Source organism: Candidatus Enterococcus courvalinii, assembly GCF_017315945.1.
Classification (GTDB): domain Bacteria; phylum Bacillota; class Bacilli; order Lactobacillales; family Enterococcaceae; genus Enterococcus_B; species Enterococcus_B courvalinii.
The window spans coordinates 1-57,671 of the sequence record NZ_JAFLWI010000011.1 but is presented as its reverse complement, the minus strand read 5'-3'; the positions used below and the strand labels follow the sequence as shown (position 1 = coordinate 57,671).

Genomic DNA, 57,671 nt, shown 5'->3' with positions numbered 1-57,671 from the left:
AAAAGACATGCCAACAGTAAGTTAGCTGACTGCTGGCGTGTCTTTTTATTTTGTGAAAGTTTATACGCTTTAAAAGTATAATTAGTTGTAATCTAGCCGGTTTTTTGTGAAAATAAACTAGGAGTTTAAATTGGAGGGATGTCAGATGGAAAAAGAATACTTTAACCAGCAAGAAGCATTTTTAAAAGATTATCAAAAATTTGCCAAACAAAATGATGTGATGATTGATCAATTAGCAGATCAAGTGATTGAAGAATTAAATCGAACGCAAGCAGATCGTTTCACCTTGTCAAAAGAAGAAGCCGTGGATGGACAGAGTCACTGTTTCCCTTTTAGCCGTCGTGTATATTCGGATGAAAATGATGGTACTTTGAATACAAGTTATACGTATGAAGGTGAGCCATATGTTTTAGAAACGGAAGAATAATTTGAACAATAAATACAAAAGACCTCGTGAGTTATTTCGTGAGGTCTTTTTACTTTACTAAGATAAAACTCTTTTATTCGACAATTGAAACATTAAAATGTTTTAGCAAATCAAAGGCTACTGCTTGTTGTTCTTTACTAGCAACTAAGCGTTGGTTGATTGTAAATTCAGCTTCTGGAAACGCGCTTTGTAAAGCAAGTACGTTTGCTAGAATACATAAATGTGTTTCTACTCCCGTGACCTCGATTTTTTTTTCTTCCTGTTTGTTTGCAAAGAAATTATCCTTTATTTCGACTAATTTTTCAGGAGGAATCGTAAAATAATATTTTTTGATTACTTGTTCCTTTTCTAGAGGTGTTAAAGCGGAAATTAGTTGAAGATCATTTGTTTCCTCTGCTTTTCCTTTCTTTTCAACAGGAATGTCGCGCGTAAATAAAACGTATTCGTTCGTTTTACGTGCTTTTTCTAACCTTTGAGTAATAGGGTGAACTAAGTGAGTCGCATTGGGAACGTAAAATTTACTTGTTGGATTAAGAATGTGGTTTTGCATATCGATAATAACTAGCATTTTTATTCTCCTTTTAACGAAAGATGAATGGAATAAACCTAAGTTCTTGTAATTTAAGAATAACGGAGAAGATTCTAAATGGAAAATGAAATGATTGATGAATCAACGGGACTTTTAATTGATAAACTATAGTTAATCGAATTCTTTGAATAAAAAAAGTGAAACAGTTATTATAATGATAGATAGATGAAAAAAAGATTAAAAAGCAACGGCTTAGTTTGAGCGATGCGTTGAGTGGAATGGGAAGGAGGAACAAGAATGCCAGCGTATTACTTTGTTGATAAAGAAAAACAGGTGACAGATTCAGATGAAACAAAGTGTAATTGGATAATCGTGAATAATAAAGATGTAAACGAGATTGAAAAAATCACACAACATTATCAATTACCGCAAGATATTTTTATTGGTATTTCTTATCCTGAAGCGATTTCAAGAGTCGAGTATCTCCCTGGTACGAAGTTGAAGAATGCATTTTCACTTGTATTGTTAAATCTTTCCAGTAATCGTACAAAAATCGAAGAACGTTTAACACCAATTTCTTTTGTGGTGTCGGACGATCTTTTGATTACTTGTGTAGAAACGGAAACGATTTTTATTAAGAATCTGATTGACAAACATCAGAAAAAGCTTGATTCATTTGAGAAAATCATTGCCTATACGATTTTGAACAGTTATACCCATTTCGTTAAAGAATTACAGAAAATGAAGCAAGAAATCGACTCGTTAGATGAAGGTGCACGTAGGACAACTGAAAATGAAGAACTTTACAAGCAAGCTGATCTAGAGCGAACCATTGTTTACATTGATCACACACTAAGAGATCAAAAAGAGACACTTGATGAATTGTGGGAGGTGAATGATTTTGCGGAGAAATTAGCTGATGATCAGTTACTTTACGACGTCAAATTAAGGCAAAGACAGACTGAAAAAATGATTTCGATTTATCGGGATTTGCTTGAAAGTATCGGAAATCTTTTTAGTGGCATGATGGACAATCACTTGAACCATTTAATGAAATATCTTGATTCTGCAACGTTAGTGATTTCAGTTCCAGCAATGATTGCTGGAATTTGGGGTATGAATACTGGTGGTTTGCCAGGTAGGAGTTCTGAGTTAGGTTTTTTCTTAGTTCTTATTGGTTCTGCTGTAGCAACTGCTGCTGTAGCGCTACATTTACTGAGAAAAGACTATACGAAATAGTTAAGTTTGAGTGGCTGTTTTGAAAGAAAATTTGTTTTAATAGGAGGAGGAATAGCATGACTGAACCAAAATTAGTAGATCCGCGAAAATTATACCATACGGAAAAATTTCCAAAACAAGACCAAGATACACCAGCCCTACAACAAGATATGAAACCTGTACCAGATTGTGGTGAGGAAACTTACGAAGGATCCAATCAATTAGAAAATCGGCGTGTATTGATTACTGGTGGGGACTCTGGTATTGGACGTGCTGCTGCGATTGCCTTTGCAAGAGAAGGTGCAGATATCGCATTACAATTTTTCCCAGGAGAAGAAGAGGACGCGAACGAAGTAGCACTGTTGATTGAAAACGCGGGTCGGAAAGTAGTACTGTTGCCTTTTGATTTGCGTGATGAGCAAGCACCTAAGGAAATCATTCGTCAAACAGTAGCTGAATTAGGTGGCATTGATACATTAATTCTAAATGCTGGACAACAAATTTCTTGTTCATCCATTGAAGAATTGCCTATGCAACAAGTAAAAGATACTTTTATGGTAAATATCATTGCCATGTTTTCTTTAGTCAAAGAAGCGTTACCTCATCTTCCAGCTGGGGGAGCTATTGTTAATACAACTTCTGTACAGGCGACAAATCCAAGTGAACATTTACTTGATTACGCAGCTACTAAAGCCGCTATTGCGAATTTTACGATTGGCTTAGCAAAACAGTTAGCGCCGAAAGGTATTCGGGTGAATGCTGTCGCTCCTGGACCAATTTGGACACCTCTACAACTTGACGAGGGGCAACCAAGCGAAGCTATTCCAGAATTTGGACAAGATAGTCTTTTAGAACGTGCAGGTCAGCCAGCTGAGTTAGCTCCAGTGTATGTGTTTTTAGCCTCAAATAAAGCAAGTTATGTTACAGCCCAAATTTATGGCGTAACTGGTGGCGAGGCAATTAATCTGTAAAAACATGAATCAATCTCCTAGTTAAGTGATGAAAAATGACTGAGAGAAGGAAAGCATTAGGAATCTTTACCTTGAGATTTCTGGTGCTTTCTTTCGTCTGCTTCCGAAGAAGTCAAACCAAAAATCAATGAGGCAAACTTGCTTCACCTGGGCTTTTTCCGTATACTGATTTTGAAGCGGAGGAAAAGAACATGCTAAGTTTAACCAAATATCTACAATCAGGCCAGACGACTATTTCTAATTTGTTATTCGTAAATTATCGGAAAATGGGCCTGGAATCAGAAGAATTTCTTTTTATTTTGCAGTTACACATGAAGCAACAAGAAGGGGACTTCTTTCCTGATTTACAATTGATAGCGATCAACATGGGTTTGAAATCAGATCAAGTTTATCAAATTTTAAATCGATTGGTTAGTGGTGGTTTTCTCGTAATTGAAACAATCACTGTTGATGGTAAAAAAGCGGATCAATATAATTTACTTCCGTTGTATGAACGACTTGAAAAGTATTTAGATAGTCAAGCATCAAAAGCCAAAGAAAATCAGCAAGAGCAAGAGATTCAATCGGTTTATCGGTTATTTGAACAAGAATTTGGTCGACCGTTGTCTTCAATCGAATTCCAGCGGATTGGACAATGGCTAGAGGAAGATCACTATCAACCGGAAGTGCTAAAGCTTGCTTTGCGTGAAGCGGTATTGAATCAAGCATATAGCTTTAACTATGTCGATCGAATTTTGTTGTCTTGGGAACGAAAAAATTTACGAACAAAGCAACAAGTTGAGGAAGAACAAAAACGACGTAAACAGCAACTGTTGCAAAAAGAAGTAGAACAGTCTGCACAATCAGAAGAATTACCTAAAGTCTCTTTGACAAATTGGTTGGAAGAAGAACTGAGAAACGAAACAAAGTAGAAAATGATGAGGAAGACAAGATGCTAAGTAAAGAAAACACAATGCTAGCAATTGAAGAAATGTATAAGATGTTTCCAGATGCACATGGGGAACTCGTTCATAAAAATCCTTTTGAATTATTGATTGCTGTGATTTTGAGTGCCCAAGCAACAGATGTTTCAGTAAATAAAGCAACGCCGGGACTATTTGAAGCATTTCCTGATCCAGAAACATTGGCGCAAGCTTCTGTCGAAGAAATTATTCCGAAAATCAAAACGATTGGTTTATACCGAAACAAAGCAAAGAATATCAAAGCGTGTGCCGAACAGTTGTTGGAACGCTTCAATGGGGAAGTCCCTAATACACGGGAAGAACTGATGTCTTTACCTGGGGTAGGACGTAAGACAGCCGATGTTGTCTTAGGGGATGCTTTTGGAATTCCAGCTATTGCCGTTGATACACACGTCGAGCGGGTGTCTAAACGATTACGAATTTGTAAATTAAACGCAAATGTACTCGAAGTGGAAGAAACTTTGATGCGAAAAGTGCCAGAAAATCTTTGGGTGAAAACACATCATACCATGATCTTTTTTGGTCGTTATCACTGCACAGCGAGAAATCCAAAGTGCGAAGTTTGTCCGTTGTTGCCGATGTGCCAAGATGGAAAAATGCGAATGAAAGAAAAGGTCAGGACAAAATGATGTCCTGACCTTTTTGTATTTTAAGTTGCCCAATTAGTTATCAGTAGCAATTTATGAACTCGAACTAACTTTTTCAGAGCGAGCGGCGTTTTCAGTATTGCTTGTTGGGGGAGCAGTTGAAGATGTTTCTGGTGGTGTCTCGGATTCAACTGTTGATGAACTACTTGAAGTTGAAGGCACTGGTTCTTCTGAAGAGCTAGAAGAACTAGAAGAGCTACTTTCAACTGTAGTAGAAGATTCTGTACTTGATTCAACGGTGGTCGTTGAAGTAGTACTCGACTCTGGCTCAACCGTTGAACTAGGAGTCGGAATGTTCGATCTTCTTGGCGCACTATAACTTGGAACAGTATACTGATCTTTATAATAAAGTTCATTGTTTACTCGAATCAAATCGTTCGGCATGGTCCAATCATCATTTGAAACATTTGCAGAAACATACTGCATCAATTCACGATAGACATCAGAAGCAACATGCGTTGATGCATCAGTAACTGGTGTCATTTTCTCATTGTAGCCCGTCCAAACAGAAATTGCATAGTTTGGCGTATAGCCGGCAAACAAAATGTCGGGGTAGACACCGGAAGAAAGGCCAATTTTTGCATATTCATCATCTGTATAGTTAGATGTCCCAGTTTTACCTGCTTGATATAAACCTGGAATCTGAGCATTAGTCCCAGTTCCTTTTGTCAGGGTGTCTTTCAAAATATCCGTCACCATGTAGGCAGTTTCTTCAGACATTGCTCTGGTACCTTCAGGTTCAAAAGTCTCTTCTGTTCCATCCTGATAGATCACTTTATTGACATATTGTGGTTTGTAGTAAGTGCCGCCATTCGCTAAAGCCGCGTAAGCCGCCGCCATTTTTAAGGAAGAAGCACCATATTTTGTTCCGTCCTGATCTTCTGTATTACTTGAAATGGCGTTTGATTGATGAATCGTACGATAATCAATACCAACACCACTTAAGAAAGAAGCAACTTTATCAGCACCAACTTCATTGAATAGTTTAACTGCAGGTATATTCCGTGAGTCATATAGAGCCTGTCGTAAAGTGATTGTCCCCATGTAGCGGTTATCCCAGTTCATAACAGGCGTGGTCGTTCCTTCGTAGTTATATGGAGCATCGGAAATCGTTTTTCCAGTAGAATATTTTAGATATTCAAAGGCAGGTGCATAATCTGTAATTGGTTTCATCGTTGAACCAAAATCACGTGACGTATTGACAGCTAAGTTGTTTCCAAGTGTCACATCTTCGGCAACTTTTCGAGCACCGATTTGTGCTTTGACTTGTCCTGTTTTTGTATCGATCAACGTGGAAGCAACTTGCATTTGATCATCAGGGTAAGCAACATATTGGTCGGTATTGACAATGTTGTATAGTTGCTTTTGCGCATCTAAATCAAGGTTTGTGTAAATATCAAGACCATCGGTGTAGACGTTTTTGTCTGTTTTTTCTTCAATTTCGTTAATGACTTCTTTTACATAGTTATCGACGATTTTGGTATTATCATCACCAGAAGATAATTCTTGTAGACCGTCTGTGACAGGGACATTTACTGCCTGATCATATTCTGCTTGAGTGATTTTTTCGTTTTGTAGCATGGTATAAAGAACGATATCGCGACGTTTTTTTGCTTGTTCAGGATAAGTATATGGATCATAAGCTGAAGGTGCTTGAGGCATTCCAGCGAGAAGGGCAGTTTGGGCTAAGGATAGTTCAGGTAATCTTTTTCCAAAGTACATTTCTGCGGCCGTTTCCATGCCGTAAAAGCCATTTGCCATATAGACTTTATTAACATAATAAGTCAAAATTTCTTCTTTCGATTTTTCTTGTTCTAGCTTGACAGCCATCCAAGCTTCTTGTGCTTTCCTTTTTAACGTTTGATCTTCTGCTTTTGTTGAGAAGAAGGAAAGTTTGATCAATTGCTGAGTTAAAGTACTCCCACCTTGCAGTCCGCCAGACGTAAAGTTTGACAGCGCCGAACCAAGAATGCGGACAGGGTCGACACCGATATGTTTGTAAAAACGACGATCCTCAACGGAAACGATGGCATCTTGCAATTGTTGTGGTAGTTCGTTGGCAGTGATCTTTTCGCGTTTTTCTGCCCCGAGATCCTCAAATAGCTCTCCTGTTGAAGTATATAATTTTGACGAAACAGTGGCATCTAAGTTTTTATCCGTTAAGGCAGGGGCGTCTTTTGCATAAAACCAAAATAGGCTGACACCAGATAAGAACAAGATACAGCCAATAAAAACAATGCCGAGTAAGATTTTGACAATTAAATTTTTCCCGTTCTTTTGCTTACCAGAGCCATTGCTAGAAGTTGATTTTGTGCCTTTTTTCTGTGGAGGACTTGTTTTTCTTCGCGATGCTCTCGTTTGTTCATTTGCCATTAGTGCTTTTCTCCTTTTGATAATGATAGGTACTGATCGACTGCATCAAGATAAGGGACGCGTGGTAAGAAACCAGGTGTGATTTCTATTCCAAGTTCTTCAATTAATGAAAGTGGTAAAGACTTTCTACCACCATCATTTTGTTGATACCAATAATCAATCAGATGGTTACTACTTAAATAGAAACAACGTTTTAGACTAGAAAACCATAATAAAACAAAACAGATACCATCTTGCTTTAAGCAAGACTCCATGTGTTTGATTTGATGCTCGTGAAAATTATTGAATGGAAAAGATGTTTTATTTTTCGTTTCTTTTGCTTCAAAATCCAAATAGAAACCTCGATAAACACCGTTGTAATCAGTTGTTGAAGCTTGAGTAAAGTAAGCTTCTTTAATCACTGCGGCACTTCTTCGAGGATAATCGACTTTAACGATTTGAATAGGGGTTGGCTTCTTGTGTATGACTGCCAAATTTTTTGACAGATAAAAGCTGTTGCTCTCGTTGATAGCTTCTTCAAATGACATACCTCGGTTACCAAAAACAGTGGAAGAAGTTTTTTTCCCTTGAATTTTTGGTTTTGAAGAGGCATCCTTAGAATAAGGTTGGCCATTAGGGTAGCGTAAGACCATATTTAATCACACTCCTGCGCACATTATAGCAAAAAAAAGTAAAGAAAGAAAAGGAATCAGGCGGTGAATCAATTGAAAGTAATCTATGTTTCAGGCTATCGAAGCTTTGAACTGGGTGTTTTTCAGGAAAAGGATCCAAAAATCAAAGTTATTAAAAATGTTTTAAAAAAAGAAATTCGCCAACTAGTTGAAGAAGGATTAGAGTGGGTGATCAGCAGTGGCAACCTTGGTGTTGAATTATGGGTGACTGAAGTTGTAGCTGAGTTGAAGCAAGAGTATCCTGAATTACATTTAGGAATTATTTATCCGTTTGCTGAATTTGGTAGTAATTGGAACGAAACAAATCAAGAAAAGAAAATGTTAGCGGAACAAGTAGCGGACTACATTGAGTCGGTCAGTCATCTACCTTATAAAAATCCTAATCAATTAAAAAATCATACACAATTTCTACTTACGCATACAGAGGGGACTTTGTTGATCTATGACCCAGAGTACATTGGGAAAACAGATTATTTTTTGCGCGATGCAAAAAAAATTCAAGAAGATAAACCTTATGAAATCCGTTTGATTAGCATGGATGATTTACAAAATTCTGTGGAATAAAAGGAGATAGTGTTTGATTTATAGTTATTTTTCCGATACAATGGGAAAAGTAGAAAAGTTATAATGTAAACGAGAATTAAATAGAGGTGTAAATATGGCGAATTTGATTTATAGTCCAAAAGACATTTTACAACAAGAATTCAAAACCAAAATGCGTGGATATGATCCAATTGAAGTTGACGAATTTTTGGACAATATCATTAAAGATTATGAAGCATACAGCAAAGAACTCCTTGCTTTACAAGAAGAAAATGATCGTTTGAGTGCAAAAGTTGCTCAGCTATCAAAAACACAAGGAACACAAACTCGTGTGCAACCAACAGAAGCACCTAAGAGTACGGCAGTAACAAACTTTGATATCTTGAAACGTTTGTCAAATCTTGAACGTGAGGTTTTTGGAAAAAAACTTGACCAAGCAACGCCAGCTGCTTCTGCACAACCTAATGCAGGCAACTATACAAATGCGGATGCAAGTGATGACAACGAAAAAACACGTCAATTTTAATTAATGAATTTTTTGCGGTTTTCGGGTAATCGCGGTCTGACTTGATCAGGCTGAGGAAAGTCCATGCTCGCACAGACTGTGATGTCTGTAGTGTTCGTGCTTAGCGAAAAGATAAGCTAAGGTACTCTTAGGAGTAACGGCAGGAAAACGAGCTAAGGCTTCGGCTATGCTTTAGTATCCTTGAAAGTGCCACAGTGACGAAGCGAATCGGGAAACTTATTCGGTGGAACGCGGTAAACCCCTCGAGCGAGCAACCCAAACAATGGTAGGGGCGCTTTTTGCTAGGAATCAGAACAAGGCAAAAGGGCAGGTAAACTGCAGATAGATGGTTACCCCTTTATTTCTTCTCCCTGGAGGAATAAAGGACAAAACATGGCTTACAGAAAATCGCAATAATCAGGGAATACCTTCCAACGATGTTGTGAAGGTTTTTTTTATAAATAAGGAGACTAGTATGGATAAAAATAGAAAATTTAACCTTGTAGCAACTGCCGCAAGCGGTTTAGAAGCTCTTGTTGGAAAAGAACTACGTGATTTGGGAATTGATTGTCAAGTAGAAAATGGGCGAGCTCGCTTTGAAGGTACAATGGAAACAATCGCAACAACTAACCTATGGTTACGTACAGCAGACCGTGTCAAAATCGTCGTTGGGGAGTTCGACGCATTTACCTTTGATGAATTATTTGAAAATGTGAAAGCTTTGCCATGGGAGGACTTTTTACCTTTAGATGCAGAATTTCCAGTTGCTGGAAAATCAATCAAATCAAAATTATATAGTACACCAGATTGCCAAGCAATCACTAAGAAAGCAATCGTTGATCGTTTGCGCACGTATTATCATCGTCCAGCTTCTGTGCCGTTAACGGAAACAGGCGCTCATTTTCAACTAGAAGTTGCTTTGTTGAAAGACCATGTGCTGATTACTTTAGATACAACAGGACCAAGTCTATTTAAACGCGGTTATCGTTTAGAAAAAGGTGGCGCACCATTAAAAGAAAACATGGCTGCGGCATTAGTAGCGTTAACAACTTGGCGTAAAGATCGTCCTTTTTATGATCCTGTGTGCGGTTCTGGTACTATTTGTATCGAAGCAGCCTTGATTGGACATAATATTGCACCAGGATTTAATCGTGAGTTTGCTTGTGAATCATGGGAATGGTTTGACAATAATATCATGGAAGAAGTCCGTGCTACTGCAGAAGAACAGGCTGATTACGATGTAGAACTAGATATTACTGGTTCAGATATTAATGGACGAATGATTGAAATCGCCAAAGCAAATGCCGAGGAAATTGGATTGGGAGATTCCATTACCTTTAAGCAACAAGCATTGAAAGATTTCAAAACGGATAAGGAATATGGCGTAATCGTTGCTAATCCACCCTACGGAGAACGGTTAGGTGAGGAAGAAACAGTTCGTAAACTGTATCGAGAAATGGGTGATGTATTTAGACCACTGAAAACGTGGAGCAAATATATCTTGACCAGTGATTTAGCATTTGAAGAATATTACGGACAAAAAGCAACGAAAAAACGTAAATTATATAACGGTGCTTTACGTACCGATTTATTCCAGTATTGGGGAACACGTCCGCCACGTGTGAAAAAAGAAGACTAGGATTTGTTTTTAAATTTGGATTTTTGGAGGAATGACAGATGAAAGAAACAGAATTTTTACAAGAATTAAAAGAAATTAATCTCTTGCAACAAGCATTAGGGATTTTGGACTGGGATACACAGACAGGGATGCCTGAAAAAGCCAGTGAATACCGTAGTGCTGTTGATAGTTACTTGTACAGTCTTTACTTTGCAAAAAAAGTAGGACCTAAAATCGAGGAAGCACTTGCTTATTTTGGCGAGCATCCAGATGAATTATCTGAAGTAGGACAAGCTGCGTATCGAAAAGTGAAAGAAGACTTTGAACTAGAACATAACGTGCCTAAAGAACTGATGACAAAATATAGCGCAGCAATTTCTTCTGCACATGGACAATGGCAAAAATCACGAGAAACAAAACAGTTTGCTGATTTTGAATCGGCATTGACACAAAATATTGAGTTGACTAAAGAATTGATTCCTTATTGGCAGAAAGATGAAAAGACGGCGTATGATGTGCTGTTGAATCAGTATGAACCAGGTATGACTGTTGAAATTCTAGACAAAGTATTTGCGCAATTAAAAGATGGAATCATGTCTATTCGTCAAGAAATCAGTGAAAAAGGGACAGAACCTGAAACCAGTTTTCTTTCACGAAAAATGACGAAAGAACAACAAAAACGTTTCGTTGTGGGTGTTATTGAACAATTAGGCTATGATTTTAGCCGAGGACGTTTAGATGATACGATTCATCCATTTATGACTGGAATCAATCCCAACGATGCACGAATCACGACTCGTTGGAATGAACATGATTTTCAAATGGCTGTCTTTGGAGTCATCCATGAAGCAGGCCACGGAATGTATGAACAAGATATTGACGATAAATATGCGTATACACCCGTGTATCAAGGTGCATCAATGGGCATCCATGAATCACAATCTTTATTCAATGAAATTATTGTCGGAAGCAATCGAAGCTTCTGGGAAAAACAATATCCTTTCTTCCAAGAATGTGCAGAAGGAACATTTGCAGATATTGAATTTACTGATTTTTATCGTTCATTGAAGCGTACACGAGCAAGTTTGATCCGAATTGAAGCAGATAGCTTAACTTATCCGCTGCATATTATTATTCGCTACGAAATTGAAAAAATGATTTTCAACGAAAATTTAGCAATTGCTGAACTTCCAGAAGTCTGGAATCAAAAATACGAAGAATATTTAGGTGTACGACCAACGAATGATCTCGAAGGAATTCTCCAAGATGTTCACTGGTCAGGTGCAAGCTTTGGTTATTTTCCTTCATATGCTCTTGGATATATGTATGCAGCGCAACTATTACATGCATTAGAAAAAGAGTTGTCGATTGATGAAGTTTTAGCTTCAGATGATTATTCACCAATCAAGAAGTGGATGGAAACACATATTCACCAATATGGTGCTTCAAGAAAACCAAACCAGTTGATTCAGGATGCTACAAATGAATCACTAAATCCTAATTATTTGATTGAATATATGCGTGACCTATACTTCAATGTATATCAAGTAAACTAAAACTGGAAGTCTGGAACATTGCTTCATTTGTTCCAGACTTTTTCTGTTGGATGAATTTGTCAAAAATGAGGAGAAAAATAAGTGAGGGAGTAGACCAATGGACGAAAAATTAAAAAAGATAGCTGCATATAGTTTTAACCAATTGAAAAACGATCAAACAGGTCATGGAGCAGATCACACGAAGCGAGTTGTTCAGTTAGCAACAGATATTTTAGCAACGGAGCCAACTGCTAATCGAGAAATCACCTTGGCGGCAGCTTATCTTCACGATACGATTGATGACAAGGTCGTGTCTGATGAAGAACAGGCGAAAAAAGAATTAGTAACTTTTTTAAAAGCAATTGATTTAACCGAGCATCAAATCACCGCAATTTTTGCTATTATTGAAAATATGTCCTTTTCTAAAAGTCTTGGAGAAAATGCGAAAGAACTAACGATTGAAGGAAAAATTGTTCAAGATGCAGATCGGCTTGATGCTTTAGGCGCAATTGGGATTTTGCGAACAGCCTATTTTGGAGGGGGACATGGACACCCCATTCATGATCCTGAGATGCTGCCGCAAACGTATGTGAACAAAACCGATTATCGTAAAGGTTCTACCGTTATCAATCATTTTTATGAAAAGTTGTTTTTATTGCCTGCGCAAATGAATACTGTTTATGGAAAAGCAGAAGCGCAACGTCGTGAACAATTTATGCGGGATTTTTTAAAAGAATTTTATCATGAGTGGGAGAATACAAGCGACTCATTGAGCAAACGGGAAAATGTTAACTAATTATTTATTATGTAAACTTGTATGTAAAAACAAAATACCACAACAGTCGTTGTAGTATTTATGTTAGGAAAAAGCTAAGTGTTTTTCCTTTTAAAACTTGTTAAGCGACGATAGCCACGAAACAGATTTAAGAGGAATAAGCAACCAGCTACAATGATCGGTACCCAGATTAGATAAACTGGATAGCCAATTTGTGCGGAAAGTGTTTGTGACGAAATGTTCTGCATCTCGGTGGCGGCTTGTTGCCATGTTTGTAGGTTGAAAACGAACATAAAGCCGGAAATAATCAACAAAATAAAACCTAGATAATGGATTTTGGTTTTCTTGCGTAGATACGCAAAACCTAAATACAGTGCGAATAAAAAAATCGGAACTCCAAAGACAAAGTAGAAATTCAGCACTTCGACACCTCCTCATATACCATTTATGATACTTCAAATTGGTTGAATTGAGAAATAATAGCGTCGTACTTGCTTAAGTATTGAAGCGATTGATAAAATATACATTGAAAATCAAGAAAATTTATAAAAAGTGTGGTGGGCTGTTATGGCAAGTTATATTGAACCAATTCGGTTTGCGTTATTAGTATTTCCATTTTTAGCATTAGCAATTTCTTCGGTCTTCTTTATTTATGAATACCGTAAATATGGCACATTTCTCTTATCTCGAGGAATTATTCTCTATTCTTTTGTATTTTACCTATTGTGTGCGTACTTTTTAGTTATTTTGCCGTTACCAGCAAGGGAAGCGGTCGCGCAGATGACAGGCCCTAAGATGGAGTTAGAGTTGTTTGCTTCATGGCGCCATTTTTGGAGTCAAACGGTTTTAAACATTCATGATCCAAGCACTTACTTAGCTGCAATGAAACAAAGTGTTTTTTTAGAGCCGGTATTTAACATTTTATTGCTCGTACCCTTTGGAATTTATCTCAGATATTATTTTAGATTATCTTTTGTGAAAACAATTATTGCTAGCTTTTGTTTGTCTTTGTTTTTTGAGCTTACACAATTAAGTGGACTGTATTTTATTTACCCTAGACCCTATCGTTTGTTTGATGTCAATGATTTGCTTCACAATACGTTAGGCGGAGCACTGGGCTATCTTATGACGCCAATCTTCACCTTTATGTTGCCAACAAGAGCGAGAATGGATGAGGTATCTTATGAGAAGGGTCAGAAAGTTTCCTTAACAAGAAGATTGGTTGCTTATTTGATTGATTGGGTATTTTTGGGCATAGTAGATAGTGTCATTTCCATTTTGCTACAATTAATGTTCAAAAAAGATGTCGTTACAACGAATGGTGAGTGGATTTTCTTAGAAGTGTTCTTGTACTTCATAGTGTTGACGTATGTGACTAACGGCAAGACACTTGGAAAAAAAGTTGTACGTATTCAAGTTGTGGAAGAACAAAAGGAACGAATTTCGTTCAAAGCATTGTTGATTCGATACGGCTATCTTTATTTCCTATTTTATGGATTAGGTCGAGGAATCCAATTTTCACAACAAATTATGGATCAATCAACGGGTGTATTACAAATGACTGCAGTTTTTATTTTTATGGGTTTGTTGTTTGCACAAGGAATTTTCGTCTTGAATCTTGTGCTTTCATTCATCAGGAAAAAAAGTGTCTTGTTTTATGAGAAAGCTAGCCACACCTATACAATCAGTACGATCAAAAATAAATGAACTAAGCATTTCTAACAAAAGATGGTAGAGAAAGAACGGTCGCTTGTTTTAGAATAAGAGAGCAAAAATGATGGGGCTGTGTTATAATGCCAAAGTCGTGAAAAATTAAAGAGAAGAGGTGCATAGATGAATAATTTTGATAAATTCAACTTTCAACCATTTATTAACGAAGCATTGACAGCAAAAGGCTTTGTGCAACCAACGGAAGTACAAGAGAAATTGATTCCACTGATTGCCAAAGGAAAAAATATTGTTGGTCAATCACAAACAGGTTCTGGAAAAACACATACATTTTTATTACCACTATTTAATAAAATTGATGCTACAAAGGAAGAAGTCCAAGTAGTCATTACTGCCCCAAGTCGTGAGCTAGCTGCACAAATTTACAAAGCTGCTAATCAGCTTGCACAGTTTTCAGCGCCAGAAATTCGTGTCAGCAATTTTGTTGGTGGAACGGATAAGCAACGCCAACTTGATCGTTTACGTCACCAACAACCGCATGTCGTGGTTGGAACACCAGGTCGTATTCTAGATATGATGAACGAGCAAGCGTTAAAAATCCATACAGCATTTGCATTTGTTGTAGATGAAGCAGATATGACATTGGATATGGGATTCTTAAATGAAGTCGATCAAATCGCAGGTCGTTTACCTGAAAAAGTTCAATTTTTAGTATTCTCAGCAACAATCCCAGAAAAACTACGCCCATTTTTACGTAAATATATGCAAAATCCTGTTATCGAAGAGATCAAACCAAAAGCAATTATTTCAGAAGACATCGAAAACTGGTTGATGTCGACAAAAGGCAAAGACAAAAACAAAATGATCTATCAATTATTGACAATTGGTCATCCATATTTAGCGATTGTATTTGCAAATACGAAACAACATGTTGATGAAATTGCAGATTACTTGAAGAAAAAAGGCTTAAAAGTTGCGAAAATCCATGGTGGTATTACTCCTCGTGAACGTAAACGTGTCATGCGCCAAGTGCAAGATCTAGAATTTCAATATGTAGTAGCAACCGATCTTGCTGCACGTGGAATCGACATTGAAGGGGTCTCACATGTGATCAATGCAGAGATTCCTGAAGATACAGATTTCTTCATTCACCGCGTCGGTCGAACAGGAAGAAACGGTCTTAAAGGAACGGCAATCACACTTTATTCACCAAGTGATGAACAAGCAATCGATATGTTGGAAACTTTAGGCGTAAAATTTGAACCAAAAGAAATCAAAGACGGTGAAATCGTGAAAACCTATGACCGAAATCGTCGAACAAAACGTGAAAAATCAAAAGACACGTTGGATCCAACCTTGATTGGTTTAGTGAAAAAGAAAAAGAAAAAAATCAAACCTGGATACAAGAAGAAAATCGATTGGGCGATTGCTGAAAAGAACAAACAAGAACGTAAAATCGAACGTCGTCAGCAGTCACGAACAGCGCGTAAAAACAAAAAAAATTCACACAAATAAAAAGGTTGTGGCTCCAAGCGTTCAGCTTCGAAAAAATAATGAAGAACTGACAAAAATAGCTATTTATGTTTTTGGACAGTTATGAATTATTTCGAGAAGTTGCTTGGGGAACACCGAGAAAAAAGGTTGTGGCTCAAAACGCTCAGCTCCGACTAGATAGTGAGCAGACACTCGAAATAGCTTCTCATATTTTGTAGTGAATGCAAGCTATCTTGAGGAGTTGTTTTGTGAACACCGAGAAAAAGGTTGGGAAAGAAGTGTTCAACTCCAATAAATAAGAATAAATTTTCAGAAATTACTTCTCAAATTTTTGTGAAATTTAGGCTTATTTGGAAGGAGTTACTTCTTGAACACCGTTTATTCGTAAAAAAGAGTCTCTGGGACAAAAATATTCAAGAAAAAAACCGTCTAAAATTCGTTTTTTGAAAACGTTGATTTTAGGCGGTTTTAATATTGAAATCAGCGTTAAGGACAAACAGATTTTTTAGATTTGTCTAAGTTTGTTTATACTGTTATTGAGTTAGCTAATCATAAAATTTTTTCCATCCCGATACAAAGAATGCCATCTTCTTCAAAAGGAGATGTACAGGAACGATACCCACAACCCTCATAAAAAGACTGTGCTGTTAGCTCAGCGACTAAATAGCTTAAACGGCAGCCATTATTTTTGGCAACTTGTTCTGCTTTGAACAAAAGTGAGCGTCCAATTCCTTGTTTGCGGTAGGCTTTTGCTACACAAAAACGGTCAGGTTGAAAACATGTTTCGTTTTTCAGTTGATAACGTAAGGTTGCAACAGGGATTTGATCATCGAGAAGTAAAAAATAATTTCTTTGACTAGTATCGAGTAAATCAAATTCCCATTCAGGTGGGATATTCTGTTCTAAAACAAAGACTTCATAGCGAAGCGTAAAGTTTCTCCTTCAATCAACTTTTTTACTCAGCGTAACACAAACGAAGAAAAGCAAAAAGAGGCAAAATAGAAAAGCTTTATTGACAGACAATCGTGAAGTGCGTATACTTAACAAGTACAAAAAAGGACATGATTTGTTTTTAGGGACTCACAGAAAATTCTTTCTAGGCTGAAAAAAGAATAGTTGCCAATCAAATTGCTCCCTTTTTTCTTTTGATAGAAATATCAACGCCACTCAGCGTTATCGAGTTTAAGAGGTAATGATCAAACATCATTGCAACCAAGGTGGTACCGCGAGTTTTCGTCCTTGGCTGTAATGGTGTTTTTTTGTATTGAAAAACAATGAGAGAAGGTAATGGAATGAAACAATTAAGTAGCGCACAAGTTCGCCAAATGTTTTTAGATTTTTTCCAATCAAAAGGACACACGATCGAGCCAAGTGCCTCATTAGTACCAGTTAACGATCCAACTTTGTTATGGATCAATTCAGGAGTAGCGACATTAAAAAAATATTTTGATGGTTCAGTTGTTCCTGAAAATCCAAGAATCACTAATGCACAAAAATCAATTCGAACAAATGATATTGAAAATGTCGGAAAAACTGCACGTCATCATACGATGTTTGAAATGCTAGGAAACTTTTCTATCGGGGATTATTTCAAAGAAGAAGCAATCCACTGGGCATGGGAATTTTTGACAAGCCCTGAGTGGATGGCTTTTGATCCTGAAAAGTTATATGTTACGGTCTATCCAAAAGATACTGAAGCAAAACGTATTTGGCACGAAGAAGTAGGCTTACCAACGGACCACATCATCGACGTAGAAGATAACTTCTGGGATATTGGTGCCGGTCCTTGTGGTCCCGATACAGAAATCTTTTATGACCGTGGAGAATCTTACAACGATTTAGCCGAAGATGATCCAGAAAATTATCCTGGTGGCGAAAATGAACGTTATTTAGAAATCTGGAACTTGGTATTTTCTGAATTTAACCATAAACCAGATAACACATTTGAACCATTACCACATAAAAATATTGATACGGGCATGGGCTTAGAACGTATGGTTTCTATCGTTCAAGACGCACCAACTAACTTTGAGACAGATTTGTTTATGCCAATTATTCACGCTGTTGAAAAATTAAGTAACCAAGTGAAGTATGGTGAAAGTCCAATAACAGATATTTCTTATAAAGTAATTGCTGACCATATTCGTGCATTATCTTTTGCAATTGGTGATGGTGCACTACCTTCAAATGAAGGACGCGGTTATGTCTTACGTCGTTTATTACGTCGTGCTGTTATGCATGGAAAAAAATTGGGAATCAATCAAGCTTTCTTGTATAAATTAGTTCCAGTTGTTGGGGAAATCATGGTTAGCTACTATCCAGAAGTTTTAGAACAAAAAGAATTTATTGAAAAAGTAATTCGTACAGAAGAAGAACGCTTTAATGAAACAATCAACGAAGGTTTAGATATCTTAAACCAAGTGATTGAAGAGGTAAAAGCAGCAAACGGAACGACTTTAGCTGGTAAAGACATCTTTAAACTTTATGATACTTATGGCTTCCCAGTAGAATTAACAGAAGAAGTAGCAGAAGATGAAGGGTTGAAAGTCGATCATGCTGGTTTTGAAAAAGAAATGGAAGCACAAAGAGAACGTGCCCGTTCTGCAAGAAGCACGGAAAAATCAATGGGTGTTCAATCCGCATTATTAACAGATATCAAAGTGGATAGTAAATTTATTGGTTATACAGAAGTTGAGGCAGACAGCAAATTGCTGGTAATCGTTCAAGACGAAGAATTATTAAGTGAAGTAACAGAAGGTGTTGCTCAAATGATTTTTGCTGAAACACCTTTCTATGCAGAAATGGGTGGACAAGTTGCTGACCAAGGTTGGATCTTAAATGATGCACAAGAAGTGGTTGCAACAGTTACAGATGTTCAAAAAGCACCAAATGGTCAATTTATGCATACAGTAACAGTCAAATCACCAATGCAAGAAGGCGCAATCTATCATTTAGCAATCAACGAACCAATGCGTAACCGAATCATTAAAAATCATACAGCGACTCACTTATTGCATAAAGCGTTGAAAGAAACTTTAGGCGAACATGCAAACCAAGCAGGTTCATTAGTTGCACCGGGACACTTGCGTTTTGACTTCACTCATTTTGGTCAAATCACAGCAGATGAACTAGCTCAAATGGAACGAATCGTTAATGAAAAAATTTGGGAAGCTATTCCAGTTCAAACAATCGAAACAGATATTGACACAGCAAAAAATATGGGCGCAATGGCCTTGTTCGGTGAGAAATATGGTCGTGAAGTCCGCGTTGTCAATATTGGTGAATGGTCAATCGAGCTTTGTGGTGGGACACACGTGTCAAATACAGAAGACATTGGTATTTTCAAAATTGTTTCTGAATCAGGAATCGGTGCAGGCGTTCGTCGTATCGAAGCTGTTACAAGTAAAGAAGCTTACGAACTACTAGAAGGTGAAGAACAACAATTAAAAGAAGTCGCAGCAATTGTCAAATCACCTCAATTAAAAGAAGTTGTTGCAAAAGCAGAACAATTACAACAACAATTACGTGAATTACAAAAAGAAAATGAAAAATTAGCAAGTAAACTAGCTAATCAACAAGCTGGCGACATTTTCAAAGATCCAGAAACGGTAGCTGGAAAGACATTCATTGCTTCACAAGTAAAAGTGAAAGATATGAACCAATTACGTCAATTAGCAGACCAATGGAAACAAAAAGCAATCTCTGATATTCTTGTTCTGGCAAATGAACAAGAAGGAAAAGTTAGTTTATTAGTTGCTATGTCGAAAGAAGCAAATGAAGCTGGGCTAAAAGCTGGCGATCTGATCAAAGCAATCGCACCAAAAGTTGGCGGTGGCGGCGGCGGACGTCCGGACATGGCACAAGCTGGAGGGAAGAATCCAGCAGGTATTCCAGATGCATTAGCCGAAGCAAAAAATTGGTTGCTTAACCAATAATCATTTGTTAAAATTTATCGTTTAAAAATAAGCAAGACTTGGGATGCTATTGGAAAATAGTCATTCCAAGTCCGCTTGTTTTTTTGTGTCTATTTCAGGATAAACGTAAATAGTTGACGAATGCGCAAGAACTTTTTACGATGAGAAGAAAAAGGTGGGGTTTAAAATGAATAGTAGAAATAAAACATTCCGTTTAGTATTACGCGCAGTTTTATTGGCAATTATTATTGTTCAAGCAATGGTTCCTTGGCTGGGCTTTATTCCATTAGGGTTTATCAGTTTGACAATCATTCATATTACAGTCATTGTTGCAGCTGTTGTGTTAGGGCCTAAAGATGGCATGCTGATTGGGTTGTTTTGGGGAATTGCAACCATCGTTCGTGCTTTTGCCATGCCAACAACGCCCTTTGATACGTTAGTCTTTACGAATCCAATCATTTCAGTGGTGCCGCGGGTGCTTGTTGGTTTGGTAGCAGGTGTTGTCTTTCATTGGATTTATCGCAAAAATCAATCTGTGGTAATGGGGTCTGCTGTTGCAGGAGTACTTGGTTCCTTAACGAATACTTTACTTGTTTTAGGTTTCATGGGTATCTTTTATACGAGTGCGACTGCCAATGCGTATGGCGTAGATACATCACTTTTATTTAAAACTTTGATTGGAGTTGCAGGAATTAATGGTATTCCAGAAGCAATTGGTGCAGGGGTTATTACGCCACTGCTTGCTAAAGCACTCTTTGCTGCAACTCCTTTGAAACCAGAATAAATAAGCTGAATTGAGAGTATATCTTTTTAGATAAGGGAGTAAGAGTGTGACAAGAAAACAAACGACAGAAAAAGCAACGAGTAAAGAACGGACGAAGCAAGGAATCTTAGCAGGCGTTTTGGGTTTGATTTCCAATTTGATTTTATTTGTTTCTAAATTTATGATTGGAATCTTATCAGGTAGTGTATCAATCATGGCAGATGCAATCAACAGTTTGTCAGATACAGCTTCCTCTGTGCTGACCTTGATTGGATTTAAGATTGCAGCTAAACCAGCAGATAAAGAGCATCCGTATGGCCATGAACGGTTTGAATATATTAGTGGCTTATTTGTGTCAATTATTATTTCTTATGTGGGCTTTACGTTTTTAGAGTCTTCTTTTCAAAAAATTATTCATCCAGAAAATATTATTTTGACTCCAGTTGTCTTTTTAGTCTTGATTTTTTCAATTGGTTTGAAGTTCATTCAAGGAAAAATGTACAGTCGAATTGCAGCAAAAATTGATTCGAATGCTTTGCGTGCAACTTCGACAGATAGTTACAATGACGTATTCACAACGTTAGCAGTTTTGATTTCAGCAGGCGTTGAGTGGTTGACTGGGTGGAGAATTGATGGCTACATTGGGTTTGCGTTAGCATTATATATTCTGTATAGCGGTGGAATGATGGTCCGTGACTTTGTCTATGAATTGATGGGCAGTCGACCTACAACAGAGGAAATCGAAGAAATGGAAGATTCACTAAATCATTACGATCAAATTTTGGGGTATCATGATTTGTTAGTACACAACTATGGTCCAAGTAAACGATTTGCATCTGTTCATATTGAGGTAGATGATAGTTTAGACTTGAATCAGGCACATCGAATTGTTGATCGAATCGAAAAGGATTTCAAAGAACGTTTAGCAGTTGATTTGGTTTGTCATTTAGATCCTGTTCCAGTGAGTAATGAACGTTACTTGGCAGTATTGCAAACATTGCGTGAAATCGTTACGACTACGGCAGAAGGACTCAAAATCCATGATTTTCGTGTGATAAAAGAAGGGAAAATTTTGCAATTTGATGTGGTCGTTCCTCAACAATGCCATTTTTCTGATGAGAAATTGGAAGAAATCATTCGGGAGCAAGTTAAGCAGAAAATTGGCAAATATCAGGTTGAGATAACTTTCGATCATAATTATTTGTTATGAAAGAAGGGGTTAACTCCGGCAAGCAAGAGAGTAAAAACTAAAAATAGCTTCATTGTTTCTATAAAGTAAAACGTATTGCCGAAGAGGTTGCTTGAGGAGTTATTTTGGCAAACATGAAAAGTTTATTAAAAGACCGCAAGCGATGAAGCTTACTAAACTTCATCGTTTGCGGTGTATTTTTTTATTTGTTTGAGCTGTTTTTTCAATGCTTGTCGCGCTAGGTTATCGGCACCTTTGTTTTTACTTTCAGGAATCCATTGTAAAAGGAACAAAGAGAATGCTGGAAGAAGTGCTTGGATTGCTGACAAGTAGGGCTGAAATAATTCGTTAGTGGTAAAATTTTTATCAATGGTGGAAACTAAGGTTTTGCTATCTGAATAACAAAAAATCGTTTCAGTGTTCAAAGCCTTTTCCTTTAATATTTCTAAAGTTTTTAAAAAGACTTCGAATTCTGCTTCGTGATTCGATCCATCAGAAAGAGGAACAGTTAGCTGTTCATAGCGGTTTTCTCCAAGAATTATGATGCCGCCACCACTTGGACCAGGGTTGCCTTTTGTCGAGGCATCAATGTATACTCGTAACATGAATCTCTCCTTTTTAAAATAAAATAGTGTTATGATATGATTATAGCATTATTACTTATCATGCGAGGTTAGACAATGAAAAAAATTATTCGCTGGCAGCCAGAACTGGCACAGTCGATCATCTATTGGTCATTGACGTTGATTATTTTCTTTTTCAGCTTGATTTTGTCGCTTGAAAATACGGGACCGTATTGGAAAAGTAATGTAGTCATGGGCATTTTTGCTGTGTTTTTATTGTTAGGGTTGCGTCGCTCATTTGTACTAGAAAAAAATTCAATCAAAATTCGCTATGCTGCTTTTTGGAAAGATAAAAAATTAACGTTACAGCAAGTCGAAAAGGTAGCTCCACATGATCATGGTTTAGAATTAAAATTAGCAGATGAGTTAGAGCCGACAATCTATTTATTACGTGCAAAAGATCAATTGTCCGTTCGTAATTATTTTACGGGGACTTCACAAGAGGTGTTTGTGAAGCAGTCACGAAAAGATAAATAGAAGAGTGGATCAAATAGTGCGTATAAACAAATGAGAAGAAGGAGTTGAGGATTTTTGTCTGCGACTCCTTTTTAGTTTGCTGAAAAAATAAAAAAGTTGAGACAAAAAATGTCTCAACTGTGACTTTGTTATTCATTTATTTTGTGGATTTACTTATAAATGGTTTCAATTAGCTTAATTTTTTAACATGAGCTGCTTGTGTTCCGCGATTGCCTTCAATGATCTTAAACTCCACTGCTTGGTTTTCTTCCAGACTCTTAAAGCCTTCTTCCTCGATTGCGGTAAAATGGACAAAAATTTCCTCCGTTTCATCATAACTGATAAATCCGTATCCTTTTTTATTGTCAAACCATTTCACGATTCCTTGGGTCAAAGCACTCACGACCTTTCTTAAAATCTACTATAGCCACATTATAAAGAGTATTTATAAGTACGTCAAATAAATGAAAGAGATATCTATTCTATCTTTTTATTTCAATTGAAAACGTGTATAATGAAAATAACTTAACAAAAAGTGTTCAAATTGAATTAAAGTTCGTATAAAGGGGTAGTTTGATGAAGAGTGATTTACAAATTTCACAAGAAACTGACTTAAAACCGATTGTTGAGATAGCGGATAAAGTGAATCTTGGCTATGAAGACTTGGAGTTGTATGGAAATTACAAAGCAAAAATAAATTTTTCGGCAATAGAGGAGCTAAAAACAAAGCCGGACGGCAAACTAATTTTGGTCACGTCAATTAATCCAACTCCTGCGGGGGAAGGGAAGTCAACTGTTACAGTTGGATTAGGAGACGCATTAAATCAGATCAATAAACAGGCAGCAATCGCTTTAAGAGAACCTTCGTTAGGACCTGTCATGGGGATTAAAGGTGGGGCAGCTGGCGGTGGTTACGCACAAGTTTTACCAATGGAAGATATCAATCTACACTTTACTGGTGATATGCACGCTATTACAAGTGCGAATAATGCACTATCTGCCTTTTTAGACAACCATATCCATCAAGGAAATGAATTACAGATTGATGCCAGACGTGTGATTTGGAAACGAGTGGTTGATTTAAATGATCGCGAGTTGCGTCAGGTGATTGTCGGTTTAGGCGGACCAATCCAAGGAGTACCGAGAGAAGATGGCTTTGATATTACTGTAGCTAGTGAAATCATGGCGATCTTATGTTTAGCAACTGACTTAGATGACTTAAAAGCACGACTAGCGCGTATCGTTATTGGTTATACTTTTGACAAGGAACCTGTCACTGCAGGTGACTTAAAAGTAGAAGGAGCCTTAGCTTTACTTCTAAAAGATGCATTAAAACCAAACTTAGTCCAAACGATTTATGGAACACCTGCGTTTATTCATGGTGGGCCGTTTGCCAATATTGCTCATGGATGTAATAGTATTTTAGCGACTAAAACAGCTTTAAAATTAGCTGATTATGTGGTTACGGAAGCGGGCTTTGGTGCTGATTTGGGGGCTGAGAAGTTTCTTGATATCAAAGTTCCTAATTTGAAGAAAGCACCAGATGCAATTGTAATTGTTGCAACGATTCGCGCGTTAAAAATGCACGGAGGCAGAAAAAAATCAGAATTACTTGAAGAGGATTTATCTGCTTTGAAGGCTGGTTTTGTTAATTTGAAACGCCACATTGAAAATATGCGTTTGTACGATATCCCTGTGATTGTGGCAATCAATGAGTTTGTTACGGATACGAAAGCGGAATTTACTTTACTAGAAGAGTTATGTGAAAACCAAGGTATCTTAGCTAAACGTGTCAGTGTATGGGAACAAGGAGCACTTGGTGGTGTGGATTTGGCGAAAGCCGTAGTAGAACTAATTGCCGAACAAACAGCTGACTATCAACCGTTGTATCAACCCACTGCGACGATTGCGGAAAAGGCGGAGATAATTGTCAAAAAGATTTATGGTGGTCGAGGCGTTCAATTTAGCAAAAAAGCACAGAAACAAATCGAAGAGTTTGAAAAGAATGGGTGGAGTGACTTACCAGTCTGTATGGCAAAAACGCAGTATTCATTTTCAGATGATCCAACGTTGCTTGGAGCGCCAACTGATTTTACGATTACGATTCGAGAATTTGTTCCGAAATTGGGAGCTGGCTTTTTAGTAGCACTCACGGGTGATGTGATGACGATGCCGGGATTACCAAAAAAACCTGCAGCGTTAAATATGGACGTAACAAATCAAGGAGAAGTCATCGGCTTGTTTTAATATTCAACGAATGATTCAAAAAAGTGGGGGGTATGACAAAAGTTTTGTCATACCTTCTTTTTGCATTCTTGGTGTTCAAGAAGTAACTTACTCTAAATAAACGCCTACATTATTCACGGTGTTCCCCAAGCAGCTTCTTCGACAATAAGTCCTCTTTACATAAAAATATGAGGAGATTATTTTTAGAAAAGAATTCTTATTGTTTGAAGCTAGACGCTTTGTACCACAACCTTAATTCACAGTGTTCCCAAGCAACTCCTCGAAATAATTCACAACTGTCTAAAAATATGGAAAGCTATTTTTGTCAGTTATTCATTATTTTGTCGGAGCTAGACGCTTGGAACCACAACCTTATCTAAGGTATTTTCTTTTTCATTGTTGTGTTTTAAGTTATACTAAAGCATAATAGGAGGGGCATTATGAAAATAAAATTCACCAGAAAAACTGGTTTTTATGGAATGGGAAGCGCCATTCGACTACAAATTAATGGACAATCTATTTACTTAAATCAGCAAGACAGTGTGGAAGTCGAGGTAGCCGCTCCACTAACGATGCAAGCCTCGTTTTTTTGGTTAAAAAGTCCAGTTTATCACATAGCATTGCCGAAAGATGCATATGTTATTACGATGAACTTACTTCTATTGCAGTTGTATCCGGTACTTTTTTTCTTCACGAGTTTGAGTGCCATTTATTTCAGTAATTTATTCTATAGCTTGGTAGCTGTGATTGGCATGATCGGCTTCTTTTTCTTCATTAAAAACCAAGCTTATGTCATCAAGGAGGACACTAGTAAGTATGAGTAACTCTGATGTATTTTTAAGTAGCTTCAATCGTATTGAGAAATGGATGCGTGAGGAAATGGGGAACACGCGTAATATGGGCTTTACCGAATTAGTCCGCCGATTGGCTCGCAAAAAAGGGTCGATGGTGCGTAAATATGAAGAAGATTTATTTCAAATGGCGCAATTAAGAAACGCAATTGTTCACGAAAGAATTTCTGAAGATTTTGTCATTGCAGAGCCAAATGACTGGGCAGTTGATAAGATTCAAGTCATTGAGGAGGCATTGATCCGTCCGGCTACTGTGTTACCAAAGTTTGCGAAGAAAGTGACTGGTTTTGATAAAAATATTCCTTTACTTGATTTGTTAGAGACGATTGCTCAAAAACGCTATTCACAATTTCCACTGTATAATAAAGGAAAATTTGAAGCATTGATTACTTTACGAGCGATTGGATTTTGGTTGGCCAAAGAAAGTCAACAAGGTGTGATTGACTTAACACGGAAGCAAGCCAAAGATTTGATTATTGGCGATGGAAAATATACGAACTATCAATTTGTTTCAGCGAACACGAAAATCTATGAAGTCGAGTTGATGTTTCGTGAGCAAGGAACGCTAGAGGCAGTATTGATTACAAAAGATGGAAACCCTGATGGTAATCTATTAGGGATTATTCGACCAAGAGATATTTTTAAACAAGTAGAAAAGGATTGATCGTGTGTTAGTTATATATTGGATAGTTAGTGGCGTTTTGATTGTGGTAGATCAATGGGTCAAATGGTGGATTACAAGTAACTTAGCATTAGGAGAGACACAATCACTTATTCCTGGTGTTTTATCGCTGAACCATATTCGGAATACAGGAGCAGCGTGGAGTATGCTAGAAGGAAAGATGTGGTTCTTTACTGTGGTGACAATTGTCGCTGTTATAGCAATCATGTATCTAATGATCAAAAATCGCCAGACAGGTAGCCGTTGGTTTATGACTGGCTTGGCATTGATCTTAGCTGGTGCGATTGGAAACTTTATTGATCGTGTGCGTTTAGGTTATGTAGTAGATATGTTCCAAACAGATTTTATGAATTTTCCAATATTCAATGTCGCAGATATTTCATTAGTTTGTGGTGTGATTTGCATATTGATATATATTATTTTAGATGAAAAGGATCAAGTGAAAAAATGACAGAATTAAGAGCAACAATTGAACAAGAAACAGGACGGATTGACAAAGTCTTAACGGGATTATTTCCTGATTATAGTCGTTCTCAAATCCAACTTTGGTTAAAAGAAGGTGTGGTTGCTGTCAATGGTCAACCAGTGAAAGCAAATTATAAGGTGAAAGCAAAGGATGCACTTTTTGTAGCGATTCCTGAACCAGAAACGTTAGATGTCATCGCGGAAGACATTCCGTTAACGATTGTTTATGAGGACGAAGATGTGGCGGTTATCAATAAACCACAAGGTATGGTGGTCCACCCTTCAGCTGGGCACAGCCATGGAACTTTGGTGAATGCGTTGATGTATCATGTCAAAGATTTGTCTTCTATCAACGGTGTGATTCGTCCTGGGATCGTCCATCGAATTGACAAAGATACTTCAGGTTTGCTGATGGTAGCTAAGAATGACCAAGCACATGAATCCTTGGCTAAACAATTAAAAGACAAAACTTCTTTACGTAAGTATGTTGCGTTGGTTCATGGTGAAATTTCACACGATAAGGGAACAATCAATGCACCGATTGGTCGGTCAAAAGTTAATCGTAAGATGCAAGCTGTTCGTGAAGATGGAAAATCTGCGGTTACTCACTTTACTGTACTGGAACGCTTTGAAGGATTTACTTTAGTCGAGCTAAAATTAGAAACAGGACGTACACACCAAATTCGTGTGCACATGCAATATATTGGTTTTCCTTTGGCCGGTGATCCTGTATATGGTCCGAAGAAAACTTTACCAGGAAATGGTCAGTTCCTCCATGCTCAAATGCTAGGGTTCACACATCCTGTTACGGATCAAGAGATGGTCTTTGAAGCACCGCTTCCTGAAGTGTTTGAAAAAACTTTAGAAAAATTAAGAAAAAGTCATTGATTTTTTATGCTGGCAACGGTATAGTATTAACAACGAAAAAGCTTAAACGAAAATTAAATAATAGTCCTTTAAGTTTAGTCCCGTGAGGCTAAGAAGGGTGTGAGTAATTGACCATATGGTGCGCTATATGAGAGATACTCAATGACAAAGTATAGCTAACAGTGTAACTGTATCAGCTATCTATGAACGTACCAACATGTACAATCAGTCTAAACATACCTCCTGTCCTCTTAGGGCAGGAGTTTTTTTATGCAAAAAAATGGAGGGAAACATCATGCAAACCAAAGAAGTAGTCGATCAAGTAACAATGAAACGAGCATTGACACGAATTACTTATGAAATCATCGAAAGAAATCACAGCATCGAAGATATCGTTTTAGTGGGAATCAAAACACGAGGGATTTATATTGCTGCTCGGATTGCCGAACGATTAAAACAATTGGAAGACATCGAAGTTCCAGTTGGTGAGTTGGATATCACTTTGTATCGCGATGACAAAAAAGAATTGGCAGAAGGACCCGAATTACATTCATCAGATGTGCCAGTTTCTTTAGAAGGAAAAGAAGTTATCTTGATTGATGACGTACTTTATACCGGTCGCACGATTCGAGCAGCAATGGATGCCATTATGGACTTAGGTCGTCCAAGAAAAATTTCATTAGCTGTCCTGGTTGATCGCGGTCATCGCGAACTACCGATTCGCGCAGACTATGTCGGCAAAAATATTCCAACATCAAAAGCAGAAGAAATTCTGGTAGAGATGCAAGAGCTTGATGGACAAGATCGCATCATGATTTTAAAAGAGGAAGAATAGGGGAAAAGATATGTCAGAGAAAAAAGAATTTCATAATGATAGTGTCGTATTAGACATTCATGACCGTCCAAAATTAGGCCATTGGGTTGGCTTAAGTTTACAGCATTTATTCACGATGTTTGGTGCAACAGTTTTAGTACCGATTTTAGTCGGAATCGACCCGGGAATTGCGTTAGTCAGTTCAGGGTTAGGAACATTGGTTTACTTGTTTACAACGAAAGGGAAAATTCCAGCTTACTTAGGAAGTAGCTTCGCCTTCATTGCAGCGATGCAAATGTTGATGAAAACAGATGGTTATCCAGCAATTGCGCAAGGAGCAATCACCACTGGGTTAGTTTACCTGATTGTTGCTTTGATTATCAAAAAAATCGGTGCAGCATGGCTTGATCGAATCTTACCACCAATCGTTGTTGGGCCAGTAATTATGGTTATCGGGCTGGGGCTAGCAGCAAATGCCGCAAATAATGCAATGTACAACAATGGCGACTACGATTTTAAATACATTGCCGTAGCGCTCATCACGTTAGGTTTGACGATTTTCTTCAACATGTTCTTACGTGGATTTCTTGGATTGATTCCAATCTTGTTAGGAATCGTAAGTGGCTACATTGTTGCCTTACTCTTTGGGATTGTTGACACGCAACCAATCGCAGATGCAGCATGGTTTGCTTTACCAAACTTTGAAATTCCATTTGTTCAGTATGAACCAAAACTATATTTGGGCGCAATTACAACCATGGCGCCAATCGCATTTGTAACAATGACAGAACATATCGGTCACTTGATGGTACTGAACAAATTAACGCGCAGAAACTTCTTTGAAGAGCCTGGTTTACACAAAACATTGATGGGTGACGGATTAGCGCAAATCGTTGCGGCATTTGTCGGTGGCCCTCCAGTTACAAGTTATGGTGAAAACATTGGCGTACTAGCCATCACACGAGTGCACAGCGTCTTCGTGATTGGCGGAGCAGCATTCTTCGCAGTTATCTTAGGATTTGTCGGAAAACTGAGTGCCTTGATCTTGAGCATCCCTGGGCCAGTTATTTCAGGAATCAGTTTTATCTTGTTCGGAGTTATCGCAGCTAGTGGGATGAAAATCTTGATTGAAAACAAAGTAGATTTTGATAAAAAGAAAAACTTATTGATTGCAGCAGTCATCTTGGTTGTCGGTATCGGAGGCTTAGTCTTCCAAGTAGGAACATTCACGTTATCAGCAATGGCATTAGCAACTGTCCTTGGTATCATTTTAAATCTTATCTTACCAGAAACTTCACGTAGCGAAGAAAACTAGGAGGAAAATTCATGATCATCCAATCAGAACGTATCAGTTTAAAACATTTATTAACCGTTGAAGCACTAACAGACCAAGAAGTTATGGGCTTGATTCGTCGCGGGCAAGAGTTCAAACAAGGGGCAAAATGGACACCACAAAAGAGCCAATATTTTGCAACTAACTTATTTTTTGAAAATAGTACAAGAACACATAAAAGTTTTGATGTAGCTGAGAAAAAGCTTGGTTTAGAAGTAATCGAGTTTGAAGCAAGCACAAGCTCAGTTTCAAAAGGAGAAACACTTTACGATACGGTTTTGACAATGTCCGCATTAGGAGTAGATGTAGCAGTCATCCGCCATGGAGATGAAAACTATTATGAGGATTTGATTCAAAGTAAAACGATTCAATGTTCGATTATCAACGGTGGGGATGGTAGTGGTCAGCATCCAACACAATGCTTACTAGATTTGATGACGATTTATGAAGAATTTGGGCATTTTGACGGATTGAAAGTAGCCATCGTTGGCGACATCACACATTCACGTGTCGCAAAATCAAACATGCAAATGTTGAAACGTCTAGGCGCACAAGTTTTCTTCTCTGGACCAGAAGAATGGTATGACAATGAATTTGAAGTTTACGGGCACTACTTGCCATTGGATGAATTACTCGACCAAGTAGATGTCATGATGATGCTACGTGTACAGCATGAGCGTCATGATGGAAAAGAAAGTTTCTCAAAAGAAAGCTATCACCAAGAACACGGTTTAACTGTTGAGCGTGCGAAGAAAATGCAAAAACATGCAATCATCATGCACCCAGCACCCGTCAATCGTGACGTTGAACTAGCCGATTCATTAGTTGAGGGATTACAGTCACGAATTGTTCAACAAATGAGCAATGGTGTATTTGTCAGAATGGCAATTTTAGAGGCAGTATTAAACGGAAAAGCGTAAAAGTAGGAGGACGAAGACATGAAAACACTCATTAAAAACGGTCAAATCATTACACGAAAAAATGAAACAACACCTGCAGAAATTTGGATTGAAGAAGGAAAAATCAAAGCAATTGGTACGGGATTTTCTGAGACTGAATTTGATGAAGTGTTTGATGCGAAAGGACAACTCATCACACCGGGGCTTGTAGACGTACATGTTCATTTAAGAGAGCCTGGTTTTACGTATAAAGAAACGATTGAAGCAGGAACAAAAGCAGCAGCACATGGTGGATTTACTACAGTGTGTGCAATGCCTAACCTAGATCCTGTCCCTGATACAGCTGAAAAACTAAGCCAAGTTTATGAAATCATCAAGCGAGATGCAGTGGTGAAAGTCTTGCAATATGCACCAATTACGGAAAAGCTACGAAGTGAAGTTTTAGTCGATCAAGAGGCGCTGATTGACGCAGGTGCCTTTGCGTTCACCAATGATGGTGTTGGTGTACAGACAGCAGGCACGATGTATCTAGCAATGAAAGAAGCTGCGAAAAATAAGAAAGCACTGGTTGCTCATACTGAAGATGAGTCCTTGCTATTTGGCGGCGTCATGCATGCGGGCGAAAAAGCCAAAGAATTGGATTTACCAGGAATTTTAAGTGCAACTGAATCTTCGCAAATTGCGAGAGATTTAATTTTAGCGGAAGAAACAGGTGTCCATTACCACGTCTGTCACGTATCAACCAAAGAAAGTGTTCGGATCATCCGCGATGCGAAAAAAGCAGGTGTTCATGTAACAGCTGAAGTTTCGCCGCACCATTTGCTTCTGATTGATGAAGATATTCCAGAAGATTTTGGTTTTTGGAAAATGAATCCACCTCTACGTGGGCGTGAAGATCGCGAAGCGTTGATTGAAGGATTACTTGATGGAACAATTGATTGTATCGCCACAGACCATGCACCGCATGGTTTAGAGGAAAAGAGCCAAAGCTTCTTGAAATCGCCATTTGGAATCGTTGGAAGCGAAATAGCCTTTCAGTTGATTTATACTCATTTTGTTGAAACTGGTATTTTCACACTAGAACAAGTCATTGGATGGCTAGCGGTTAAACCGGCAGAAATTTTTAGCTTGAACGTTGGTACACTAACCATTGGTGCGCCGGCAGATATTGCAGTGTTTGATATCGAACACGAGTATAAAATTGTGAAAGAAGACTTCTTGTCAAAAGGTGAGAATACACCATTCGTTGATTGGACGGTCAAAGGGGAAACCTTGTTGACATTCGTTGACGGAAAAATTGCTTGGCAAAAGGAGGTCTAGGAACAGTATGGATCGATTACTGATTTTAGAAGATGGAACTGTATTTGAAGGACAAGCCTTTGGAGCAGATGCAAATGTTTTTGGTGAAATTGTTTTTACGACAAGTATGACTGGATATCAAGAAACGATTACAGACCAAAGTTTTAATGGTCAAATCATCACCTTCACTTATCCAATGGTCGGAAATTATGGCGTGAACCGAGATGATTACGAGTCGATTTCGCCGACTTGTAAGGGTGTTGTAGTGAAGGAACATGCGCGAGTGGCCTCAAACTGGCGCAATCAAATGACGTTAGATACATTTTTGAAACAAAAAGGTATCCCAGGAATCTCGGGAATCGATACAAGAGCTTTAACGCGAAAAATTCGTGAAGTTGGAACGATGAAAGCAAGTATTGTTGATGCAGGTGATAGTTTTGAACACGCATTTGACCAATTAAAAGCGACTGTTTTAGCAACGAATCAAGTTCAACAAGTGTCAACCAATAAACCTTATCCAAGTCCTGGGACAGGCAGAAATGTGGTTGTCATTGATTTTGGATTGAAACATAGTATCTTGCGTGAATTAAGTAAACGAAATTGTAATTTAACAGTCATGCCTTATAACACTGAAGCAAAAACGATTCTTGAACTTGCACCTGATGGCGTGATGCTGACAAATGGACCAGGAGATCCCAAAGATGTGCCTGAAGCAATCAAGATGATTCAAGAAATTCAAGGGAAAGTACCGATTTTTGGTATTTGTTTAGGTCACCAATTGTTTGCACTAGCTAATGGTGCAGACACATATAAAATGAAATTTGGCCACCGTGGATTAAATCATCCCGTACGAGAAGTTGCGACGGGGCGGATTGATTTTACTTCGCAAAACCACGGATATGCTGTTGATGAAAACACGATTGATCCGAATAAACTAATGGTCACTCATATTGAAGTGAACGATGGAACAGTGGAAGGGATTCGCCATCGCGATTACCCTGCTTTTAGTGTGCAATTTCACCCTGATGCAGCACCGGGACCACACGATGCACTACACTTATTTGATGAATTTATGGAAATGATGGATGCAGGAAGGGAGCGATAAGAATGCCAAAACGGACAGATATCAAAAAAATCATGGTGATTGGCTCAGGACCAATCATCATCGGTCAAGCAGCCGAATTTGATTATGCTGGAACGCAAGCTTGTCTTGCACTAAAAGAAGAAGGCTATGAAGTTGTTTTAGTCAACTCAAATCCTGCAACGATTATGACAGATCAAGAAATTGCGGATCAAGTTTACATTGAGCCGATAACTTTAGAGTTTGTTTCACGCATTTTAAGAAAAGAACGTCCAGATGCACTGCTTCCAACTTTAGGTGGTCAAACAGGATTGAACATGGCGATGGAACTAGCTGAGTCAGGAATTTTGGATGAACTTCATATTGAACTTCTGGGTACGAAGCTTTCTGCAATCGACCAAGCAGAAGATCGAGATTTGTTCAAAAAATTGATGGAAGACTTAAATCAACCAATTCCCGAATCAGAAATCGTGACAACGGTCGAGGATGCCGTTGCTTTTGCGAATCAAATTGGCTATCCCATCATTGTCCGACCTGCGTTCACCCTCGGAGGTACAGGTGGTGGGATGTGTGAAAACGAAGAAGAACTGCGAGTCACTGCAGAAAATGGCTTGAGTTTATCACCAGTTACGCAATGCTTGATTGAGCGCAGTATTGCTGGGTATAAAGAAATCGAGTACGAAGTCATGCGTGACTCAGCTGATAATGCAATCGTTGTTTGTAACATGGAAAACTTTGATCCAGTCGGTATCCACACCGGTGATTCCATTGTTTTCGCACCAAGTCAAACACTATCTGACCATGAATATCAAACATTGCGTGATGCTTCACTTTCAATTATTCGCGCGTTGAAAATCGAAGGCGGTTGTAACGTCCAGCTTGCTCTTGATCCTCACAGTTTCAATTATTATGTAATCGAAGTTAATCCACGTGTTTCACGATCTTCTGCACTAGCAAGTAAAGCAACGGGCTACCCTATTGCAAAATTAGCGGCAAAAATCGCATTGGGCTTGACTTTAGATGAAATGAAAAATCCAGTAACTGGAACAACTTATGCAGAATTCGAACCAGCTTTAGACTATGTGGTTGCAAAAATCCCACGTTGGCCATTTGATAAATTTGAAAATGGCGAACGCATATTGGGAACACAAATGAAAGCAACGGGTGAAGTCATGGCAATTGGTCGTAACATCGAAGAGTCATTGCTCAAAGCCGTTCGTTCTCTTGAAATTGGCACACATCATCTTGAGCTTCCTGAACTCGTGGATGTGAAGGAAGATCAGCTAACTGAAAAAATGGTTCGAGCACAAGATGATCGTCTGTTTTATGTTGCGGAAGCTTTACGCCGAGGTTACCCAATCGAAGAAATCGCTGAGTTAACAAAGATTGATCTCTTTTTCTTAGATAAACTACTTCATATCATTGAAATTGAAGCACAATTACAAGAAGAACCTTCTAATTTAAGACTGTTGAAATTAGCGAAGAAAAACGGATTTACAGACAAAAAGATTGCACAGTTATGGCAAACAACACCCGAAAAAATTCGTGAACTTCGAAAAGAAAATCAATTGTTGCCCGTCTACAAAATGGTCGATACCTGTGCAGCTGAATTTGAATCAAATACGCCTTATTTTTATAGCTCGTACGAATTTGAAAATGAAAGTAGTCGCTCAGAAAAACCTTCTGTTTTGGTACTTGGATCTGGTCCCATTCGGATTGGTCAAGGGGTGGAGTTTGACTATGCAACGGTTCATTCAGTCAAAGCAATTCAACAAGCAGGTTATGAAGCCATTATTATGAATAGCAATCCAGAAACAGTTTCCACAGATTTCTCTGTTTCAGACAAGTTGTATTTTGAACCACTGACTTTTGAAGATGTGATGAATGTAATTGAGTTGGAGCAACCAATTGGCGTTATCGTTCAGTTTGGTGGACAAACGGCAATCAATTTAGGTGAACCGTTAGCAAAAGCTGGTGTGAAAATTTTAGGAACGACGATTGAAGATTTGGATCGAGCAGAAAATCGTGATTTATTTGAACAAGCATTGCAAGAACTAAAGATTCCGCAACCGCTAGGAGACACAGCAACAAGCAAGGAAGAAGCTGTAAAAATTGCAACGATGATTGGTTATCCTGTTTTAGTTCGTCCAAGTTATGTGCTTGGTGGACGGGCAATGGAGATTGTAGAAAATCAACGTGACTTAGAGGATTATATGGAACATGCCGTGAAAGCCTCGCCTGAGCATCCTGTTTTGATTGATCGTTACTTAGTAGGCGGGGAATGCGAAGTTGATGCGATCTGTGATGGAGAAACTGTCCTGATTCCTGGAATTATGGAACATATTGAGCGTGCTGGAGTCCATTCAGGTGACTCAATGGCAGTATACCCACCACAAACATTATCAGAAGAAATCAAGGCAACAATTGAAGATTACACAAAACGATTAGCTTTAGGGCTAAATTGCATTGGAATGATGAATATCCAATTTGTTATTCATGAAGAAAAAGTTTATGTGATCGAAGTCAATCCCCGCGCAAGCCGTACGGTACCATTTTTAAGTAAAGTAACTGGGATTCCAATGGCGCAAGTAGCGACCAAAGCTATTTTGGGTCAAAGTTTGCGGGAACTAGGTTATGAAACAGGCCTTTATCCAGAAACCGAAGATGTCCATGTCAAAGCACCTGTCTTTTCATTCACGAAGTTACAAAAGGTCGACACATACTTAGGACCTGAAATGAAATCAACTGGTGAAGTCATGGGATCTGATCGAAACTTAGATAAAGCTTTGTATAAAGCTTTCCGAGCAGCTGGTTTAAATTTGCCAGACTATGGTGCAGTCCTCTTTACGATTGCAGACGAAACAAAAGAAGAAGCATTAGGCTTAGCCAAACGCTTTGCAGAGATTGGTTACAGCTTATTAGGTACGAAACACACAGCAGAATTTTTCCGTAACAACGGGTTAATCGTTACGACAGTAGCAAAAATTTCAGAAACAACAACAGAAGAAAATGTTGTCGATATCATTCGTACAGGAAAAGCACAAGTAGTTGTGAACACGATTGATAAAGACCGCGGGAATGCGTCAAAAGATGGCTTTATTATCCGACGCGAATCAGTCGAACACGGTGTGCCACTCTTTACGTCACTTGATACAGCAGACGCAATCGTCCGAGTGATGGAGTCACGGGCGTTCTCAACAAAAGCAATTTAAAAAGGTTCGCCACATTCACTTAGCTCCGATGAAGTAATTGACAACTAATAGAATCATTTTGATCGTTTCTGACTAGTTGTGCGTTGCTCTGAGGAGCTGTTTTGTGAAAAAGGTTAGTACAAAGAAGTTCAGCAATAAGTTTTAACAGAGTCGATAAGTATAGGAGTGTGGATATGAAACAAGAAGTTATGGAAATCATTCAACAAAATCAGTTAGCACCACGAATTTTCGAGCTGACACTAAAGGGTGAGCTAGTTCAAGAGATGAAGCGTCCGGGTCAATTTATTCATATCCGTGTTCCTAGAGCCGACTTGTTATTACGCAGACCAATTAGTTTAAATAAAATCGATCCAAGCACGAATACTTGTCGAATCATTTATCGTGTAGAAGGTGACGGAACCAAATCATTTTCTACGTTGACGGCAGGCGATACGCTAGATGTGATGGGTCCGCTGGGAAACGGGTTTGACTTAACCGGATTAAAAGCTGGGGACTGTGCATTTATCATTGGCGGTGGTATCGGAATTCCGCCATTATATGAATTATCTCATCAACTGAAAGAAAAAGGTGTCACGGTCAAACACTTTTTAGGTTTTGCGTCAGCGGATGTCATGTATTACGCAGAAAAATTCCAGCAACTGGGAGAAACAAAAATCGCTACAGATGATGGCTCAGCAGGCGTCAAAGGAAATGTTGGCAATCTTTTATTAGCGGAAGAAAATAAGGAACCAAACGCAGTGTTTGCTTGTGGTGCGAACGGAATGTTAAAAGCGGTTGAGCATTTTTTCCATACACACCCTAATGTCCAACTTTCTTTAGAATCACGCATGGCGTGTGGAATCGGTGCTTGCTATGCATGTGTGTGTCATAAGGCAGAAGACGAAACAAAAAGTGTGAAAGTCTGTGATGAAGGTCCGATTTTCAAAGCAGGAGAGGTGATTCTATGACATTACCATCATTAGCAGTAAAAATACCAGGACTTGATCTGAAAAATCCAATCATGCCTGCCAGTGGTTGTTTTGGTTTTGGAAAAGAATATGGGCAGTACTATGATTTGAATCAATTAGGATCAATCATGGTCAAAGCAACGACACCTCAAGCCAGATTTGGTAACCCGACACCGCGTGTTGCTGAAACCCCTTCAGGTATGCTGAATGCAATCGGCTTACAAAATCCCGGACTAGAAACCGTGATGAATGAGCTATTGCCTGAATTAGAAAGATATCCTGATCTACCAATTATTGCCAACGTGGCAGGTGCGTGCGAAGAAGACTATGTGGAAGTCTGTGAGAAAATTGGCGACGCGCCTAATGTGAAAGCAATCGAATTGAACATTTCTTGCCCAAACGTAAAGCACGGAGGTATTGCGTTTGGCACAGATCCTGATGTCGCTTTTCAGCTAACACAGGCGGTAAAAAAAGTTTCGAAGGTTCCAATCTATGTCAAATTATCGCCCAATGTTACTGATATTGTCCCCATTGCTTTAGCGATTGAAGCAGGTGGAGCAGATGGGTTTACCATGATTAACACACTCTTAGGAATGCGTATCGATTTAAAGACAAGAAAACCGATTTTAGCGAATCAAACAGGCGGTCTTTCTGGCCCAGCAATCAAACCAGTTGCTATTCGCTTGATTCATCAAGTCGCAGGTGTTTCTAAACTGCCGATTATTGGTATGGGTGGTGTTCAGACGGTTGATGATGTGTTAGAAATGATTATGGCGGGTGCAAGTGCAGTCGCAGTTGGAACGGCTAATTTTACAGATCCATATGTTTGCCCAAAATTGATTGATGCTTTACCTCAGCGAATGGCTGAACTAGGTATTTTATCACTGGAACAACTTATTCAAGAAGTTAGAGAGGAGCGCCAACAATGAATCAGCGACCGATTGTTGCTTTAGATTTTTCAAACCGAAACGAAGTAGAACAATTTTTACAATTATTTCCCGAGGAGGAAAAACTATTTGTTAAAATTGGAATGGAACTCTTTTATCAAGAAGGGCCAGCGATTGTCCGTTGGTTAAAAGAATTAGGACACGATGTATTTTTAGATTTGAAATTACATGATATTCCCAATACAGTTGAAAAAGCAATGCGTGGTTTAGCGAAGCTAGGCGTTGATATCACTTGTGTACATGCCGCCGGAGGAATCCGTATGATGGAAGCTGCGATGCGTGGTTTAGCATCAGGAACACCAGAAGGGAAACAACGGCCATTATTATTAGCAATCACTCAGCTGACTTCGACAAGTGAAGAAGAAATGCATCATGATCAACTGATTGAAGTACCCTTAGAAGAGAGCGTGATCCATTACGCGACTTGCGCACAGGAAGCAGGATTAGATGGTGTCGTTTCTTCCGCACTAGAAGTAACTAAAATCAAAGATGCTACAACTGCTGAATTTGTCTGTTTGACACCAGGTATCCGACCACAAGGTGCAGATATTGGCGATCAAACGCGAGTGGTGACGCCAAAGCGGGCACGAGAAATTGGCGCAAACTTTATCGTAGTTGGGCGTCCAATTACACAAGCAGAAAATCCTTACGAAGCTTACCAAAAAATAAAAAACGAATGGAGCTAACACGAATGACTGTCGAAACATTGATTGCAAAAGACTTACTAGAAATTGAAGCAGTATTCTTGAACCCAACACAACCATTTACTTGGGCAAGTGGATTGAAAAGCCCAATTTATTGTGATAATCGTATCACGATGAGTTATCCTAAAGTTCGCCAGGAAATTGCAAATGGTTTAGCCAAAAAAATCAAAGCAGAATTTCCAGAAGTCGAAGTAATTGCTGGAACAGCAACAGCAGGTATCCCGCACGCTGCTTGGGTTGCAGATATCCTTGATTTACCAATGGTTTACATTCGCAGCAAAGCAAAAGATCATGGCAAAGGAAATCAAATCGAAGGTCGAATTTTCGAAGGTCAAAAAATGGTTGTCATTGAAGATTTGATTTCAACAGGTGGTAGCGTGTTAGAAGCTTGTGAAGCAGCAACACGTGAAGGTGCAAATGTGCTAGGTGTAGCAGCAATCTTTACTTATGAATTACCCAAAGGATTGACGAACTTCTCCCAAGCAAAGATACCTTTGGTCACATTAACTAATTATTCAACATTAATTGAAACAGCACGTGAAGCAAATTACATCAATGAAGAAGAATTGGATTTGCTAAAAAGTTGGAAAAAAGATCCAGAAAACTGGAATGCTTAATAAAAAGACGATAACAACTATTTTCATAGTGTTGTCGTCTTTTATATTAGAGTTTTGCTCAGTCTGTGGCTAACTGAAATCGTTCAATAATTGGTTTGATTTCATACAATGATTCAATCGAAGCTTCATGAGAAGACAAATAATGATTCAGGACACCTACGATTCCATTCGCAATAAAAATTGCTTCCGTTGTTTGTGGCTGTAAAAGTCAGGATATGTTTTTTTAGGTAATCAGTAAATAGACCCTGTTTATCAGAAGCAATCAACATTCGATACGTTTCCTGGTTCTCTACAATGAATTGAAAAGTTTTTATTAGCAGATCGTCTGTTTCCGTTGTTTCTGTTTGGCAATAGGTAATTAATTCTTGAATTGATTGTTGGATCATTTTTTCTAAAAGATCATATTTATCTAAGTAATTTAAGTAGAATGTCCCGCGATTGATGTCTGCTAATTCACAAATCTCGCTGACTTTTACTCGTTCGATATCTTGCTTTTTTAGCAATTGAAAAAAAGCTGTTTGAGTAGCTGTTTGTGTTTTACGTACTCGTCGATCCATGTGATTCTCCTGTCATTTTAAGTGATGTGTTTGTTAATCAACAGATTATCATTTTTGATGATTGATTGCTGATGCCAGTCTGTTTATTATACTGGATGTTCGTTGATTTATAAACAGGTGTTCATAAAGGAGAAAAAATGAAACTATTAATTTATGGTGCAGGCATTCAAGGAAGTTATCTTGCACATACTCTTACTAAAAATAAAGAGAATGAAGTAACGATCCTTGCTAGAGGAAAGACGAAGGAACAGCTAGAAACAAATGGACTTGAGTTAAAACATGTTATTCAGAAGAAAAGAACAGTAGATACAATCAAAATAATCTCAAGACTAGAGCCAACAGATAAGTATGATTTGATTTTTGTCACAATGAAATACAATGATTTTGATTCTGTGATTGAACCAATTGCTGCGAATCACAGTCAAAGAGTGATTTTTGTTGGTAATCAAATGAATCCAGAAATTTTAAAAGAAAAAATCGTTCAAAAAGATCCAGCTAAACAAGTCTTTTTTGGTTTTCAAAACACTGGTGGAACAAGGGAAGGGAACTTAATTACGATTTTACGTTTCAATGGAGGCAAAATGAAAGTCTACCTTGATCCCGATGATTCCCAAATGACACAACTTTTAAATCAAATTTTTGCTCGAACGAATTATCAATGGCAATCAGACCCTACTTTATTTGATTGGCTAAAAAGTCATGCGGCATTGATTATGGTGCTGAACAGCTTAGACCTTATTTATCGACAAAAAATGAAAAATAAACAAGAAATGAATCATATATTTTCTATAACAGCTTTAGCTTTTAAAGAAGCATTTACTGTCTTAGAAGAAAATGGGCATCCAATAAGTACCAAAGATTCAGAAAAATTTATTGCGAAATAAATTTCTGACAAAGATTGGTTTGAAACGAATGTTTGCTACACCATTGATGGCATCTGCTCAAGGTAGTTACGCAGAAATCGAGTGGATTATTTGTTCCTTTGAAGCGTTCAAAAAAGAAACGGGTACGAAAACACCCAATCTTGATCAATTAAGATCGCTGCACATGACAACTAGTAAAAAGTTGTTATCCAAAGAGATGGATATATTTATTCCGAAAAGTGAAAACAACTCAATCAAAACGAAACAAATCAATAAAAATTGGTATAAGTATCCTTTGTAAAATTTGTGATAAATAAAAGTTAAAAACTGGTAGTTTTAGTTCTTTGTAATTGCATGATGTGAAGAGTAAATGCTATGATTGTTGGAAAAGTATGGAGGAGAGATGGCAACATGGGCTTAAATGAATATCTTTTAGGATTAAATAATTTAGAAAAAATTATTCGTGCGCCTGGCTTCTTCAAGCACACAGAACACACAGTAGCAGCACATTCGTTTCGAGTAGCATCAATCGCACAAGTTTTAGGTGATATCGAAGAAGCCAATGGACAGGCGATTGATTGGAAACTGTTATATGAAAAATCATTGAATCATGATTATACAGAACGTTTTATTGGTGACATCAAAACACCTGTAAAATATGCAAATAAAGAACTACGTGGGATGCTACACACAGTTGAAGAAAAAATGACTGATGAATTTATCAATCAAGAGATCCCAGAAGAATTTCAAGAAATTTATCGTCGCCGATTATTTGAAGGAAAAGATGACACGATTGAAGGAGAGTTGCTCGCAATCGCGGACAAAGTGGATTTGCTTTATGAATCATTTGATGAAATCAGCAAGAATAATCCTGAAAAAGTTTATCGCGAAATGTTTATTGAATCGATCTTAACAATTAAAGAATTCGATCATCGACCAAGCGTAAACTATTTCTTTGATTTTATCTTTCCAGAATTGTTGAACCAAGAATTTTTTGGGAAAGAAGAGTTTTTGGCAGATATTTCTGCCGCTTTACAAAGAAAAAAACGAACGAACTAACTTTTATGAAAAGACTCAGGAGGACGTAAGTGTTGAAAAAAAATATGGATGTTGAATGGGGCTACTCGGGCGAGCGAGGGCCAGAGAATTGGGCAAGTTTATGCGATTGGTTTGCAAAAGGAGCAGAGTTTTCCTTGCAATCACCCATTCCGCTTGTTACTTGTCAAGAAGTAAGTGATGTGAAAGAAACGATTTCTTTCCACTATCAATGTCAAAAATTCACAGATAAAGAATTTAAGAACACGATCCACTTAGTACCATTTGACCAAATCAGTTATGTCGAATATCAAGGTGAAAAATTTTATTTGACAGATATCCATTTCCATCTGCCTTCTGAGCACATTATAAATGGGAAACATGAAGACATTGAATTTCATTTTGTACACACGAATCATCGTCAAGAAAACTTGGTTGTTGGAGTTATGTATGAGTTGCGAAGCGAGGATGGTTGGTTTTATGATCGGAATCATGAAGAACGCTGGGATTTAGCTGCACATGAACATTGGATGAATCCAGATGTGTTTTTCCCTGAAAAGAAAAGCCACTATCATTATGTTGGCTCATTAACTACACCACCAACTGCAGGACCTATCCAGTGGTTTGTTATGGATCAAGTTGGCCAATTAAATCAAGAATTCTTGACGCCATTTGAAGGGCAGTATGCACAGCCTAACAATCGTCCGCTCCAAGCGCTTAATGATCGTAAAATTGACTATTTTGAGGGGTCAAATACATGAATATTCAACAAATGAAGTATGTGATTGCTGTTGCGAATAATGGTAGTTTTCGAGAAGCGGCTAAGAAGTTATTTGTTTCACAACCTAGCTTGTCTACAGGAATCAAAGAATTAGAGACAGAATTAGGAATCAATTTGTTTACCCGCACAAATCGAGGGGCATACTTAACTGATGCAGGTCAAGATTTCTTACAACGTGCTGAAAAAATTTTGGTTCAATTAGAATCACTTGAAAGTTATTATCAAACAAGTGAAACACGTGAAATGTTTTCAGTAGCTTCTCAACACTATGACTTTTTGGGACCATTGATTGCAAAAATGATGACAGAATTCAATCAAGAAATCAAACAATTCAGAATCATGGAAACAACTACTGCAAAAGTGATTGAAGAAGTAAGAGAACAGCACAGTGAAGTAGGCGTATTATACATGAACGAAAAGAATCAAGCTGGGATCATGCGCTATTTACAGCAAGGGGAGCTAGTTGCCAGAACGATTCATACGTTCTCCACGCATATTTTCTTGAGACAAGGACATCCACTAGCAAAACAAGCGGAAATCCATAAGAAAGAGTTGTTAGCATATCCTCAAGTTCGCTTTACTCAGGACGGCAATAATTTTCCTTATTTTTACGAAGATCTGATTGAGATTCCCGCACAAGAATCAGTTGTTTACACCAGTGATCGTGGGACGCTGATGAACTTGGTACTAGAAACAGATGCTTATGCTTCTGGATCAGGAATTGTTATTGGTGGTATCAAAGACCAAATAAAACTTATCCCATTAGCAGATAGTCAACCAAACCAACTCTGTGTCATTCATTCTGGCAAACGTACGCTGAGTGTAGAAGCACAGCGTTTCATTCAAAGATTAACGGATTTGTTGATGAATGAATGAACGAACAAAAAATAATTTAGTTAACATTTTAGCCAATAAAAAGCCGAGACCATTCATCGTCTCGGCTTTTTATTATTGTTTTTTCATTTTTACTATTGTTTCTTCAACAGGGGTCACGATAATCGTTTTCTGATTTTCATAAATAACGAATCCAGGTTTGGAACCGTTTGGTTTGCGGATATGTTTCACTTGAACCAAGTCTACAGGAACTTGTGCTGAATGACGATATTTTGAGAAGTAAGCAGCTAATTCTGCCGCTTGGGTAATTGTTTCATCAGAAGGATCGCTACTTTTGATGATCACGTGTGAACCTGGAATATTTTTCGCATGGAGCCAGTAATCGGTTTTTTTAGCAGTTTTCATTGTTAATAAATCATTTTGTAAGTTATTTTTTCCTACAAGAATCTGAGTACCATCTTCAGCAAAATAGACATCTGGTTGAGAAGGTTTCTTTTTCTTCTGTTTTTTTGCAGACTTCTTTTTAACGTATCCTTGAGCAGTTAACTCTTCTTTGATGGCTTCAATATCCATGGGACCAGCAATTTCAAGTTGAGCTAAAACGGAATCGAGATACTGAATTTCGTCTTTAGCTTCTTGGATTTGTTGACCAATTAGTTTAACAGCATTCTTTAGTTTTTGATAACGATGGAAATACTTTTGTGCGTTTTGATTAGGTGTTAGTGCAGGATCAAGCTTAATGGTCAAAGGTTGATCTGCTTCGTAGTAATTCGGCAAGGTTACTTCTGTTGCACCCCGTGGGACTTGGGTCATAAAGGTGGTCAACAGTTCGCCATTGCGACGAAAATCTTCCGCATTTTCGGAATCTTTTAGTGTTTGTTCACGTTTTTTTAATTTATTTTGATTTCTTTTACGTTCATTTTCCATTTTCCGAATCAATTCGCTACCTTGTTGTTTGGCACGGTCTTTCTCTGCCTTATCATGATAAAAGCCATCAAGCAAAGCGCTCAAGGTTGAATAGTTTGTTACTTGATCAGCAGTTGTCTCAATTGATTGATAGGAAATAGGTGTGAAGAAATCTTTATTTTTTGCTTCATAAAGCGTAGGGGAAAGCTTATCATCCAACTGCTGGAAAAAGGTTTCCCAAACAGCCATTTTTTCATTGGGTTGTTCAGTCAAACGACTTGCTAATTCTTGCGCTGTATCAAAACCAAGTCCTTGAAAATTTTGCTGTAAAATTTTTGGTGTTAGTTCTAATTGAGAAAGACGTTGAAAGATTTTCTCTTTTTCTGCTGAAAATGGATTTAATTGTTCTTGTTTCGGTGGAGCAACGTAAGTGACACCAGGAATCAATGAACGATAAGTATTTTGAGAGCTTCCGATATGTTTGATAGCATCTAAAATTTTCCCGGTTTCACGATTGACTAATACGATCGTGCTATGGCGCCCCATCAGTTCAACAATCAAAACAATATTTTGTAAGTCACCTAGTTCATCTCGTTTTGTAAAATGAAAATGAATGACACGGTCATTTTCAACCTGTTCGATTGTTTCTAACAAAGCACCATCAAGATGTTTTCTTAACATCATTACAAAGTTAGGTGGCGTATCAGGATTCTGATAATCAATTTGCGTTATCTGAATTCGTGCATAGCTAGGATGAGCAGATAATAGCAAGCGGTGATTGGCTCCGCGAGAGCGAATAACTAAAATGATTTCATTTTCATAAGGTTGGTGAATTTTAGAAATTCGACCAGATAATAAGGTATCACGCAACTCACTAACCATTGCGTGGGTAAAAACACCATCAAAGGACATAATGCTTCCTCTTTTCTTTTCATAATTAGTTTCATTATAACGAAAAACAATCAGAAAAACCAATGGCGGTATAGTGTTAGTAACGATTTCGTCTTTTTTACTAAAAACTTTTAGTGATTTACTTGTGAAAAAGAACTTATATTTTGTATAAGTAGCAAAACTTTGGAGTAAAGATGCGATTTTTTTCGTCAAACTACTTTTTTATAGGTATAATAAAGAAAAGGAACAAGTAACATCGAAGGAGAAGAAACGAGGTGTTTGTTATCTGGGGAGAAATAAAAGAAAAAATACAAGAAAGCTGGATAGAATTTGCTGATGCGTTTGCGGAAAATCCAATCAAATATTTTTGGCGTGCAGGTGGCTTGCTTTTTTTAGCAATATTGTTAGCAGGATCAATGATTTTCTTGCCTGAGAAAATCAAGGCAGATCAAGTAGATAGTTTGGTATATTCAGCGATTACCTCTGATAAAGTCAAAAGGTTTGATTACAGTAATGCTAAGCAAACAATTGCTGATAGCAAAGCAATATCAGTCATGTTTTGCGTACCAAAAGGCAAAAACTATGAACAAGTCTTGACTATTTTAAATGACTCAAAAAAAATGGAAGAATTGAATCGCCAAATTTATTTTTATCCTCTCGTCTATGATGTAGCCAAAGAAGAAAAAGAGTATGGGATCAATAGGGAACAAATAACATTTATCTTTTTTGATGGAGGTAAGGAGACGAATCGAGTTGTGATTGGCACAAATGGCATTACGGATATTTCAAACGAATTAGTACCGGAATTGAATCGTCTTCCATTAGCAAATATTAAAAAGCTTGAACTTGAAATGACAACAGACTCAACACAATAATTTGCACAATGTGAATATTTCTATTGACGAATAAAAAAATTTCGATTAGACTTAAATCAATTATTTGACGAAAGGGTGAACCACAATGAACTTATCAAACCAAGCTTTACTAGGAAACAATCATGCATGGCGTAACTGGCGTAGATGAGTTGTATTGATGGCGAACTTTCCCATAGATACGACTTTTTAGAGAACAATCTAAAGTTTGTATCTATGCTAGACAAGAAATTTGACTACCGCATAGAGACTCTATGCGGTTTTTTGTGCACTAAGGACAATGCCGTAACAGGAATTGTCCTTTTTTTGTTGAGTTTGCTTAATAAAAAAACAATTTATCGAAACATTGTTATCGTTCATAGCAAAAATAACTAGTTATAAAGAGGAGAAAAAAATGAAAAATAAACGATTGATAGCGGTCGTAGCGCTACTAGGAATCTACTTGATTGGTAGTTTTGTTTACGAAAAAATGGCTGAAACTAAGAGTACAACGCCCACAACAACGGAAGTAAAAGAAATCGGTGTTTTACAATATGTCAGTCATCCAGCATTAGATGAAATTTATCGCGGAATTAAGGATGGGTTGAAAGAAGAAGGCTTGGTTGAAGGAAAAAATCTTAAAATAAACTTTCAAAATGGTCAAGCCGATCAAAGTAAATTGGCGACGATGAGCCAACAACTTGTTCAAGCAAACCCAGCGGCACTGATAGGAATCGCAACTCCTGCAGCACAAGCGTTAGCGAATACAACAAGTGATATTCCAGTGGTGCTGGGCGCGGTAACAGATCCAGTTGGGGCAGGCTTAGTTGAGTCATTAGATAGACCGGGAAAAAATGTGACCGGTGTTTCTGATCAGCCACCTGTCAGTGCTCAAATCCAATTAGCAACAACCTTACTACCACAAGCCAAAAGAATCGGAATTCTTTATGCGTCATCGGAAGATAATTCTAAATATCAAGTTGCGCAAGCTGAAGATGCTGCAAAAGAAGCTGGTTTAACAGTGACAAAATATGCGGTACCTTCAACAAATGAGATTGCACAAACAGTTCAAGTCATGAGTCAATCTGTTGATTTTATCTATATTCCTTTGGATAACACGATTGCCAATGCGATGCAAACGGTGATCAAGGAAGCAGATAAAGAGCAAATCCCTGTTATTCCATCAGTTGATACAATGGTTGAACAAGGTGGTTTGGCAACCATTGGGATTAATCAATATCAATTAGGTGTTCAAAGTGGCAAAATGGCAGCGAAACTTGCATTAGGGAAAAGTGAAGCAGCAACGACACCTGTTTATACCTTTGATCAAGGTGATATTATCATCAATCAAGAACAAGCGGATCACTTAGGTGTTAAGATCCCTGAAGAGGTAAAAGAAAAAGCTAAAAACGTGAAGCAAGAAGCGACGAAATCAACTGAAAGCTCAAAGGAGGAAGACAAATGATCGTATCATCTATTTCACAAGGCATGCTTTGGGCAATTTTGGGTCTGGGCATTTTTATGACTTATCGAATTCTTGATTTTCCTGATATGACAACAGAAGGGTCATTTCCATTAGGTGCAGCTGTTTGTGTGACCGCGATTACGAATGGAATCGCACCGATTTTTGCTACACTCTTGGGAGTAGGAGCGGGGATGATAGCCGGTTTGGTCACTGGTTTGCTTTATACAAAAGGAAAGATTCCTGTTATCCTTGCTGGAATTCTAGTGATGTCTGGTTTAAATTCAGTGATTTTATATGTGATGAAGACTCCTAATCTCTCCTTGTTGAATCGTCCGATTTTACAAGATAGTTTCCAAAAACTCCACTTACCAAATTATTTTGATACAGTTTTGTTGGGTTTGATTGCGTTAGGTGTGATTATTTCTATTTTGCTGTTTTTCTTCAATACAGATTTAGGTCAAGGCTATATTGCAACAGGAGACAACGAAACGATGGCACGCTCTTTGGGAATTAAAACAGATCGTATGAAAATTTTGGGGTTAACATTATCCAACGGGGTGATTGCTCTTTCTGGTGCGTTAATTGCTCAAAATGATGGGTATGCAGATGTAAATAAGGGAATTGGCGTAATCGTTATAGGTCTTGCTTCAATCATTATTGGTGAAGTGATTTTCCAAGAGTTAACATTGGCAGAACGTTTGATTGCGATTGTTGTTGGTAGTATTATTTATCAATTATTGATTTTGATCGTTATTAAATTAGGTTTTGATACAACTTACTTAAAACTATTTTCAGCAATCATCCTTGCGTTTTGTTTGATGATTCCACAAGTGAAAAAAGCATTGAATCTAAAAACTGGTTTTGAGAAGGAGGCAAAATAAATGACAGCAATCTTAACCATTAAAAATGGGAAAAAAGTTGTGAATAATGGACTGAATGAAAATAAAGTTTTACTTGAAGAAATCAATCTCTCAATCAATGAAGGAGATTTTATTACTGTCTTAGGTGGAAATGGAGCAGGAAAGAGTACCCTGTTCAATACGATTGCGGGAACACTACAACTTTCTCAAGGAAGTATTTTGTTTAAAGATCGAGTGATTACGAAAGATTCCGAAGAAAAACGTGCAGCGTTTCTAGCACGTGTGTTTCAAGATCCTAAAATGGGAACAGCACCACGAATGACCGTTGCCGAAAATTTATTGTTAGCACAAAAGCGCGGACAAAAACGTCCGTTACAACTACGAAATTTAAAGAAACAAAAAGAATTTTTCTATCACTTATGTCAAGAAGTCGGAAATGGATTGGAAGCTCATTTAGATACGCCAGCAGGTGAACTTTCTGGCGGACAGCGCCAAGCGCTAAGTTTACTGATGGCAACAATTCGAGTACCAGAACTATTACTGTTAGATGAACACACAGCGGCTTTAGATCCTAAAACAGCGAAATCATTAATGGAACTAACCAACCGTCGAATCACGGAACAAAAGTTAACTTGTTTGATGATTACTCATCGAATGGAAGATGCGTTAAATTATGGAAATCGGTTGATCGTTTTACAAAAGGGAAGAATTGTTCAAGATTTGAATGCACAAGAAAAACAAAACTTATCAATGAGTGATTTGTTACAATTCTTTGAGGAAGTTCTTGACTAAAAAAAAGATCCTATCAAATTTTTTAACATAAAAAGGTGCAAGAAGCTTATAAATCACTTCATTAATGTCTACGAAAACATGGGAATTTTTTTGAAGTTTTGTACTTTTGATCCTAGTTTAACCAAATAGAATGAAAAGAAAGAGGGGAGGAGTTCGATTTATCCTTACCTCTTTTTAGCTAGTGAGACAGAATAAAAAAGGAATTGACAAGCTCCTTTCATTCGTCCTATACTTAGTACAATCTAAGACAGTTTAGGCGTTTCGTGAGGTTATACTTTGAGTGAAAATTAAATAAGTTTCATGGGATGCTTTTCGTTTTGTGAATAGTTCAAGGCATCTTGCCACGTAGTCGTTTACTGTACTTTTTGTTTAGTACGAAAACACTAAGTGGCTTTTTTTATTTCACTATGGATGATAGAGATAAATAAAGTAGTAATTTGAAAAAGCAAGGAGGATACAGCGTGATTTCTGGAAAAACAAAACTTGTCGGTCTTTTTGCACATCCAGCGGAACATAGTTTATCACCGCGCATGCATAATCGTGGGTTTCGAGCTTGTGGTGTCGATGCGGTGTACTTGGCGTTTGAGGTAAACCAAACAAATCTGGCACAGGCAATTGAAAGTATTCGCGCATTAGATATGTTAGGTGTGAATTTATCGATGCCTAATAAAACGGCAGCTATCGCTTACGTTGATGAACTAAGTCAAGAAGCACAACTGATTGGTGCGATTAACACGATCGTTAATCGAAATGGGCAATTGATTGGGTATAATACAGATGGTATTGGTTTTGTGAAAGCAATGGAAGAAACAGCAAAAGTTAAGATAAAAGACAAAAAAATAACTATTCTAGGGGCTGGTGGGGCGGCTAAAGCAATCACGGTACAAGTTGCTCTTGAAGGTGCTAGAGAAGTTGTTTTATATAAAAGAAACAATGAACGATTTTTAACGGTTAAACGGGAGTTTGAAAAAATCGGCGAACAGACGAGTGCAATCGTGCGGGTAGTTGATTATGCTGATGAGGAACAACTCGAACGTGATTTACAGACAAGTGAATTATTAGTGAATGCAACGGATATTGGTATGGGTGCAAAAGAAGGACAATCACCTTTAGCGAATGCTAGCTTTTTACATGAAAATTTATTTGTGATTGATTTAATTTATTCACCAAAAAAAACGCAATTATTAAAAGAAGCAGAAAAAATAGGTGTACCTGCCTTTAATGGATTAGGTATGCTATTATATCAAGGTGCAACGGCTTTTCAGTTATGGACGAATCACGAAATGCCACTTGATATCATGAAAGATTTATTTGAATAAAGGGGAAAAAGAAATGATTATTATTATGAAACAAGATGCAACAGATGAACAAATTTCACAAGTCGTGAATCGTGTGAAAGAAGAAGGCTTAGCTGTTCAAATGAATCGTGGAAATGAGCAACCAATCGTCGGGTTAGTGGGTGACACTAGAAAAATTCAAGATGTGGCCTTTCAGCGATATGATGGAGTAGAAGAGATCGTTCGCATTACAAATACGTATAAATTAACTTCACGTGAATTTCACCCACAAGACACAGTTGTGGATGTGAATGGTGTCAAAATCGGTGATGGTTCTTTTGTTACCATGGCGGGCCCATGTTCCATCGAAGGGCTAGATCAAATTCGGGAAACAGCTCGGATGGCAAAAGCAGGTGGTGCAAAAATTTTGCGTGGTGGTGCATTCAAACCAAGAACCTCTCCTTATGCGTTCCAAGGGTTAGAAGAGGAAGGGTTGAAATACATTCGCCAAGCGGCTGATGAATTTGATATGCAAGTCATCACTGAAGTAATGGACGAAGCTCATATTGATATGGTGGCACATTATAGTGATATTTTACAAATTGGCGCAAGAAATATGCAAAATTTTCGTTTACTTGAAGCTGTTGGAAAAACAGGGATGCCGATTGGATTAAAACGAGGGATCTCTGGAACTATTAACGAATGGCTCAATGCAGCAGAATATATTGCTGTCCAAAATAATAACCAGATTATTTTTATCGAAAGAGGTATTCGAACGTATGAAACGGCAACACGGAATACATTTGACTTAAGTGCTGTTCCTTTGATTAAGAAACTTAGTCATTTTCCAATCATTGTTGATCCAAGTCATGGAACCGGAGTTTGGGATTTGGTTCCGCCGATGGCTCGAGCAGGAGTTGCTGCAGGTGCGGATGGCATGATTGTTGAAATTCACCCCGATCCGGTCAATGCGTGGTCAGATGGCCCGCAGTCCTTGAACGAAAAAACGTATCTGAAGATGATGGACGAAGTGCATATTTTAGAAAAAGCAATGAAAGAAATTCATGAATTAAAGAACTTATGACAAAGAAAATGCAGGTGTGAACATGAGTATCCAAGTAGAGCTACCACAACATTCTTATGAAATCGTTATTGAAAAAGGAGCATTATCGAGAGTCAATCAATGGGTGAGCGCCTTGTGGTCACCGCAAAAAATTTGCTTGATAACGGATAAAAACGTTGATTCACTTTATGCTCAGACGGTGAGTGAACAGTTATCTAACGCAGGTTACATGGTGAGTAAAGCTGTAATCGAGCCTGGTGAAGCAAGCAAATCATTACAGCAAGCAGAAAAACTATTTCAATTATTAACGGAAAAACAATTCACTAGAAGCGATGGCATCATTGCTTTAGGCGGTGGTGTAGTTGGTGATTTAGCAGGATTTGTTGCAGCAACGTTTATGCGGGGAATTCATTTTTTACAAATCCCAACGACTTTACTTGCTCAAGTAGATAGTAGTATTGGTGGCAAGACAGCGGTGAATACCTCGTATGCTAAAAACATTATTGGTGCATTTTGGCAACCTGAAGGGGTATTGATTGATCCGGATACGTTATTGACGTTATCACCAAGAAGAGTCAGTGAAGGACTTGCAGAAGTGATCAAATATGCCGCAATTGCGGACGAAAATTTGTGGGAAACCTTAGTGAATATAAATGGGCGAGAAGAAATAGTTCCTCAATCTGAACAAATAATTGAAGCTTGTTTAGCGATTAAAAAAGAGGTAGTTGAAGCGGATGAATTTGACAATGGACAACGACTACTCCTTAATTTCGGTCATACAATCGGTCATGCTGTTGAAAAAACTGCCGGTTATGGAAAAATCACCCATGGAGAAGCTGTTGCAATCGGAATGGTTCAGTTAACCAGCATCGCGGAAAAAAAAGGCTTAACAGAAAAAGGAACAACTGAAAGTTTGCGTAAAATGGTACGAAAATTTAAACTTCCTGAAGAAACAACCGAATGGTCAGAACATGCGCTATTTGAAGCAATCACTCACGATAAAAAAGCACGAGGAAATCTAGTGAAATTAGTTGTACTAAATAAAATTGGTGAAGCAACGATTTTACCGACACCCTTAAATGAATTACTGGATTATTTGAAGAAGGAGGAGAAATGAGATGCGCTTTTTGACAGCCGGAGAATCGCATGGGCTAGAATTAACCGCGATTATCGAAGGATTGCCAGCAGGTCTTTCTTTATCTGTTGATGAAATCAATCTTGAATTGGCAAGACGTCAGATTGGTTATGGTCGTGGCGGAAGAATGAAAATCGAGAGGGATCGAGTAAAAATTACTTCAGGAGTTCGTCATGGGTATACATTAGGCTCTCCAGTGACATTAGTTATTGAGAATAAAGACTGGGAAAATTGGCAAACTGTGATGTCGCCCGAACAAGTTGCCGAAAAGGACGCAACCCTTCGACAAGTGACTCGGCCTCGACCAGGACATGCGGATCTTGTGGGAGGAATGAAGTACGGACATCGAGATTTACGAAATGTTTTGGAACGTTCATCTGCGCGGGAAACAGCAATGCGAGTAGCGATTGGTGCCGTTTGTAAACAATTACTTCAGGAACTAGACGTCTCGGTTGCTGGACACGTATTAGCACTTGGAGGTTTGGTCTGTGAGCTGCCTGATAACTTGACAGTAAAAGAAATCAAACAGCGTTCAGAGAATTCGGAATTACGCGTAACTGATCCAAAAGTTGAAACTGCGATGAAAGAGTTAATTGATCAGACGAAAAAAGCGGGAGACACTTTGGGTGGCGTGGTTGAAGTACTAGTGGCAAATGTGCCAGCTGGGTTAGGGAGCTACGTCCATTGGGATGAAAAACTAGATGCGAAAATCGCCCAAGCAGTGATGAGTATCAATGCGTTTAAAGGCGTTCAGTTTGGCTTAGGCTTTGACATGGCAAACTTACCCGGATCAAAAGTCATGGATGAAATCACTTGGGATGAAACACGTGGCTTTACTCGCCAGTCTGATAACTTAGGTGGTTTCGAAGGCGGTATGACTAATGGTGAAACGATTATCGTACAAGGTGTAATGAAACCAATACCAACATTGTATCGTCCCTTGCAAAGTGTTGATATCCAATCAAAAGAAGCATACCGTGCAAGTATTGAGCGTTCTGACACGACAGCTGTTCCCGCAGCCAGTGTTATTTGCGAAAGTGTCATAGCAACAGAGTTAGCGAAAGCATTTTTAACAAAATTTTCTGCAGATACTTGTGCGGAATTAAAAGAAGCCGTTGACTTGTATCGCGAACGAATTGCTCAGTTTTGACGGTAACAAGTATTTTAGTTATGTTAGGAAGTGAAACAAAAGATGAAGTTACTGACAAATCAGACGAAGCTTCGAGGGACTTTACAAGTACCTGCAGATAAATCAATTTCTCATCGAAGTGTTATGTTTGGTGCAATCAGTTATGGAGAAACCGTTATTCATAACTTTTTGCGAGCGCAAGACTGTCTTTCAACGTTACAGCTATTTCGAAACTTAGGGGTCGAGATAACTGAGGAAGCAAATCAAACGATTCATATCAACGGAAAAGGAATCGAAGGATTACGTCCAAGTACTAGTCCGCTTGATTGTGGAAATTCAGGAACAACGGTTCGGCTTGTTTCAGGAATTTTAGTTGGTGCGGCATTCGCATCAACGTTAATTGGAGATGCCTCATTAAGTAAACGACCAATGAATCGAATCATTGATCCGCTGGCTCAGATGAACGCTCGAATAACTGGGACGACGGAGAAAGGTTTATTACCTCTGGAAATTGAACCTACCAATCAATTAATACCAATCACGTATGAAATGCCTGTTGCAAGTGCTCAAGTGAAATCTGCTATCTTATTTGGGAGTTTACAGGCAAAGGGTACGACAACGATTGTTGAAAAAACACCTTCTAGAAATCATACAGAAGAAATGATCCAACAGTTTGGTGGGCGAATTCAGCAGTCAGGGAAAGAAATCACACTTGTTGGACCACAAAAATTAACAGGCTGTGAAGTAATCATTCCTGGTGATATTTCTTCGGCTGCGTTTTTTATTGTTGCGGGTTTGTTGTGCCCAGATAGTGAAATTACACTAACAAACGTTGGAATTAATCCAACTCGAACGGGCATTTTAGATGTAGTTAAACAAATGAATGGTCAGATCAAGCTAACGGAAGAAGACTCTGTTAATCAGTCAGCAACGATTCAGGTGAAAACATCTGAACTTCAAGGCATCGAAATCGGAGGGGCAATCATTCCACGACTGATTGACGAACTGCCTGTGATTGCGCTACTTGCTACCCAAGCAGAAGGAACAACCCGAATTTATGATGCCGAAGAATTAAAAGTAAAAGAAACGAATCGAATTGACGCAGTGGCGACGGAATTAACAAAATTGGGTGCAAAAATCCAAACGACAGAAGATGGACTAATTATTGAGGGGCCAACACCACTCCAAATTCCCCCAAAAAATCAACAAGTTTCCAGTCATAAAGACCACCGGATTGGTATGATGTTACAAATTGCTGCTTTGTTAGTCGAAGATGGCGAAATTGAACTAACGGAAGCGGAAGCGGTGGCTATTTCATATCCTCAGTTCTTTAGTGATTTAGCCAAGTTAGCCCAAGGTGTGTCAGATGAATAATTCAATTGTGCTCGTTGGTTTTATGGGCTCGGGAAAAACCACGATTGGCACACTTCTAGCAGAAAAGCTTTCTGTTTCTTTGGTCGACTTAGATGAATTGTTCGAGCAAAAGTATGCGATGACGATTGCACAATATTTTGAAAAGCAGGGCGAAGCAAGCTTTCGTCAAGCTGAGACACAGCTACTTCAAGAACAATTGACAGCTTCAAAAGCACAAGTGATTTCTACTGGTGGTGGCATTGTTTTAAATCAAAGAAATCGAGCACTGTTAAAAAATGGTGGAATGGTTATTTTTTTAGAAGCATCAAGTGCTGAACTATATCAAAGAGTTATTCATGACCAAAAAAATGTGCGACCTTTGGCACGACAGAAAACAATTGCTGAATTCTCAGAGCTCTATCAGACTAGGCAAGCATTTTATGAAGAAGTCGCCACACTGCAAATTGAGACTACGGACAAATTGCCACAAGAAATCGTGTCAGAGATTTTAGCACACTGTTAAGTGAAAATTTCAGCATGATCATCGATAATCCAATAATATCCAGTAAAAAAGGTGGAGGAAAACAAGGACTTGTTTTGTTCTACTTTTTTTACGAAATTGACTGGAAAAAGCAGTATTTCAAAGAAAAAATCGTTATTTTTTATTAAATTAGACTTAAGTAGCATGCTTTTTATCATGAGGTAACGTATCCTTGAACTATCACTAGGTAATTAGGAGGAAATACGATGAGTCGGATGGACCGTCACAATAAACAAAACAAAGGAAAATCCTTAAAGAGCAATACGGATAATCTCTTCGCTCGCCGTCAACGAAAACAGGATATTCAGCGAGAATCAGATCAACCTATAGGACAAAAACAAAACAATCTGTCATTTTCGAATGATTTTGATTCATCAAACAACCAATCGAATCGAGCGTTTGATGAATACAATGAATACGAGCAACTTAATCAACAAACAACTGAAAAAAAGAAATTTTTCCGGAAAAAGAAATCATCACAACAACCGCCAAAGGGACGAAAAAAACGTTCATGGAAGAAAATACTTCTTGGTCTTTTCATTTTTATTCTACTTTATTCAGGAATTTCTTTTTTTGCCGGAAAATTTATGGCTGAGCATGATAGTAGCTTAGCCAATGCATCAGTTGAGACCTTCAATGGTGTTCAATCTGAAAACGGCGCGAAAAATATTCTGATTTTGGGAAGTGACACAAGGGGTGAAGATGCTGGACGAGCAGATACGATCATGGTTTTACAGCTACGAGGGCCAGCGCACAAGCCTAAACTTGTTTCGTTTATGCGGGACAGCTTTGTTAACATTCCTGGTGTAGGCCAAAACAAAATTAATTCTGCTTATGCCTATGGCGGTGCAGAGTTAGTTCGGCAAACGTTAGCAGAAAACTTTGGAATCGAGTGTCAATATTATGCAAAAGTCGATTTCCAATCGTTTGAAAAAGTAATTGATGCGTTATTTATGTTTGGCGTGAAACTAGATGCTGAGAAAGACCTGAATCTTGACGGTGTCGATATCAAAAAAGGGGTCCAACAAATGGACGGACATGTTTTACTGCAATATGCTCGTTTTCGAATGGATGAAGAGGGAGACTTTGGTCGTGTCAGACGTCAGCAACAGGTGATGAATGCGATTTTCAGTCAATTAAAAAATCCAATCAACCTGCTTCGAGCACCTTATGCAGCTGGGAAAGCAATTGGGTATACTTCAACAGATGTTACTGCAACATTTTTAGCAACTCATTTACTTTCGATTGGTCGTGGTGTAACAGGTATTGATCGATTAAGTGTACCTGTTGACGGATCATGGGACTATGGGAACAGTGAGTATGCAGGAAGTGTCTTGGTTATTGATAATCAAATGAATCAAGCGGCAATCACTACCTTTTTAAATGAGTGATTTGGGTGAAAATAGGAATCTGTTACCAGACAAGCTCATAGTGAACGAATAGAAAAAATCCTAGGACGAGATAGTCCTAGGATTTTTTCTATTCGTGAATGACTTTCGTTCGTTTTGGTTCC

The 57,671-nt window shown here is 38.1% G+C and carries 55 protein-coding genes, 1 other RNA gene and 1 pseudogene; 48 read left to right on the top strand and 9 right to left on the bottom strand.

Going from position 1 to position 57,671, the window contains the following annotated elements; translation table 11 throughout:
• Window positions 1-145: 145 nt before the first annotated feature.
• Window positions 146-427, top strand: coding sequence for a DUF5960 family protein (locus JZO71_RS08535; RefSeq protein WP_206899070.1), 282 nt, complete (start codon window positions 146-148; stop codon window positions 425-427).
• Between the two features lie 73 nt (window positions 428-500).
• On the opposite strand, the gene JZO71_RS08530 is transcribed toward JZO71_RS08535, so the two are convergent.
• Window positions 501-995: an isochorismatase family protein gene (locus JZO71_RS08530; protein ID WP_206899069.1), complete on the bottom strand. Its 495-nt coding sequence runs from the start codon at window positions 993-995 to the stop codon at window positions 501-503.
• Window positions 996-1,253: 258 nt separating this feature from the next.
• Between JZO71_RS08530 and JZO71_RS08525 the strand changes: the two genes are divergently transcribed.
• The 4 genes from JZO71_RS08525 to nth all read left to right on the top strand — a co-directional run bounded on the left by JZO71_RS08525 (window position 1,254) and on the right by nth (window position 4,736).
• Entirely contained in the window at window positions 1,254-2,195 is a 942-nt protein-coding gene (locus tag JZO71_RS08525) for a magnesium transporter CorA family protein (protein WP_206899068.1), read from the top strand.
• A gap of 56 nt (window positions 2,196-2,251) precedes the next feature.
• Window positions 2,252-3,145, top strand: a complete 894-nt coding sequence (locus tag JZO71_RS08520) for an SDR family oxidoreductase (RefSeq protein WP_206899067.1) — start codon at window positions 2,252-2,254, stop codon at window positions 3,143-3,145.
• 191 nt (window positions 3,146-3,336) lie between these two features.
• Window positions 3,337-4,056, top strand: coding sequence for a DnaD domain protein (locus JZO71_RS08515; RefSeq protein ID WP_206899066.1), 720 nt, complete (start codon window positions 3,337-3,339; stop codon window positions 4,054-4,056).
• Window positions 4,057-4,076: 20 nt separating this feature from the next.
• Entirely contained in the window at window positions 4,077-4,736 is a 660-nt protein-coding gene (nth, locus tag JZO71_RS08510) for an endonuclease III (RefSeq protein ID WP_206899065.1), read from the top strand.
• Window positions 4,737-4,787: 51 nt separating this feature from the next.
• Here nth and JZO71_RS08505 read toward each other — a convergent pair whose 3' ends face one another.
• Both JZO71_RS08505 and recU read right to left on the bottom strand, forming a co-directional pair.
• Window positions 4,788-7,127 (bottom strand): PBP1A family penicillin-binding protein, encoded by a 2,340-nt coding sequence (locus JZO71_RS08505; RefSeq protein WP_206899064.1) that lies wholly within the window; start codon window positions 7,125-7,127, stop codon window positions 4,788-4,790.
• Window positions 7,127-7,759 (bottom strand): Holliday junction resolvase RecU, encoded by a 633-nt coding sequence (recU, locus tag JZO71_RS08500; RefSeq protein WP_206899063.1) that lies wholly within the window; start codon window positions 7,757-7,759, stop codon window positions 7,127-7,129. Before recU ends, JZO71_RS08505 begins: the two co-directional genes overlap by 1 nt.
• Window positions 7,760-7,822: 63 nt before the next feature.
• Here recU and JZO71_RS08495 point away from each other — a divergent pair, with 63 nt between their 5' ends.
• The 6 genes from JZO71_RS08495 (at window position 7,823) to JZO71_RS08470 (ending at window position 12,795) form a co-directional block, all read left to right on the top strand.
• A complete protein-coding gene (locus tag JZO71_RS08495; RefSeq protein WP_206899062.1) occupies window positions 7,823-8,362 on the top strand; it encodes an SLOG family protein in 540 nt (179 codons plus the stop codon).
• A gap of 94 nt (window positions 8,363-8,456) precedes the next feature.
• On the top strand, window positions 8,457-8,867 hold the full coding sequence (gpsB, locus tag JZO71_RS08490) for a cell division regulator GpsB (protein ID WP_067482295.1): 411 nt from the start codon (window positions 8,457-8,459) through the stop codon (window positions 8,865-8,867).
• A gap of 17 nt (window positions 8,868-8,884) precedes the next feature.
• Window positions 8,885-9,252, top strand: an RNA gene (rnpB, locus tag JZO71_RS08485) — RNase P RNA component class B.
• 69 nt (window positions 9,253-9,321) lie between these two features.
• Window positions 9,322-10,485: a THUMP domain-containing class I SAM-dependent RNA methyltransferase gene (locus JZO71_RS08480; protein WP_206899061.1), complete on the top strand. Its 1,164-nt coding sequence runs from the start codon at window positions 9,322-9,324 to the stop codon at window positions 10,483-10,485.
• A gap of 38 nt (window positions 10,486-10,523) precedes the next feature.
• Window positions 10,524-12,020, top strand: a complete 1,497-nt coding sequence (locus JZO71_RS08475; protein WP_206899060.1) for a carboxypeptidase M32 — start codon at window positions 10,524-10,526, stop codon at window positions 12,018-12,020.
• 97 nt (window positions 12,021-12,117) lie between these two features.
• The gene (locus JZO71_RS08470) at window positions 12,118-12,795 is read left to right on the top strand and encodes an HD domain-containing protein (protein ID WP_206899059.1); all 678 of its coding nucleotides are present in this window, start codon (window positions 12,118-12,120) and stop codon (window positions 12,793-12,795) included.
• Window positions 12,796-12,869: 74 nt separating this feature from the next.
• Here the strand turns inward: JZO71_RS08470 and JZO71_RS08465 are convergent, their stop codons facing one another.
• Window positions 12,870-13,196: a hypothetical protein gene (locus JZO71_RS08465; RefSeq protein WP_206899058.1), complete on the bottom strand. Its 327-nt coding sequence runs from the start codon at window positions 13,194-13,196 to the stop codon at window positions 12,870-12,872.
• Between the two features lie 145 nt (window positions 13,197-13,341).
• Here JZO71_RS08465 and JZO71_RS08460 point away from each other — a divergent pair, with 145 nt between their 5' ends.
• Together JZO71_RS08460 and JZO71_RS08455 are read left to right on the top strand one after the other, a co-directional pair.
• Window positions 13,342-14,481: a VanZ family protein gene (locus JZO71_RS08460; protein WP_206899057.1), complete on the top strand. Its 1,140-nt coding sequence runs from the start codon at window positions 13,342-13,344 to the stop codon at window positions 14,479-14,481.
• A gap of 126 nt (window positions 14,482-14,607) precedes the next feature.
• The gene (locus JZO71_RS08455) at window positions 14,608-15,957 is read left to right on the top strand and encodes a DEAD/DEAH box helicase (RefSeq protein WP_206899056.1); all 1,350 of its coding nucleotides are present in this window, start codon (window positions 14,608-14,610) and stop codon (window positions 15,955-15,957) included.
• A 528-nt stretch (window positions 15,958-16,485) separates the two neighbouring features.
• Here JZO71_RS08455 and JZO71_RS08450 read toward each other — a convergent pair.
• A pseudogene (locus JZO71_RS08450) lies at window positions 16,486-16,863 on the bottom strand (GNAT family N-acetyltransferase); the annotation flags it as partial.
• A 365-nt stretch (window positions 16,864-17,228) separates the two neighbouring features.
• On the opposite strand from JZO71_RS08450, the gene alaS reads away from it, so the two are divergent.
• The 3 genes from alaS (at window position 17,229) to JZO71_RS08435 (ending at window position 21,823) form a co-directional block, all read left to right on the top strand.
• Complete coding sequence (gene alaS / locus JZO71_RS08445; RefSeq protein ID WP_206899055.1) at window positions 17,229-19,871, top strand: alanine--tRNA ligase; 2,643 nt, start codon at window positions 17,229-17,231, stop codon at window positions 19,869-19,871.
• Between the two features lie 166 nt (window positions 19,872-20,037).
• Window positions 20,038-20,634 (top strand): ECF transporter S component, encoded by a 597-nt coding sequence (locus JZO71_RS08440; protein WP_206899054.1) that lies wholly within the window; start codon window positions 20,038-20,040, stop codon window positions 20,632-20,634.
• 46 nt (window positions 20,635-20,680) lie between these two features.
• A complete protein-coding gene (locus tag JZO71_RS08435) occupies window positions 20,681-21,823 on the top strand; it encodes a cation diffusion facilitator family transporter (RefSeq protein WP_206899053.1) in 1,143 nt (380 codons plus the stop codon).
• 152 nt (window positions 21,824-21,975) lie between these two features.
• Here JZO71_RS08435 and JZO71_RS08430 read toward each other — a convergent pair whose 3' ends face one another.
• The gene (locus JZO71_RS08430) at window positions 21,976-22,407 is read right to left on the bottom strand and encodes a ribonuclease HI family protein (RefSeq protein WP_206899052.1); all 432 of its coding nucleotides are present in this window, start codon (window positions 22,405-22,407) and stop codon (window positions 21,976-21,978) included.
• A 75-nt stretch (window positions 22,408-22,482) separates the two neighbouring features.
• Between JZO71_RS08430 and JZO71_RS08425 the strand changes: the two genes are divergently transcribed.
• Window positions 22,483-22,902, top strand: a complete 420-nt coding sequence (locus tag JZO71_RS08425) for an EbsA family protein (protein WP_206899051.1) — start codon at window positions 22,483-22,485, stop codon at window positions 22,900-22,902.
• Between the two features lie 169 nt (window positions 22,903-23,071).
• On the opposite strand, the gene JZO71_RS08420 is transcribed toward JZO71_RS08425, so the two are convergent.
• Window positions 23,072-23,275, bottom strand: coding sequence for a cold-shock protein (locus JZO71_RS08420; protein WP_206899050.1), 204 nt, complete (start codon window positions 23,273-23,275; stop codon window positions 23,072-23,074).
• Between the two features lie 182 nt (window positions 23,276-23,457).
• Here JZO71_RS08420 and JZO71_RS08415 point away from each other — a divergent pair, with 182 nt between their 5' ends.
• The 15 genes from JZO71_RS08415 to pyrE all read left to right on the top strand — a co-directional run bounded on the left by JZO71_RS08415 (window position 23,458) and on the right by pyrE (window position 39,825).
• Window positions 23,458-25,128: a formate--tetrahydrofolate ligase gene (locus JZO71_RS08415; RefSeq protein WP_206899049.1), complete on the top strand. Its 1,671-nt coding sequence runs from the start codon at window positions 23,458-23,460 to the stop codon at window positions 25,126-25,128.
• Between the two features lie 419 nt (window positions 25,129-25,547).
• Window positions 25,548-25,931, top strand: coding sequence for a hypothetical protein (locus tag JZO71_RS08410; RefSeq protein ID WP_206899048.1), 384 nt, complete (start codon window positions 25,548-25,550; stop codon window positions 25,929-25,931).
• A complete protein-coding gene (locus JZO71_RS08405; RefSeq protein WP_206899047.1) occupies window positions 25,924-26,622 on the top strand; it encodes a CBS domain-containing protein in 699 nt (232 codons plus the stop codon). Before JZO71_RS08410 ends, JZO71_RS08405 begins: the two co-directional genes overlap by 8 nt.
• Window positions 26,623-26,626: 4 nt before the next feature.
• A complete protein-coding gene (gene lspA / locus JZO71_RS08400) occupies window positions 26,627-27,091 on the top strand; it encodes a signal peptidase II (protein WP_206899046.1) in 465 nt (154 codons plus the stop codon).
• Window positions 27,088-27,993, top strand: a complete 906-nt coding sequence (locus tag JZO71_RS08395) for an RluA family pseudouridine synthase (protein WP_206899045.1) — start codon at window positions 27,088-27,090, stop codon at window positions 27,991-27,993. Before lspA ends, JZO71_RS08395 begins: the two co-directional genes overlap by 4 nt.
• Before the next feature lie 274 nt (window positions 27,994-28,267).
• On the top strand, window positions 28,268-28,807 hold the full coding sequence (pyrR, locus tag JZO71_RS08390; RefSeq protein WP_067482259.1) for a bifunctional pyr operon transcriptional regulator/uracil phosphoribosyltransferase PyrR: 540 nt from the start codon (window positions 28,268-28,270) through the stop codon (window positions 28,805-28,807).
• Between the two features lie 10 nt (window positions 28,808-28,817).
• Entirely contained in the window at window positions 28,818-30,101 is a 1,284-nt protein-coding gene (locus tag JZO71_RS08385; RefSeq protein WP_206899044.1) for a solute carrier family 23 protein, read from the top strand.
• 11 nt (window positions 30,102-30,112) lie between these two features.
• Complete coding sequence (locus JZO71_RS08380) at window positions 30,113-31,039, top strand: aspartate carbamoyltransferase catalytic subunit (protein WP_067482255.1); 927 nt, start codon at window positions 30,113-30,115, stop codon at window positions 31,037-31,039.
• An 18-nt stretch (window positions 31,040-31,057) separates the two neighbouring features.
• Entirely contained in the window at window positions 31,058-32,338 is a 1,281-nt protein-coding gene (pyrC, locus tag JZO71_RS08375; RefSeq protein ID WP_206899043.1) for a dihydroorotase, read from the top strand.
• A gap of 7 nt (window positions 32,339-32,345) precedes the next feature.
• Window positions 32,346-33,422 (top strand): carbamoyl phosphate synthase small subunit, encoded by a 1,077-nt coding sequence (locus JZO71_RS08370; protein ID WP_206899042.1) that lies wholly within the window; start codon window positions 32,346-32,348, stop codon window positions 33,420-33,422.
• Between the two features lie 2 nt (window positions 33,423-33,424).
• Window positions 33,425-36,610 (top strand): carbamoyl-phosphate synthase large subunit, encoded by a 3,186-nt coding sequence (carB, locus tag JZO71_RS08365; RefSeq protein ID WP_206899041.1) that lies wholly within the window; start codon window positions 33,425-33,427, stop codon window positions 36,608-36,610.
• Between the two features lie 173 nt (window positions 36,611-36,783).
• Window positions 36,784-37,557: a dihydroorotate dehydrogenase electron transfer subunit gene (locus JZO71_RS08360; RefSeq protein ID WP_206899040.1), complete on the top strand. Its 774-nt coding sequence runs from the start codon at window positions 36,784-36,786 to the stop codon at window positions 37,555-37,557.
• Complete coding sequence (locus tag JZO71_RS08355; protein ID WP_206899039.1) at window positions 37,554-38,486, top strand: dihydroorotate dehydrogenase; 933 nt, start codon at window positions 37,554-37,556, stop codon at window positions 38,484-38,486. Before JZO71_RS08360 ends, JZO71_RS08355 begins: the two co-directional genes overlap by 4 nt.
• A complete protein-coding gene (pyrF, locus tag JZO71_RS08350) occupies window positions 38,483-39,190 on the top strand; it encodes an orotidine-5'-phosphate decarboxylase (protein ID WP_206899038.1) in 708 nt (235 codons plus the stop codon). Before JZO71_RS08355 ends, pyrF begins: the two co-directional genes overlap by 4 nt.
• A gap of 5 nt (window positions 39,191-39,195) precedes the next feature.
• Complete coding sequence (pyrE, locus tag JZO71_RS08345) at window positions 39,196-39,825, top strand: orotate phosphoribosyltransferase (protein ID WP_206899037.1); 630 nt, start codon at window positions 39,196-39,198, stop codon at window positions 39,823-39,825.
• A gap of 125 nt (window positions 39,826-39,950) precedes the next feature.
• Here pyrE and JZO71_RS08340 read toward each other — a convergent pair whose 3' ends face one another.
• Complete coding sequence (locus tag JZO71_RS08340; RefSeq protein WP_206899036.1) at window positions 39,951-40,382, bottom strand: TetR family transcriptional regulator; 432 nt, start codon at window positions 40,380-40,382, stop codon at window positions 39,951-39,953.
• 137 nt (window positions 40,383-40,519) lie between these two features.
• Here JZO71_RS08340 and JZO71_RS08335 point away from each other — a divergent pair, with 137 nt between their 5' ends.
• The 5 genes from JZO71_RS08335 (at window position 40,520) to JZO71_RS08315 (ending at window position 43,937) form a co-directional block, all read left to right on the top strand.
• Window positions 40,520-41,266 (top strand): ketopantoate reductase family protein, encoded by a 747-nt coding sequence (locus JZO71_RS08335; protein ID WP_206899035.1) that lies wholly within the window; start codon window positions 40,520-40,522, stop codon window positions 41,264-41,266.
• Window positions 41,256-41,546, top strand: a complete 291-nt coding sequence (locus tag JZO71_RS08330; protein WP_206899034.1) for a hypothetical protein — start codon at window positions 41,256-41,258, stop codon at window positions 41,544-41,546. The genes JZO71_RS08335 and JZO71_RS08330 overlap by 11 nt, the downstream gene beginning before the upstream one ends.
• 110 nt (window positions 41,547-41,656) lie before the next feature.
• Window positions 41,657-42,304 (top strand): YfbR-like 5'-deoxynucleotidase, encoded by a 648-nt coding sequence (locus JZO71_RS08325; RefSeq protein ID WP_206899033.1) that lies wholly within the window; start codon window positions 41,657-41,659, stop codon window positions 42,302-42,304.
• Between the two features lie 32 nt (window positions 42,305-42,336).
• Window positions 42,337-43,041: a carbonic anhydrase family protein gene (locus JZO71_RS08320; protein ID WP_242590524.1), complete on the top strand. Its 705-nt coding sequence runs from the start codon at window positions 42,337-42,339 to the stop codon at window positions 43,039-43,041.
• Entirely contained in the window at window positions 43,038-43,937 is a 900-nt protein-coding gene (locus JZO71_RS08315; protein WP_206899032.1) for a LysR family transcriptional regulator, read from the top strand. Before JZO71_RS08320 ends, JZO71_RS08315 begins: the two co-directional genes overlap by 4 nt.
• Before the next feature lie 72 nt (window positions 43,938-44,009).
• Here JZO71_RS08315 and efbA read toward each other — a convergent pair whose 3' ends face one another.
• On the bottom strand, window positions 44,010-45,713 hold the full coding sequence (gene efbA / locus JZO71_RS08310) for a fibronectin-binding protein EfbA (protein ID WP_206899031.1): 1,704 nt from the start codon (window positions 45,711-45,713) through the stop codon (window positions 44,010-44,012).
• Between the two features lie 254 nt (window positions 45,714-45,967).
• Here efbA and JZO71_RS08305 point away from each other — a divergent pair, with 254 nt between their 5' ends.
• The 11 genes from JZO71_RS08305 to JZO71_RS08255 all read left to right on the top strand — a co-directional run bounded on the left by JZO71_RS08305 (window position 45,968) and on the right by JZO71_RS08255 (window position 57,549).
• Window positions 45,968-46,567 carry a hypothetical protein gene (locus JZO71_RS08305; RefSeq protein ID WP_206899030.1) on the top strand — a complete coding sequence of 200 codons (600 nt, stop codon included), beginning with the start codon at window positions 45,968-45,970 and terminating at the stop codon, window positions 46,565-46,567.
• 391 nt (window positions 46,568-46,958) lie between these two features.
• A complete protein-coding gene (trpX, locus tag JZO71_RS08300) occupies window positions 46,959-48,008 on the top strand; it encodes a tryptophan ABC transporter substrate-binding protein (RefSeq protein ID WP_206899029.1) in 1,050 nt (349 codons plus the stop codon).
• On the top strand, window positions 48,005-48,889 hold the full coding sequence (locus tag JZO71_RS08295) for an ABC transporter permease (protein ID WP_206899028.1): 885 nt from the start codon (window positions 48,005-48,007) through the stop codon (window positions 48,887-48,889). The genes trpX and JZO71_RS08295 overlap by 4 nt, the downstream gene beginning before the upstream one ends.
• Complete coding sequence (locus tag JZO71_RS08290; RefSeq protein ID WP_206899027.1) at window positions 48,890-49,660, top strand: ABC transporter ATP-binding protein; 771 nt, start codon at window positions 48,890-48,892, stop codon at window positions 49,658-49,660. It abuts the gene before it with no gap.
• A gap of 461 nt (window positions 49,661-50,121) precedes the next feature.
• The gene (locus JZO71_RS08285) at window positions 50,122-50,979 is read left to right on the top strand and encodes a shikimate dehydrogenase (RefSeq protein WP_206899026.1); all 858 of its coding nucleotides are present in this window, start codon (window positions 50,122-50,124) and stop codon (window positions 50,977-50,979) included.
• 13 nt (window positions 50,980-50,992) lie between these two features.
• Window positions 50,993-52,021 (top strand): 3-deoxy-7-phosphoheptulonate synthase, encoded by a 1,029-nt coding sequence (aroF, locus tag JZO71_RS08280; RefSeq protein ID WP_206899025.1) that lies wholly within the window; start codon window positions 50,993-50,995, stop codon window positions 52,019-52,021.
• 22 nt (window positions 52,022-52,043) lie between these two features.
• On the top strand, window positions 52,044-53,117 hold the full coding sequence (gene aroB, locus JZO71_RS08275) for a 3-dehydroquinate synthase (RefSeq protein WP_206899024.1): 1,074 nt from the start codon (window positions 52,044-52,046) through the stop codon (window positions 53,115-53,117).
• Between the two features lies 1 nt (window position 53,118).
• Entirely contained in the window at window positions 53,119-54,285 is a 1,167-nt protein-coding gene (gene aroC / locus JZO71_RS08270) for a chorismate synthase (protein ID WP_206899023.1), read from the top strand.
• A 42-nt stretch (window positions 54,286-54,327) separates the two neighbouring features.
• Window positions 54,328-55,638: a 3-phosphoshikimate 1-carboxyvinyltransferase gene (gene aroA, locus JZO71_RS08265; RefSeq protein ID WP_206899022.1), complete on the top strand. Its 1,311-nt coding sequence runs from the start codon at window positions 54,328-54,330 to the stop codon at window positions 55,636-55,638.
• Complete coding sequence (locus tag JZO71_RS08260; RefSeq protein ID WP_206899021.1) at window positions 55,631-56,140, top strand: shikimate kinase; 510 nt, start codon at window positions 55,631-55,633, stop codon at window positions 56,138-56,140. The genes aroA and JZO71_RS08260 overlap by 8 nt, the downstream gene beginning before the upstream one ends.
• Before the next feature lie 224 nt (window positions 56,141-56,364).
• Window positions 56,365-57,549 (top strand): LCP family protein, encoded by a 1,185-nt coding sequence (locus tag JZO71_RS08255; protein ID WP_206899020.1) that lies wholly within the window; start codon window positions 56,365-56,367, stop codon window positions 57,547-57,549.
• Window positions 57,550-57,671 lie beyond the last annotated feature (122 nt).

Coding starts and splice junctions, on each gene's coding strand:
- JZO71_RS08535 (WP_206899070.1), top strand. CDS start 146: ATGGAAAAAGAATACTTTAACCAGCAAGAAGCATTTTTAAAAGATTAT.
- JZO71_RS08530 (WP_206899069.1), bottom strand. CDS start 995: ATGCTAGTTATTATCGATATGCAAAACCACATTCTTAATCCAACAAGT.
- JZO71_RS08525 (WP_206899068.1), top strand. CDS start 1,254: ATGCCAGCGTATTACTTTGTTGATAAAGAAAAACAGGTGACAGATTCA.
- JZO71_RS08520 (WP_206899067.1), top strand. CDS start 2,252: ATGACTGAACCAAAATTAGTAGATCCGCGAAAATTATACCATACGGAA.
- JZO71_RS08515 (WP_206899066.1), top strand. CDS start 3,337: ATGCTAAGTTTAACCAAATATCTACAATCAGGCCAGACGACTATTTCT.
- nth (WP_206899065.1), top strand. CDS start 4,077: ATGCTAAGTAAAGAAAACACAATGCTAGCAATTGAAGAAATGTATAAG.
- JZO71_RS08505 (WP_206899064.1), bottom strand. CDS start 7,127: ATGGCAAATGAACAAACGAGAGCATCGCGAAGAAAAACAAGTCCTCCA.
- recU (WP_206899063.1), bottom strand. CDS start 7,759: ATGGTCTTACGCTACCCTAATGGCCAACCTTATTCTAAGGATGCCTCT.
- gpsB (WP_067482295.1), top strand. CDS start 8,457: ATGGCGAATTTGATTTATAGTCCAAAAGACATTTTACAACAAGAATTC.
- JZO71_RS08480 (WP_206899061.1), top strand. CDS start 9,322: ATGGATAAAAATAGAAAATTTAACCTTGTAGCAACTGCCGCAAGCGGT.
- JZO71_RS08475 (WP_206899060.1), top strand. CDS start 10,524: ATGAAAGAAACAGAATTTTTACAAGAATTAAAAGAAATTAATCTCTTG.
- JZO71_RS08470 (WP_206899059.1), top strand. CDS start 12,118: ATGGACGAAAAATTAAAAAAGATAGCTGCATATAGTTTTAACCAATTG.
- JZO71_RS08460 (WP_206899057.1), top strand. CDS start 13,342: ATGGCAAGTTATATTGAACCAATTCGGTTTGCGTTATTAGTATTTCCA.
- JZO71_RS08455 (WP_206899056.1), top strand. CDS start 14,608: ATGAATAATTTTGATAAATTCAACTTTCAACCATTTATTAACGAAGCA.
- alaS (WP_206899055.1), top strand. CDS start 17,229: ATGAAACAATTAAGTAGCGCACAAGTTCGCCAAATGTTTTTAGATTTT.
- JZO71_RS08440 (WP_206899054.1), top strand. CDS start 20,038: ATGAATAGTAGAAATAAAACATTCCGTTTAGTATTACGCGCAGTTTTA.
- JZO71_RS08430 (WP_206899052.1), bottom strand. CDS start 22,407: ATGTTACGAGTATACATTGATGCCTCGACAAAAGGCAACCCTGGTCCA.
- JZO71_RS08425 (WP_206899051.1), top strand. CDS start 22,483: ATGAAAAAAATTATTCGCTGGCAGCCAGAACTGGCACAGTCGATCATC.
- JZO71_RS08415 (WP_206899049.1), top strand. CDS start 23,458: ATGAAGAGTGATTTACAAATTTCACAAGAAACTGACTTAAAACCGATT.
- JZO71_RS08410 (WP_206899048.1), top strand. CDS start 25,548: ATGAAAATAAAATTCACCAGAAAAACTGGTTTTTATGGAATGGGAAGC.
- JZO71_RS08405 (WP_206899047.1), top strand. CDS start 25,924: ATGAGTAACTCTGATGTATTTTTAAGTAGCTTCAATCGTATTGAGAAA.
- JZO71_RS08395 (WP_206899045.1), top strand. CDS start 27,088: ATGACAGAATTAAGAGCAACAATTGAACAAGAAACAGGACGGATTGAC.
- pyrR (WP_067482259.1), top strand. CDS start 28,268: ATGCAAACCAAAGAAGTAGTCGATCAAGTAACAATGAAACGAGCATTG.
- JZO71_RS08385 (WP_206899044.1), top strand. CDS start 28,818: ATGTCAGAGAAAAAAGAATTTCATAATGATAGTGTCGTATTAGACATT.
- JZO71_RS08380 (WP_067482255.1), top strand. CDS start 30,113: ATGATCATCCAATCAGAACGTATCAGTTTAAAACATTTATTAACCGTT.
- pyrC (WP_206899043.1), top strand. CDS start 31,058: ATGAAAACACTCATTAAAAACGGTCAAATCATTACACGAAAAAATGAA.
- JZO71_RS08370 (WP_206899042.1), top strand. CDS start 32,346: ATGGATCGATTACTGATTTTAGAAGATGGAACTGTATTTGAAGGACAA.
- carB (WP_206899041.1), top strand. CDS start 33,425: ATGCCAAAACGGACAGATATCAAAAAAATCATGGTGATTGGCTCAGGA.
- JZO71_RS08360 (WP_206899040.1), top strand. CDS start 36,784: ATGAAACAAGAAGTTATGGAAATCATTCAACAAAATCAGTTAGCACCA.
- JZO71_RS08355 (WP_206899039.1), top strand. CDS start 37,554: ATGACATTACCATCATTAGCAGTAAAAATACCAGGACTTGATCTGAAA.
- pyrF (WP_206899038.1), top strand. CDS start 38,483: ATGAATCAGCGACCGATTGTTGCTTTAGATTTTTCAAACCGAAACGAA.
- pyrE (WP_206899037.1), top strand. CDS start 39,196: ATGACTGTCGAAACATTGATTGCAAAAGACTTACTAGAAATTGAAGCA.
- JZO71_RS08340 (WP_206899036.1), bottom strand. CDS start 40,382: ATGGATCGACGAGTACGTAAAACACAAACAGCTACTCAAACAGCTTTT.
- JZO71_RS08335 (WP_206899035.1), top strand. CDS start 40,520: ATGAAACTATTAATTTATGGTGCAGGCATTCAAGGAAGTTATCTTGCA.
- JZO71_RS08325 (WP_206899033.1), top strand. CDS start 41,657: ATGGGCTTAAATGAATATCTTTTAGGATTAAATAATTTAGAAAAAATT.
- JZO71_RS08315 (WP_206899032.1), top strand. CDS start 43,038: ATGAATATTCAACAAATGAAGTATGTGATTGCTGTTGCGAATAATGGT.
- efbA (WP_206899031.1), bottom strand. CDS start 45,713: ATGTCCTTTGATGGTGTTTTTACCCACGCAATGGTTAGTGAGTTGCGT.
- trpX (WP_206899029.1), top strand. CDS start 46,959: ATGAAAAATAAACGATTGATAGCGGTCGTAGCGCTACTAGGAATCTAC.
- JZO71_RS08295 (WP_206899028.1), top strand. CDS start 48,005: ATGATCGTATCATCTATTTCACAAGGCATGCTTTGGGCAATTTTGGGT.
- JZO71_RS08290 (WP_206899027.1), top strand. CDS start 48,890: ATGACAGCAATCTTAACCATTAAAAATGGGAAAAAAGTTGTGAATAAT.
- aroF (WP_206899025.1), top strand. CDS start 50,993: ATGATTATTATTATGAAACAAGATGCAACAGATGAACAAATTTCACAA.
- aroB (WP_206899024.1), top strand. CDS start 52,044: ATGAGTATCCAAGTAGAGCTACCACAACATTCTTATGAAATCGTTATT.
- aroC (WP_206899023.1), top strand. CDS start 53,119: ATGCGCTTTTTGACAGCCGGAGAATCGCATGGGCTAGAATTAACCGCG.
- aroA (WP_206899022.1), top strand. CDS start 54,328: ATGAAGTTACTGACAAATCAGACGAAGCTTCGAGGGACTTTACAAGTA.
- JZO71_RS08260 (WP_206899021.1), top strand. CDS start 55,631: ATGAATAATTCAATTGTGCTCGTTGGTTTTATGGGCTCGGGAAAAACC.
- JZO71_RS08255 (WP_206899020.1), top strand. CDS start 56,365: ATGAGTCGGATGGACCGTCACAATAAACAAAACAAAGGAAAATCCTTA.